Origin of the sequence: Amycolatopsis sp. lyj-108 (assembly GCF_046549005.1) — a bacterium.
Lineage (GTDB): Bacteria > Actinomycetota > Actinomycetes > Mycobacteriales > Pseudonocardiaceae > Amycolatopsis.
This window is the reverse complement of sequence record NZ_JAJPWQ010000005.1, coordinates 55201-112871: the sequence shown is the minus strand read 5'-3', so window position 1 is coordinate 112871 and position 57671 is coordinate 55201. Positions and strand designations below refer to the sequence as shown.

Sequence of the window (57671 nt, the reverse complement as noted above, 5' to 3'; positions counted from 1 at the left end):
CGTCGCCGCCACGGTCGCGCTTTCGGCCGCGGGCTTCCTCGGTGTCTGGCTGTACGAACCGGGCCCGCTCGGATCGGAGACCGTCGCCGTCGCCGCACCCGCCCCGACATCGTCTACTTCGGACGGTGGCGCGTCCGAAGGCGCCGAGCGCACCATCGACGGTTCGGTCGAGAGCAACCGCTACGGCACCGTGCAGGTGCGGCTGGTGATCTCGGCCGAGGACAAGATCTCCGAAGTCCGCCTGCTGCAACGGCCGACCAGCGGCCGCGGGGTCTCCGCGATCCCGATTCTGCAGGAGGAGACGCTGACCGCGCAGAGCGCCGACATCGACACCGTCTCCGGGGCGACGTCGACGAGCGAGTCGTACGTCAAATCGCTGCAGGCGGCGCTGGACGCCAGATGAACCGCGTCGAACAGGTGATGGGGCTGCCGGTCTCGGTCGACGTCCGTGCGGGCGGCGCTCTCGTCGACCACGCCATCGACGGCGTCTTCGGCTGGCTGCGTGAGGTCGACGCCCGGTTCAGCCCGTTCAAGGCCGACAGTGAGGTGTGCCGCTACGACCGCGGCGAACTCGCGCCTTCGGAGCTGAGCGACGACCTCCTGGAAGTGCTTTCGCTGTGCGATCACTACGAACGGCTGTCCGGCGGGGCGTTCACCGCCCGGCTCCCCGGCCGCCGGCTCGACCCGAACGCGGTGGTCAAGGGCTGGGCGGTGCAGCGGGCGGCGTCCCTTCTGCTGGCCGAAGGCCTGGACGTCTTCTGCCTCAACGCGGGCGGGGACGTCGTCACCGCCGGCGAACCGGAACCCGGCCGCGCTTGGCGGGTCGGCATCCGGCATCCCGAACAGCCCGGCGCGGTGTGCGCCGTGGTGGAATCGTCCGGCGGCGCTGTCGCGACTTCGGCTGAATACGAGCGTGGCGCGCACATCCTGGACGGGCGGACCGGGCGCCGGCCCACCGGGCTGCTGAGCGTCACGGTCGCGGCCGGCGACCTCGTCACCGCGGATTCCCTGGCCACGGCCGCGTTCGCGATGGGGACCGAAGGGATCGCGTGGGTCGCGTCGCAACCGGGATGCCAGGTGCTGGTCATCGACGCGGAACGGCAGGTGCATCGGTCGCCCGGGCTTCGGCTCGCTTAAACCGTTGGCCGGGCTTCGCGGGCTCGGGCAGACTGCGGCGTCATGACCTCTGTCGTACAGAATTTCTTCTTCGACTGCGCCGACGCCTACGAACTGGGGCGATTTTGGAGCGGCGTCGTCGGCAAGCCGATGGCCGACGACGATCAGCCCGGCGATCCCGAAGCGATCATCGAGATGGACAACGGCGTGACCCTGTTCTTCGGAGAGGTCCCGGAGCCGAAGACGGTGAAGAACCGCATCCACCTGTGTCTCCAGCCGGACATCCCGCGCGACGAGGAGATGGAGCGCCTGCTGAAGCTCGGCGCGACCCTCGTGCACGATCGGCGAAACCCGGACGGGACCGGCTGGGTCGTCCTCGGTGACCCCGAGGGCAACGAATTCTGCGTGCTGCGCAGCGCCGCCGAAAAGGCCGCCACCTCATGACGGACTATGTGACCGTCAACCGCGCGAACTGGGACGAACGCGCTCCCGCGCACGCCGCGTCGGCGGATTACGGCTACGAGAAGTTCGTCGCGGACCCCACGCACCTCAGCGGCGTGGTCACCTTCGACCGGCCGCTGCTCGGCGACGTCTCCGGCGCGCGCGGCGTGCACCTGCAGTGCCATATCGGCACGGACACGCTTTCCCTGTCCCGCCTCGGCGCACGGATGACCGGCCTCGACTTCTCCACGCCCGCGCTGGAGATCGCGCGAAAGCTGGCCGCCGAGACCGGCGCGGAGATCGACTACCACGAGTCCGATGTGTACGGTGCCGCCGAGGTGCTGGGTACCGGGGAATTCGACCTCGTCTACACGGGAATCGGCGCCATCTGCTGGCTGCCCGACATCGCCCGCTGGGGACAGGTCGTCGGCGCGCTGCTGAAGCCGGGCGGACGGCTGTTCATCCGGGACATGCACCCGATGCTGGGCACCCTCGACGAGACCCAGCCGATGATCACGCCGCGCTATCCGTACTTCGAGCAGGCCGAACCGCTGGTGTTCGACGAGCCGGGGACCTATGTGGACACCGACGTCTCGTTCCAGCACAACCGGACGCACGAGTGGAACCACGGGCTGGGCGAGATCGTCACGTCGCTGCTCGACGCGGGCCTGACGCTGACGCGTCTCGTGGAGCACGACAGCGTGCCGTGGAACGCGCTGCCCGGGTTCATGACCCTGAACGAGGCGACCGAGGAATGGCGGCTGACCGAGGATCCGCAGCGACTGGCGGCCAGTTTCACCATTGAGGCCGTGAAGGATTCCAGTCGGGCGCTCACGTGAGATTTCGCGGTCGTGGGGATGTCGTGAAGGGCACCTTTGAGACGATCAAGGTCTCAAAGGTGCCCTTCGCGACATCAGAGCTCGATCGCGGCGGGAGGTCCCGGCGCTGTGTCGGGAGACGCGGAGATGCCGACCACGACACGTTCGCCTTACCCCTCAATAGAACCGTCCTTACCACTCACGAGTTTGAAAGAATTCCCGCATGAGCGTCTCTCCCGAGAATCGGCCCCTTGTCGCCGTCGCCGCTCTGGGCGGCACCATCTCCATGGTCCCCGGCGACGGTGAAGACCACGCCGTCCCCCGCCTCACCGCCGCCGACCTGCTCGGCGACCTGGGCGACGACCTCGAGATGGACGTCCGTGCGGAGACGCTCGCGGGGATTTCCAGCGCGTCGATGGACTTCGCGACCCTGATCCGGACACGGGACTGGGCCGCCAAAGCCGTCGACGAAGGCGCTCAAGGTGTCGTCGTGATCCAGGGCACGGACACGCTCGAAGAGACGGCGTACTTCTTCGAGCTGACGTGGGCTTCCGAGGCGCCGATCGTGATCACCGGCGCGATGCGCAATCCCAGTCTGCCCAGCGCCGACGGCGCGGGGAACGTGCTCGCCGCGTTGACCGTCGCGGCCGATCCCCGAAGCCGGGGCCGCGGCTCGCTGGTCGTGTTCAACGACGACGTCCACGCCGCACGCTGGGTCCGCAAGACACATTCGAGCCATGTCGAGGCCTTCTCCTCGAATCCCGCCGGGCCGCTCGCGCTCGTCAGCGAGGGCTTGGTGCACTACTTCCACCCGGTCTCCGCCCGCCCGGCGGCGTTGCCGCTGGGGGACGCGGACTTCTCCGGGCTGGTGCCGATCGTCGAGAGCGGCGTCGAGGACACCGGTGAGCTCCTGGAAACGCTGGTCAAGGCCGGGGTCAAGGGCGTGGTGCTCGCCGCGAACGGCGCCGGGCACGTTTCGGCGGGGTCCGCCGACGTGATCGAGCGGGTGCTGCCGGAGGTGCCGATCGTGGTCGCCGGCCGTACCGGCGCCGGGCCGACGTTCCGCGGTACTTACGGCTTCCGCGGTTCCGAATCGGATCTGATCGCGATGGGCGCGACCATGGCAGGCTGGCTGGATCCGCGTAAATCCCGGCTCCTGCTGCACACCCTGCTCGCCACCGGCGCCCCGCGAGACCGCGTCGAAGCCGAATTCCGGCTCCGAGGCGACCTCACCTGACGCTCCCCCGCGCAATTCGTCACCTACTTGCGCCGGAGAGCCACGCAAGTAGGTGACTAAATGCGGGACGGGCCCGAGATGGGGTCCAGGTGGTACGGGCGCATGGTGCGCGTCTGGTGCCGGTAGACGTGCACGCTGACGGCCGGGTCCGGCCCGTCGTTGCGCACTTCGTGGATGTACCCGGGGCCGAAGACGCGAGACTGGCCCTCCGACAGCGAATGCAGCTCCGTCACCGCCCGCCCGTCGACGGCGCGGCGGGCGACGGTCTCGCTCAGCTGCCCGCTGACCACGGTGAACGCGCCCGCGGCGAATTCGTGGTCGTGCAGGTCGGTGCGCTGGCCGGGCAGCCAGCTCATCAGCCAGATCTCCTGCAGTTCGTCGGCGTCGACGAGGGCGGAGAACCGTTCCTCGGGGTCGTAGCGCAGCAGGTGGCGCCAGCGGTCACGGTCCGCGGCGAACTCGAGCGCGACGCGCACCGGGTGGCGCAGGGCGGGGTTTTCGGGGATGACGAGCGTGTTGTCCGGGACGGCGAACATGGAGAAGTCCTCGCTAAGGAAAGAAGGTGTCGAGCTGGGCCGGGGCTGAGTTCACCGACAACAGCGACACGACGCACACGAGACGGCGCCAAGACCCGAGAGGCCCCGCGACACAGTCATCTCACGTGCGAACATGCCCTCAGCGAACCAGGGCGGAACCCGGCGGTCAACCGATCTCATACCGTGGACCGTGAGTCCCTCACCTGGTTCCCATGCTCGCAGCACGGATCCGCCCTGGTCTGTCGCGATAGTGCGGTCTTCCTCAGGACCACTCGTGCTTCTGCGACCGGCCGAGCAGGTCGGCTCCGGCACGGCGGGGGTCGACCCCTTCATGGCAGACGCGGTGCATCGCGTCGGTGATCGGCATGTCGACGCCGAGGCTCTGCGCGAGTTCCCGGATCGATGTGCAGGACTTGACGCCCTCGGCGACCTGGCCGCCGGTGGCCGCCAGCGCCTGCTCCAGCGTCTCGCCCCGGCCGAGCCGCTCGCCGAACGTCCGGTTGCGCGACAACGGCGACGAACAGGTCGCCACCAGGTCGCCGACGCCCGCCAGCCCGGCGAAGGTCAGCGGGTCGGCGCCGAGTTTCGCGCCGAGCCTGGCCATCTCGGCCAGTCCGCGGGTGATCAGCGTGGCCACGGTGTTGGCGCCCAGTCCGAGTCCCGCCGCCATCCCGCAGCTGAGCGCGATGACGTTCTTGCACGCCCCGCCCAGCTCACAGCCGACGACGTCGGTGTTGGTGTACGGCCGGAAGTACTGGTTGAAGCTCGCCTGCTGGATCGCCTTGGCGTTGTCGTGGTCGGTGCAGGCCAGCACCGCCGCCGCCGGCTGCCCCAGCGCGATCTCCTTCGCCAGGTTCGGCCCGGAAACGACCACGATCTGCCCGGCGTCGACGCGGGCGATCTCGGCGATGACCTCGCTCATCCGCTTGAGCGTGCCCAGTTCGACGCCCTTCGCGAGGCTCACCAGTATCGCGTCGGACGGCAGCAGACCGGACCACTCGGACAGCTTGGTCCGCAGCGTCTGGCTCGGCACCGCGAGGACCACGGCCTGCGCGCCGTCGAGGGCTTCGGCCGGATCCGCCGTCGCGGTGATCCGCTCCGGCAAATCGATACCGGGTAAATAGGACGAATTGAGATGCCGCTCCCGGATCTCTTCCGCGACCTCGGGCCGCCGCGCCCAGATGGTCACGTCCCGTCCCGCGTCGCCGAGCACCTTCGCGAACGCCGTGCCCCACGACCCGGCGCCGAGCACGGTCACCCGCTGGACCTGGGCCATCAGTCGTCGTCCTCCGGCTTCTTCGCGGGCGGTTCCTCCTGGCGGATCTCCGCGAGCAGGGCGGTGATCTCGGTCATCATCAGGTCGGTGACCTCGCGCAGCTTGGAGGCGCTGCGGGTGGAACCGTTCTTGTACGGCGAAAGATCCAACGGCTCGCCGACCAGGTGCGTGATCGTCTTGCGCGGGAACGGCCTGAACTTCTTCGTGTAGCCGTCGAAGATGTGGTTCGTGCCCCAGCGCGCGATCGGGATCACCGGCACGTCGGTCTCCAGCGCGAGCCGCGCGGCCCCGGTGAACGGCTTCTTGGGCCAGCCGTCCGGATCCTTCGTGATCGTCCCCTCCGGATAGATCACCACGACCTTGCCGTCACGCAACGCCTGGTGAGCGGCCTTGAGGCTGTCGCCGGCGGCGGCCGAACCGCGGGAGACCGGGATCTGACCCGCGCCCACGAAGATCTTGCCGAAGACCGGTGTCCTGGTCAGGCTCTCCTTGCCGAGGAAACGGGGCACCCGCCGCTGGCGGTGCACGAACACCGCGTCCACCGCCGGATCCATGTGGGACACGTGGTTGAGCAGGAGCAGCGCGCCGCCTTCGCGGGGGATCCGCTCGGCGTTGCGGTAGACCCGCTTGCCGATGGCCGTCGCCGGGTAGAACAGTGCGGCGGCGATGCCCACCCAGATGCCGCCCTTCTCACGCCGGGCCAATTCGTCCTCCTCGAAGTCACACGTGTCGTCCCAGGCCACTGATCCTGCCGCGCGCACGCGAGCGCGGTCCAGGGAGGGTCGGGTAAGAAGAGAGATGTGGACAGTGCAGGCAGTGCGGGCATCGACCTGATCGTGCCGATGAAGCGCCCCGCCGAGGGCAAGTCGCGGCTTCGTGGCGCGGTCGTGCCCGGGCGGCACCCCGATCTGGTGCTGGCGCTCGCCTACGACACGCTGGCCGCGGCGACCTCGGCGGACGGCGTCCGCCGGGTGCTGGTGGTCGCCGCGGACCCGGCGTCGGTGGCGGAGCTCACCGAACTGGGCGTCGAAATCGTCACCGAGCCGTCACGCGGCGGGTTGAACGCGGCCCTGCGTCACGGCGAAGAGCTGTTGCGCCGGGACACGCCGTCCGGTCTCGTCGGTGCCCTGCAAGCCGACCTGCCCGCGCTGCGCACCGAAGACCTCACCGCCGCCCTCGCCGAGGCCGCCGGGCGACGGGCGTTCGTCGCGGACCGGCAGGGAACGGGGACGACCCTGTTGCTCGCGGGGGCGGGCCGTCGCCTGGAACCCCGGTTCGGCGAGGGTTCCGCGCGGGCGCACACCGCTTCCGGTGCGACGCCGCTCACGATCGCCGCGGAATCGCTCCGGGCCGACGTCGACACCGCGGATGATCTCGCTCACGTCCGCACCCTGGGTGCCGGAAAGCGCACTTCAACGCTGTTGGGGACACCCTGCGTGGCGATGTGACGAGAGTTCACCCCGGCGTCCCGCGCGCGGTGCACATAATCGCGCCGAGTGGTGAACAATGAAGTCCGTGAGCACAAATGACGGCGGCACCCCGAACTCGGCAAGGAAGCGGAAGACCTCCGCCGCGAAACCGGAACCCGACCACGGCACGGCGAAACCCGTCCGGGCGAGGAAGAGCGCCTCCGCGGCGAAGACGAGCACCCCGACCCCACGCGTGGCCGTCCGGGCGACGCGCGGCGGTTCGGCGAGCCGTCCCGCACAGGAGTTCCGCGCGCTGCCCTCCGCGCCGCCCGCGGTGACGTCGGCGCCCACCGCCGTCGAAACCCTGCCCGACGACCGGTACTTCAACCGTGAGCTGTCATGGCAGGACTTCAACGCGCGCGTGCTCGCGCTGGCCGAGGACGAGTCGCAGCCGCTGCTCGAGCGGGCCAAGTTCCTGGCGATCTTCGCGTCCAATTTGGACGAGTTCTACATGGTGCGGGTCGCCGGGCTGAAACGCCGCGACGAGACCGGCCTCCCGGTGCGCAGCGCGGACGGGCTCACCCCGCGCGAGCAGCTGGCCTACATCGCCAAACGCAACCAGGACCTGGTCGAGCGGCACACCAACGCCTTCGAGCTGCACCTGCGGCCGCAGCTGGCCGACGAGGACATCCTCATCGTCGGCTGGAACGACCTGACCGGCGCCGACCAGCTCCGGCTGTCGAACTACTTCAGCGAGCAGATCTTCCCGGTGCTCACACCGCTGGCAGTGGATCCCGCGCACCCGTTCCCCTACATCTCCGGCCTTTCGCTCAACCTGGCCATCACCGTCCGGGACCCCGAAGCGGGCACGGAGCGGTTCGCGCGCGTCAAGGTGCCGAGCAACGTGCCGCGCCTGATGCGGATCGAGCAGCAGCCGCGGGAGAGCCACACCGCGACGTTCCTTCCGTTGGAGGAGTTGATCGCCGCCCACCTCGGCGAGCTGTTCACCGGGATGGAGGTCACCGAGCACCACGCGTTCCGGGTCACCCGCAACGCGGACTTCGAAGTCGAAGAGGACCGGGACGAAGACCTTCTCCAGGCGCTGGAACGGGAACTGGCGCAGCGCCGGTTCGGCCCGCCGGTGCGGCTGGAAGTGGCGCAGGACATGAGCGAGCACATGCTCGAACTGCTGCTGCGCGAACTGGAGGTCGACCCGCGCGACGTCGTCGAGGTCCCCGGTCTGCTGGATCTGACCTGCCTGCACCAGTTGTCCGGTGTCGACCGGAAGGAACTCAAGGACCGCCCTTTCGTTCCCGCCACGCATCCGGCGTTCGGTGAGCGCGAGACGCCGAAGTCGGTGTTCGCGACGCTGCGCGAAGGCGACGTCCTCGTGCACCACCCGTACGACTCGTTCTCCACCAGCGTCCAGCGGTTCATCGAACAGGCCGCCGCGGACGACAAGGTGCTGGCGATCAAGCAGACGCTGTACCGCACCTCCGGCGACTCCCCGATCGTCGACGCGCTGATCGACGCCGCCGAGGCGGGCAAGCAGGTCGTCGCGCTGGTCGAGATCAAGGCACGGTTCGACGAACAGGCCAACATCACCTGGGCCCGCACACTGGAACGCGCCGGCGTGCACGTGGTCTACGGGCTCGTCGGGCTCAAGACGCACTGCAAGGTGTCGATGGTGGTGCGCCAGGAGGGTTCGACCATCCGCCGCTACTGCCACATCGGCACCGGCAACTACAACCCGAAGACCGCGCGCCTGTACGAGGACCTCGGCATCCTGACCGCCGACCCGACGATCGGCGCGGATCTGACGGATCTGTTCAACGTGCTCACCGGGTACTCCCGTCAGGACACCTACCGCAACATCCTCACGTCGCCGCACGGGATCCGCCGCGGCATCGTGCGCGCGATCGGCGAGGAGATCGAACTCGCCCGCGCCGGCCAGACCGCCGGGATCCGGATCAAATGCAACTCGCTCGTCGACGAGCAGGTGATCGACGCGCTGTACCACGCCTCGCAGGCGGGAGTGCCGGTCGACATCGTGGTGCGCGGGATCTGCTCGCTGAAACCGGGTGTGGAGGGGCTGAGCGAGAACATCCACGTGCGGTCCATCCTCGGCCGTTTCCTGGAGCACTCGCGCGTCTTCACCTTCCGCGCGGGCGGCACCCGGTGGATCGGCAGCGCGGACATGATGCACCGCAACCTGGACCGCCGGATCGAGGCGCTGGTGCGGGTCAAGGATCCGAAGCTGACGGCGCAGCTGGACTACATCTTCGAATCCGCGCTGCATCCGTCGACCCGGTGCTGGGTGCTGAACTCGACCGGCGAGTGGACCCCGTTCCCGGCTTCCGGCGACGACGTCCGCGACCACCAGGTCGAGCTGGCGAAGCGGCACGGGGCCGCGGGATGAGCGGGACCATCCGGGCGGCGGGCGCCGTTCTGTGGCGTCGTGACGGAGACCGGATCGAGGTCGCGCTGGTCCACCGGCCGCGCTACGACGATTGGTCGCTGCCGAAGGGAAAGCTCGATCCGGGCGAGACCATCGCACGGACGGCGGTCCGGGAGATCGAAGAGGAGACCGGATTCGAGGCCGTGCTCGGCCGGTATCTGGTCCGGACCGAATACACCGTGGCGGGACTGCCGAAGACCGTCGACTACTTCTCCGCGCACGCGGTTTCCGGCACCTTCGCGCCGAACGAGGAAGTCGACGAGCTGCGCTGGCTCGACCCGGAAACGGCGGAGAAACTGCTGACGCGGACGGAGGACGTGCGGGTGCTGCGCGAGTTCTCCGCGCTGCCGCCCGAACTCACCACGGTGATCCTGGTGCGGCACGCCAAAGCGGGTAAACGCGACGAGTGGAACGGTGACGACGACCTGCGGCCGCTGTCGGACGCGGGCCAGCGTCAGGCCGAAGCACTGCGTTCGCTTCTGCGGCACTACGCGCCCGGCAGGGTGCTCTCGGCGCCGCGCCTTCGTTGCGTCCAGACGGTGAACGGGCTCGCCGAGGATCTCGGCGTCGAGATCCGGCACGAGCCGCTGCTGTCGGAAGAGGGTTACTGGCCGGACCCGGTGCTCGGCGTCGCCCGGCTGCTGGCCATCGCCGGAGACGGCGGGACGCCGGTGATCTCCAGCCAGGGCGGGGTGATCCCGGACGTCGTCAGCGCACTGGCCGACCGCGACGGTGTCGATGTGCCGGCCGCACGCGGCGGCGTGGTGCCGTCGAAGAAGGGTTCGTTCTGGGTGCTGTCCTTCCGGCCCCCGACCGAAGAGAACGGGCCGGTGCTGGTGGCCGCGGACTATTTCGCGTCGCCTTTGCCCACGCCGGCTCCCGCACATCCCTGACGCGGTCGTGAGTGTTTTGGTCGTGGGGATGTCGTGAAACTCCCGGTGAGCGAGGACCGGGGCCTGCCCATGCCCGACGCTTCGCCTGCGCTTTCACCGCACACGCGTGTCTGGGGACGTAACTCACGTGTCTGGAGCCGTAACTCACGAGTTACGTTTCCAAGCACGCGAGTTACGTCTCCAAGCACGGGAAATGTCGTGAGGCTCCCCCACGTGGGTGACGCGAGCTACTCCGGCGGTGTTCCTGCCCGTCGCTCCACTGTGGAGGGCGGCACCGAGAAATCGCGGTGATGCGTCCATCGGAGTGACGGTCGAAGCGGATTCTTTTCCGCGACTTCGCCCAGCGACACGAGAATCGCATCACATCCAGCCCCTGAGGGGCCGCGGATCCCTTCCGGGACAAGATCCCCCGGACACCGCGCGCGGGCGCGTCGGGGGAAACCAGGCGGCCGCACGGTAGACGGCCGGAAAATGCGGCAGGGCCCCGCGCGGTGCGCGGGGCCCTGCCGTTGGCTCTCTCGTGAAGAGGGAGCTTACTTCTTCTTCGCCGCGGCCGAAGTCCGCTTGGCCGGAGCCTTCTTCGCGGGGGCCTTGGCAGCGGTCGCCTTGGCGGCCGGCTTCGCGGCGGCCTTGGTGGCGGTCGCCTTCTTGGCCGTGGTGGCGCGAGTCGTGGCCTTGGCCGCGGTCTTCGGCGCCGCCTTGGCAGCGGTCGTCTTGGCGGCGGCCTTGGTCGCGGTCGCCTTGGCGGCCGGCTTCGCAGCCGTACGCGTCGTGGCGGCGGCGGCGCGGGTCCGCGTGGTGGTGGAACGCGTCGCGGCCGGGCGGCTGGCGGCCGTCCGGGTCGTCGTCGCGCGGGTGGTGGTGGCGGCGCGAGTGGCGGTGCCGGCGGTCGCACGCTTCACAGCGGTGGCCTTCGGCAGCTTCTTCGAACCACTGATGACGTCCTTGAAGGTCGTGCCTGCGCGGAAAGCGGGCACGTTGGTCTTCTTGACGCGAACGGTCTCACCGGTGCGCGGGTTCCGCGCGGTGCGGGCGGCGCGGGCGCGCTTCTCGAACACACCGAAGCCGGTGATGTTCACCTTCTCGCCCTTGTTGACCGTCCGGATGATGATGTCGACAAGGCCATCGACGGCCTCCGACGCGACCTTCTTGTCGCCCAGGCGCTCCGACAGCGCCTCGATCAGCTGGGCCTTGTTGGCCATTCCAGTCCTCCAAGAAGAACTACTTGTACACGGCCCCGTCGGCCGACTTAGCGCACACGGTATTACCAATGCAGCACAAATTCCAAACGACGCGCGGAAATTTCCCTTGTCTCGGGGGCTGTTCCGCCTCCCGAGGGACCCCTTGAGGGCCTCTCGAGGTGCCGTTCGGTGTGGTTTCGGGGCTGTGTCGAGTACCCCCGGCCGGGGTGCGGATTCCCTGCTCAGCAAGGGAATCCGCCCCCTTTGACCGGCCCTAGGAGTGGGCGGCCGGGAGGGTCACCGGCTTCCAGGAGGGGCGCTGGGTCTCGAAAGTGTCGATCTCCTCCGCGTGGCGGAGTGTCAGGGCGATGTCGTCGAGCCCTTCGAGGAGCCGCCAGCGGGTGTAGTCGTCGATCTGGAAGGGCGCGGTGAAGTCCTTGGCTCGTACCGTCTTCGACTCGAGGTCCACCGTGACCTCCGTCCCCGGCTCGTTTTCGAGCAGCTTCCACAGCAGTTCGACGTCCGCCTGCTCGACCTGAGCGGCGACGAGGCCCTGCTTGCCGGAGTTGCCGCGGAAGATGTCCGCGAACCGGGCGGAGATCACGACCCGGAAGCCGTAGTCCATCAAGGCCCAGACGGCGTGCTCGCGGGAGGAACCGGTGCCGAAGTCCGGGCCCGCGACCAGGACCGACCCGCTTTTGAAGGGCTCCTGGTTGAGGATGAACGACTCCTCGGAGCGCCAGGCGGCGAAGAGGCCGTCTTCGAAGCCGGTGCGGCTCACGCGCTTGAGGTAGACCGCCGGGATGATCTGATCAGTGTCCACGTTGGACCTGCGCAGCGGGACCCCGACGCCGGTGTGGTGGGTGAACGCGTCCATGGTGGGAACTCCTTCGCGGATGTCAGCGATGTCAGCGGACGGTGGCCGGCTGCAGGTCTTCGGGGCTGGACAGGGTTCCCCGCACGGCCGTGGCGGCCGCCACGAGCGGTGAGACCAGATGCGTCCGGCCGCCCTTGCCCTGCCTGCCTTCGAAGTTGCGGTTCGAGGTCGACGCGCTCCGCTCGCCCGGCTTCAGCTGGTCCGGGTTCATGCCGAGGCACATCGAACAGCCGGCCTGACGCCATTCCGCGCCGGCTTCGGTGAAGATCCGGTCCAGCCCTTCGGCTTCCGCCGCCTGGCGGACCCGCATCGAGCCGGGGACGACGAGCATCCGGACCGAATCGGCGACCTTGTGCCCGCGCAGGACGTCCGCGGCGGCCCTCAGATCCTCGATACGGCCGTTCGTGCACGAGCCGAGGAAGACGGTGTCCACCGAGATCTCCCGCAGCGGCGTGCCCGGCTTCAGGTCCATATAGGACAGGGCCTTCTCAGCGGCGATGCGCTCGTTCTCGTCACCGATCCGCTCCGGGTCGGGCACCTCGGCGCCCAGCGGGAGCCCCTGGCCCGGGTTCGTGCCCCAGGTCACGAAAGGCGTGAGCTCGTCGGCGTTCAGGTGCACCTCGGCGTCGAAGACGGCGTCGTCGTCCGTGCGGAGCTCGCGCCAGTTTTCGACAGCGGCGTCCCAATCCGCGCCCCGCGGCGCGTGCGGACGGCCCTTCAGATACGCGAACGTCGTCTCATCCGGTGCGATGAGCCCGGCGCGCGCGCCCGCTTCGATGGACATGTTGCACACCGTCATCCGGGCTTCCATCGACAGCTTTTCGATGGCCTCGCCGCGGTACTCGAGGACGTAGCCCTGCCCGCCGCCGGTGCCGATCTTCGCGATCACCGCGAGGATGACGTCCTTCGCGGTGACGCCGGGGCGCAGGGCGCCGTCGACCGTGATCGCCATCGTCTTGAATGGACGGAGCGGCAGGGTCTGGGTCGCCATCACGTGTTCGACCTCGGAGGTGCCGATCCCGAAGGCCATCGCGCCGAAGGCACCGTGCGTCGAGGTGTGACTGTCACCGCACACCACGGTCATTCCCGGCTGGGTCAGGCCCAGCTGCGGGCCGATGACGTGCACGATGCCCTGTTCGGCGTCGCCCATCGGGTGCAGCCGGACGCCGAACTCCTTGCAGTTGGCGCGAAGGGTGTCGACCTGGGTCCGGGACACGGGATCCGCGATCGGCAGCTCGATGTCGATCGTCGGGACATTGTGGTCCTCGGTCGCGATGGTGAGGTCGGGACGGCGCAGTTTCCGGCCTGCCAGGCGGAGTCCGTCGAACGCCTGCGGGCTGGTCACTTCGTGCAGCAGGTGCAGATCGATGTAGAGCAGGTCGGGCTCGGCCCCCTCGCCGCGCCGCACCAGGTGCGACTCCCACACTTTCTCGGCCAGTGTCCGGGGCATTTTCCGGCTCCTCACATGCGGTGAAATCGGTACTTCCCACCATCTGGACATCTCAAACTTCGGGAAGATAGTATCGGCTTGTGGGACAGCATAGCGGTATCGGAGTACTCGACAAGGCCGTGGCCGTGCTTCAGGCCGTGGCCGAAGATCCTTGTGGCCTGGCGGAACTGTGCACGCGGACCGGTCTGCCGCGCGCGACGGCGCACCGGCTCGCGGTCGGCCTCGAAGTGCATCGCCTGTTACGCCGCGGCCCCGACGGCCGCTGGCGGCCGGGTACCGCACTCGCGGAACTGGCCGGCGGTTCGACCGACCCGCTGCTCGACGCGGCGAGTTCGGTGCTGCCGAAATTGCGCGACATCACCGGCGAAAGCGTTCAGCTGTACCGCCGCGACGGCGTCCAGCGTGTCTGCGTTTCGACCGCGGAGCCGCCGAGCGGGCTCCGTGACACGGTGCCGATCGGTTCACGGCTGCCGATGACCGCGGGCTCCGGCGCGAAGGTGCTCGCCGCGTGGTCGGATCCGCACACGCAGCGGACGATCCTCACCGAGGCGGTGTACGGAGAGCGCACACTGCTCGAGGTCCGCCGCCGCGGCTGGGCCCAGAGCGTGGCGGAACGGGAGCCCGGTGTGGCGAGTGTCTCGGCGCCGGTACGGGATTCGACGGGCACCGTCGTCGCCGCGGTGTCGGTTTCCGGGCCCATCGAACGGATAGGGCGTAAACCGGGGGCACGCTGGGCCGCGGACCTGCTCGCCGCCGCGGACGCGCTCCAGGAGCGCCTCTGAGCCCGAGACGCGTTGGTACCGGTGTCGCGAAAGCCACTTTCGGGACGCCAGACGTCGCGAAAGTGGCTTTCGCGACACGCCTCGGCCGCTGGCGACCCCAAGACGAGTGAAGGCCCCCTGCGTCGGCAGGGGGCCTTCATCGTTTCCGTCCTGAATGGACGAGAGGGCTCAGAACTCGTCGGCCTCGGTCAGCTCGTGTTCGAGGCTGTCGGCACGCGCGACGAGGGACTTCAGCGGGTGTTCGAACTCGTTGACCAGGTTCAGGTCGACCAGCGGGACCGTGTGCTTGAGCAGCGCCACACCGTCCACCACCGCCGCGCCGCCGACCGAACCGCCGCCCGCCAGTTCGAGCAGGCGCCGCAGATCGATCTTGTCGGCCCAGCCGACCGGAGACGAGATCTCCACCCACTCCGCGCCGTCGTGTTCGGGCAAGTGGTGCAAGGACACCTGCTGGCCGCGACCGTCACCGGTGTCGACCCGGAACCGGAGCCAGCCGTCCCGCTCTTCGAGCACCTCGTACCGGCCCCGGACGAAATTGATCACGCCTGCCCAGATGGACACCCTCGTCACCTCTCGGTTTCGCCGCCTCGTGCGCTGTCGAGCATGGCACATCCGGGGCGGAAGAGTGTCGATGGTCTCGTTCAGGCTGGGTTTCGGGCGGGCTGGGAGCGACCGCACGTTGCGAAAGCCACCTCCGCAACGTTGAAGGTTGCGAAAGTGGCCTTCGCAACCCGACACGGCGGGATGGCCGCGAGCGGCGGACGGGCGACCGTGCCGCGGAGCTAGAGCGGCGCCATCCGGTAGCCCGACCCCCGCACGGTGTGGATCAGCGGAGGATCCTTGAGCTTCCGCCGCAGCCGCGCGATCACGACGTCGAGCACGTTCGACGCCGGATCCGCCATCTCGTCCCACGCGTACCGGATGAGTTCCCGCCGTGAGACCGGGCGCCCGGTCGCGGCCATCAGCCGTTCCATGACGAGGTACTCCTTGCGGGTCACGGTGAGCAGCACCCCCGCCCGCGAGAGCTGGTGCCTGCCGGTGTCGAGTTCGACGTCGGCGCAGCGCAGGATCACCGCCTGCCCGGCCATGTCACGGCGGCACAGGCTGCGCACCCTGGCGATCAGTTCCGGCATCGCGAACGGCTTGACCAGGTAGTCACCGCCGCCGACGCGCAAGCCGTCGATCCGGTCGGCGACGCTGTCGCGCGCGGTCAGGAACAGCACCGGCAGCGGCCATCCGGCGCTGCGCCGGTTGCGGACGTACGCCAGCGCGTCGCCCGAAGGAAGCATCCGGTCGAACACCGCGCAGTCGTAGGCGTTCACCATCAGCGCCTCGTCGGCGCCGGGCAGATCGGCGGCGGTGTCCACCGCGAAGCCGTCGCCGCGCAGGGCGAATTCCAACGCCACCCGCAAGTTCTCGTCGTCCTCGGTCACCAGCACCCGCACAGGGCCACGCTATCGTGCGATGGCCGCCTCCACGTCGGCCACGTGCAACCTGCGCAGTTCTTCGATCGCGGGCATCCGGCCCAGCAGCCGCAAGCGTTGTGACTGAGCCGTGCGCGCCTTCTCGAACAGCAGGCGCGCGTCGCGCGCGTTGCCGAAGTTGACGTCGCCGGAAACGCGCCGGAAGTGGCCGGTCAGCACGGGGCCGGCGTCGGGATCGAGTTCGTAGTCCCCGGCGGACGCCATCCGCCCGAAGATGGCGAGAAGTTCGGCGGGGCTGTAGTTCTTGAACTCGATCGTCTTGCCGAAGCGCGACGCGAGACCGGGGTTGGCGGCGAGGAAGTCGACCATCTCGTCGGTGTACCCGGCCACGATCACCGCCACCTCGTCACGATGTTCCTCCATCAGCGGGACCAGCGTGTCGATCGCCTCCTGGCCGAAGTCGCCGCCGGAGCCGGCGAGCCGCGTGAGCGTGTACGCCTCGTCGATGAACAGGACGCCGCCCTTGGCCTCTTCGAACACCGTCGCGGTCTTTTCCGCGGTGTGCCCGATGTACTGCCCGACGAGATCCCGGCGCGACACCTCCCGGAACTGGCCGATCGGCAGGACTCCCAGCGCCTTCAGCAGTTTGCCGTAGATCCGCGCGACCGTCGTCTTCCCGGTGCCGGGCGCGCCCGCGAAGATCAGATGGTGCCCGGCCGCGCCGACCGGCAGCCCCGCCCGGCGGCGCCATTCGTTGACCTGCAACTCGTCGACCAGCGAACGGACCTCTTCCTTGACCCCGGGAAGGCCGATCATCGCGTCGAGTTCGGCGAGCATCTCGTCCAACGCGTTGTCCCCCACGGTGCCGGGGTCCGCGGCCTCGGCGATCGTCGGCGTCGCCCCTTCGGCGATCGCGATCCCCGGTTCCGCGGTGTTCGAGACCCGGCATCCGGAGATCTCGCCGCCGCAACCGGAGGCGAACGAGATCCCCGAACCCCTGGTGTCGGTGACCGTGCACCGCTTGAGGACGGGCACCCCGTGGTGCGCGACGGCGATGCCTTCGTGGCCGGTGTGCGAGACGGTGCAGCCTTCGATGACCGGCCTGGCGTACTGGTAGACGTAGATACCGCGCAGGCCGCAGCCGGTCACCGTGCAGCCGGTCACGACCGGATCGGCGCCCTGTCCGAGGGTGATCCCGTCCCCCGTCACGTCTTCGACGGTGGTGTCCTCGATCCGCCCTGGCGAACCGTCGACGACGATCCCCTGCTCCGTCCCCGAAATCACGCAACCGCTCACGGTGAACGCCGTCGCGCCGCGAATCGCGATCGCCGGGCCGCGTCCACCGGAGACGGTGCAGTTCCGGACCGCGAGTTCCGTGTCGTCGGCCTGGATCGCGGACGCGCCGCCCGCCAGGACTTCGATCCCTTCGAGGGCGAGCGCTCCGCCGGTGCTGCGGAAAACGGGCCGGTCCGCGCCCCTGCCGTCGATGACGACCGTGGCGCCGTCGGACGCGGCCAAGGTCACCCGCAGGCCGGTCAGTTCGACGGTCTCCGCGTATTCACCGCCCGCGATGGTGATGACTGCGCCGTCGGACGCCTCCGTCAAGGCGTCACCGATGGTCGGATACGCGCCTGGCCGCTGGGCCACCAGCAGGACACGGCCGGGAGTCGAGATCGTCATCAGCCGGCCTTCGCCATCAGCCAGCCGCGATCGACCGCTTTTGCGCCGGCCTGGAACCGGCTGCGGGCGCCGAGCCGGTTCATGATGTCGGCGACCATCCGGCGCACCGTGCGCACCGAGACGCCGAGCCGCGCGGCGGCGGATTCGTCGGTCGTACCGGAGAACAGCAGCGTCAGCAGCTCCTGCTCGCGGCCGGTCAGGATCGAAGCGTTTTCGGCCTCCCGGAGGTCCAGCGGGACGAGCGGCGCGGCGCCCTGCCAGATCCGCTCGAAGAGGCCGACCGTCGCGGTGACCACGCCGGGCAGCCGGAACACCGCGGAACCGGCCTGCCTGCCCTCCGCGGGAAGGACGACCGAGGTCCGGTCGATCACCAGCGCGTCCATCGGGACCTCGGCGTCGGTCCGCACCTCGGCCCCGGCCCGCGAAAGCCGGTTGAGCGCGCCGGACATCCGGGCGGAGTCGGGGAAGAGCACCTTGTGGCGTACGCCGGGGCGCACGTTCGCGAGCGCGATCCGCTGAAAAGCGGTGTCCGTTCCCGTACTCATCACGAGCACCTCGCCGGTCGCTTCCGCGAGCAGCTCGCCGAGCCCCGCCCGGTCGCCGCCCTGGCCCGTTCCCGTGACCAGGCTGAGCTGGCCGGTCTGCACGGTCATCGCAGGTACCTCCCTCTTCCCCCGGCGCGGTGCCGCCGACGACGTCCTGTTCATGCCAGTTCCCCGCCGTCCGGGCGGCCGCGGGCACCCGACGCGTTAGCGTTCAGGGGCACCGGGAACTGCATGCGTCTACTTTCGCTGTCCGAACATGAGGTTTTGATGACACGGGTGTTGGTCGTCGAAGACGACGAGAATCTGCGGCTCGCGCTGGTCACGCAGCTCCGCGCGGCCGGCTTCGTCGTCGGCGAGGCCGGCGACATCACGACCGCGGACCGGCTGCTGCGCGAAACGCGCCACGACTGCGTGGTGTTCGACCGGATGCTGCCGGACGGCGACGCCATCGAATACGTCCACATGCGACGGCAGCTGGGCTGGCGGGCACCGGTGCTGTTCCTCACCGCCCGCGACGCGCTCGCCGACCGGGTGGCAGGCTTCGAGCACGGCGGTGACGACTACCTCGTGAAGCCGTTCGTGATGGCCGAGCTGACCGAGCGGGTGACCAATCTGTGTCACCGCTCCGCGTTCGACCGGCCCTCGGTGCTGCAGCACGAAGACCTGGTGATGGACTGCGCGCGGCGTGAGGTGCGCCGGGCCGGGGTGCTGCTCACGTTGACCAACAAGGAGTACGCGGTGCTCGAATACCTGCTGACCAGGGCGGGCCTGCCGGTGCAGCGGGCGGATCTGATCGAGCACTGCTGGGACGCGCAGGCCGATCCGATGTCCAATGTGGTCGATGTGGTGGTGAAGCGGTTGCGCCGCAAGCTGAAGGAACCCGAGCTGATCCACGCCGTCCGCGGCCTCGGCTACCGGCTGGGCGCCCGGTGAACACCCACTCCTCGGCCGATCGGCTGCGAAGGCTGCGCTGGACGCTGACCGCGTTGTTCACCGTGATGAACACCCTCGGGTTGGTGCTCTTCGCGGGGTTGCTCATCAACGAGGACGGCGACCAGGGCGAGGAACGGATCGACGCCGCGCTGACCCAGGTCACGTCGTCGGTCAGCAGGCTGGTCGAATTCGACGGCACCGTCGGCTTCGGTCTGGTCAACACCGACGTGCTGAACGACCGCTGCCCGCAGTTCGCGGTCCTGCCCGGCGGTGCGCCCGCGTTCGAGCCGCATCTTTCGCGGGCGAACTGTGTCCCGATGAGCATGCAGCTGTTGACCGGGCTCGCCACCGAAGCGGTGAAGACCGGCAAGCTGGTGCAGGGCCACCAAAAGGCGACCAACGGCGACGTGGTCAAGGTCCGCGCCGAACCGCTGCGCGACGGCGACGGCAAGACCTTCGCGGCCGTCGTCGCGGTGCAGTCCACGGAGACCGAAGACGCCGCGCACACCCAGTTCACGCTGCTGGTGATCGGCGGCACCGTGCTGCTGGTCGCGATACTGGGGTTCGCGGGCCACCTGCTGTCCGGGCGGTCGATCCGGCCCGCGGCCGCGGCCCTGCAGCAGCAGGAGGTCCTGCTCGCCGAAACCGCGCACGACCTCCGCACCCCGGTCGCCGCCCTGCGCGCGCTCGCCGAAACCGCGATGGCCAACCCCGCGCAGTCGGCGGAACTCCTGCCGCGGACCGTCCGCCTCGCCTCGAGAATGGGCGGCATCATCGACGACCTGCTCGTCCGCGCCCGGCTCGCCGCGGGGGTGGAACAGCTGAGCATCCAGCCGATCTGGCTCGACCAGCTGGTGGTGGGCATCGTCGAAGACACCGCGACCGACGGCGCCGAAGTCACCGTCACCGCCGCGCCCACCAAGGTCGACGCCGATCCCGCACTGCTGCAACGGGCCATCGGCAACCTTCTCGACAACGCCGTGCGCTACGGCCGCCAACCGGGAGCGAAGGCTTTCGTGCACCTGACCGTCGCCGGCGGCACCGTGACCGTCGCGGACCACGGCCCGGGTATCGACACCGCGCTGGCGGGTGAGGCGTTCGACCGGTTCGCCAGCACCGGCGGCTCTTCCGGGCTCGGGCTCTCGATCGTGCGGTGGGTCGCGCAGGCGCACGGCGGCACTCTCGCGGTGTACAACGCCGACGAGGGCGGCGCGATCTTCGAGCTTCGGTTCCCGGTCAGCCCGAACTGACCGGGCTTGCCCTAGCCGGGTTCCACTTCGATACCGGTCAGCTCACCGAACGCGGCCACAGTGGACACAGGATCGTCGTAAGTCACCAGGTCGACACCGGGCTCGGCGAAGGGACGCGAAGCACGCAAAGCGATCTGTTGCCCGGTACGCAGTCGCAGGATCAGCACCCGCACGTCGCCGACGCCCGGCGGCTCCTCGGCGAAGACGCGATTCAGCGCGGCTCCGATTTGCCGTTCGGTCAGCGGAACGCGCGCGACCGCGGGTGCGTCCCGCAAGGCGGCCCACTCGCTGGTGCCGCTGGTCGAGTAGGGCGGTTCGGGCCACGGCCCGCGATCGTCGAGGGCCCGCACCAGCCGTGCGAGGAAATCGCGGGTGGCGTCCTCGTCGTCCTGTTCGCCGGCTATCCGTTCGCCGGAGCCGAGGGCCTCCGTGGCCGCCCGGTGGTAGTCCGCCACGGGGAGCGTGAAGAACCGTTGACGGATCACCTCGTCCGCGACCCGCTCGACGAGCTCGTCGTCCGCCCGGTGCCGCAGGCCTGCCACGTAGGTGAGCTGGTTGACGTATCCGCGCCACGGGAACTTCACTTGTCTGGTCTTCCTTCCGTCTATTTGACTGACCAGGGCCGAAGGGTCCCTTCGCCGCATCAGACGCGGTGAAAGGGAGCCTTCACCCCACCACCAGTCTCACCCACGAACACGACACCCTTGACCTTCTCCTCAAGAGAACTGGGGACCGGTGTCCACCTGGGAGACATCCACACCCTGCTCGGCAAGGATGTTCAACCCGGTCACCAACTGCTCTTTCTCCGGCTGGTAGTGCCCGCTCTGGCGGGTCAGCTTGATCAGCCTCCCGTTCACCACACCGATGTGGCCCGCCACGGCGACGGGCTGTCCGGCGAGGAAGCTGGAATGGTGCAACTGCCCCGCGATCCACGTCGGCGACACGTACAGGTTCCCCTGCGGATCCATCGCGAAGATCGCCTGATCGAACGGCCCCGTGGCGGCGGACGTGTCCACCGGGGATCCGTCCCGTGCCCAATAGAGTTTGCCGTCCCGCACGAAAACCCGGTGCTCCTCCCTGCGTTCGGGTGAAAAGTACTCGACGACCATGGGAGCGAACGCCCGGTTCGGGTCGTTCGGATCGTCCTCGCCCCGGAAGGACGCTCGAAGTTCCGATGCCGGCAACGGTTCGTCCCGGTGCAGCGGGAGGGGAATGTCCTCGACCGGGATCCAGTCGGCCTCGGGTTCGGCGAGCGGTGGCTCCGGCTCCTGATTGATCACCGCGTCGATGCGGGGCGGGAGCGGATGGAAGGTCGTCGGCGGCAGGTTCAGGAAGTCGGGGGATGACCCGTCAGGATCGATCCCGGGGTCACCTGCTCCGCGTCCCGCCGGTCGATCCGGATCGTCCGCCGGTCGGTCCCCCGCTGGTTCGGGCCGTCGAATTCCAGGCCGAGGACCCGGATCCGCGCGTCCGTCGTCCGGTGCCGGAGGTTCGAACCGCTCTCCAGCGTCCCTTGCCGCAACCGGCCGACCACCAGGATCCCGTCCCGGCCCGGCAGGTCGAAGGTCTTCTCCACCTCGAACATCGTCGTCGTCATGATTCCGGAACCTTTCCAGGGCGGGCCCTTCGCTGGCCTCCGCCTCTTCTTCGAGACTTTCGCGTGTCTGCTCGGTCGGCGTGATCCCGGCTCGAAGCTGGCGCACGTGCGTCATCTCGTGTGCCAGCACCGCCACCAGGGTCTCGACGTCGGCGAAACTGGCCGGGCCGAGCCAAATGGTCTTTCCCGCCGACTCCGGCGGAGTGGACGCGCAGGCGCCCACTTCGTCGAGATACTCGATCACCTCGGGCGTCTCGACCAGCTGAACCTGGACGCCGGTCAGATCGATGCCGGCGGCTTCGGCCGTGCGGGCGACGGTCTGCTGGGTGCGCGGCAGGCCGTCGCCGCTGTCGAGGATGTCCCGGTTGCTCCGGACGGCCCGGCGGCTGAACAAATCGGGCGCCGGGCCGGGATCCCTGGCCGCGACCACTTCGAAGTCCGTGGAGCCCGTCTGGCGCAGCACCACGTCCGCGCCGAGCCCGACGAGCCCCTCGGCCAGTCGCGAAGTGAGCCCCTCGGCGAACAGGTACACCAGTTTGGTGCCGGGCGGGGCCGCGGCCCGGTCCCTGGTGATCCGGCCGGGAAAGACATCGAAGCTCGGAACTCCGGGTGATCCGGCGTTCACCACGTCGATCCGTACCGCCGTCCCGTCGGCCAGCGTGCCGTGCAGGACGGCGGGCCTGCCGGCGTCGACGCCCTCGATCACCAGCCCGGGCAACGCCAGCCCGGCCAGCCGCCCGCCGTCCACTTCGCCCAGCGCCCAAGCGACCTGGCCGGGATCGGCGGGGCGAACGGGCACGTCGGGCACCGGCGGCGATTCGACCGGGCGGCCGCGCCGTTCCGGCAGGTTGTCCTTCGCCGCCTCGCCATAGGTGATCGGCAGCAGGGAGATCGAAAGCGGATGTGCCGGCAACAGCATCAACGTCCCGGGCACCGGGGACAGGAACACGACCCCGCCGTCGGTCCACCGCACCAGGCCCCACTTCTCCACGACCTCCCCGGACGGGGGATGGAGGTAGGTCAGCCGCAGCGCGGCGGTCGGCGGCAGTGGGGAGGGACTCGACGCGGCCCACCACGCGCCGTGGATTTCGTCGATGACACTGTCGTAGCTTTCGTGAGCTTCCCAGGACCCGTGGAGTCGCTCGGCGACATAGGTTTCCCCGTCCATCCGCCACATGTCTTCGGGCCGGACCGGTTCGACCTTCATCTCCTGGCCGAGCATGCCGCGGAAATAGCCGACGACGGCCTGCGGGCCGTTGGTCTGCCAGCCTTCTCCATAGGCATCGGGGCTGTTGAAGTTCGGGTTGACCTCGCGCAGCAGTGGATGATGGGTTTCGATCTGCCACGCCTGTTCGTCCGGCGTCAGCACTCCCGCGTGGATCGACGGCAGGGCATTGACCTCGCTCGTCCGCGCCAGCGGCGAGAGCTCGGGCATCCGGAAGTACTTCAGGGCTTCCGGATGTTCCTGCGCCCACCGCACCAGTTCGGGATCGTAGGTCGCCCCGGCCGAGATCTGCCGCGCGCTGTGCATCATGCCGTACGCCGTCTCGAACAACGAGATCCAGCGCGTCAGGCCGGACGCCGGCCGCGGCGGGCCGTTCACGATGTTCGTCGCCGCCGTCACGATCCCACGGGTGTGCCGGTGCCACGCGGGCTCGACGCTGGGCGGAATCATCCCGCGGGTCAGCGCCGCGACGTCGCGATACACCTTCCAACGGCGGCCGCCCGTGGTGGTGCCGCGCGCGGGCGGGGCGCCGCTCGCCGGGCTCGGCGCGGGCACCGCTGCGTCCGCTCTCTTCGGACCGTCCTGTTCGGACGGCTCCGGGTTGATCACGTCGTCGATGCCCTTCGGCGCGGCGGGATCCTTGTGGAGCCGGGCGAACTGCTCACGGGCCGAGGCGATCGCCTGCGCGTAGGCGTTGCGCAGCAGGAAAGGCACCGGACGGCCGGCCCACCGGCGAGCCTCCTCGCCGTTGTCCTCGGTGATGAGCACCCGGAATCCGTCGCGGTAGCCTGCCAGGTCGGCGAACAGGGTGATCTGCCCGTCGATGAAGTAGACCTCACCGTCCAGATTGGCCACGTTGAACAGATGCGTGACGCCGGCGCGCTCGCCGTGCACGATCGCGCGGGCGCCGGGGCCGAGCGCACGCAGCCGTTGCGCCACATCGTTGGCCGACGCCATCGGGACGAACCGTGCCCCGGCGACCCTGGCCGCCATGGCGACCCGGTCGGCCCAGCCCTCCCGGCCGGTCAGCCCGGCCAGCGTGCGCGGCGGGACCGCCCGTCCCGGCGGCCTGCCCGCCGCCCGATCGGCGAGATGCCGGTCGGTGAGCACGGCCGCCACCTGGCAGGGCACCATCTCGCCGGGTTCGCCGCCGACCGCGTCCCGCAGGCCGGGCAACAGCTGACGTACCTGCTGCGGGTCGCTGTTGCCCTGGTGCACCCCGTCGAAGACGTCATCGAGCCGCAGCGGATTCTCGGCGAGCGCGTTGTACTGCTGGATCGCCTCGACGAGTTCGTTGCGCGCCACCACTTCCGGACGGGTCTGCCCGGTCGTGGCCACCCAGTCCCCGGCCCTGGTAAGCCGGTCCGCGGCGGCACCGACGGCCTCCAGCGCCACCAGCCGGTCCGGCAGCGTGGTGAGCTCACCCGGTTGTTCCAGGAGGTCCAGGTAGGCCGCGTCGGCGGCGGCCTTGAGCTGTCCTGGCACCGAAAGCGGAGCGGCTTCGGACGGCGGTACGGCGGGCGCCATCTTCCTCACCAGGTCGGCGATCTGCCTCGGATGCCACCACTGCCGCTGCCCGCCGGGCTGGTCCGGGGACTCGGCGAGACCACGGTCCAGCAGCCGGAACAGGTACCGCTCGAGCGCGTCGGCCCTGGCCCGCGCCTCGGCCCTCCGCAACTCGGCGGCAGGCCCGGCGGCGGCGTCCTCGGCGGCGAATTCCCGTTCCGTCAACGATCGGTGGAACAACGGGATCAGCGTTTCGGCCGCGGCGGCCACCGCGTACGGGCCGAGGCCGCCGATGCCGAACAACGTGAAGCCCGCGGTGGTGGCGCCGAGGGAGGCGGAGGCGATCACCATGTCGGCGGTCAGCCAGGTCTTCGACGCGAGCCACGGCGGCCGGTCCCCATCGGGCTCGGTGTCCGGCTCCGCTTCGGGCGCGGACAGCCCGTGCTCATCTAAAAAGTGACGAAGCCGGTCGCGGTCCGCCTCGTGTGGCGCGGTTTCGGCGAGCCGGTTCAGCGCCGCGCGCAACACCCGGGTGCGCAGTTCGCTGTGCTCGTCCACCTCCGCCAGCAGGTCGTGCAGCCTGCGGTCGTGCTCGGCCTCCTGCGCGGCCCGGTACGCGCTGTGCCCGGTCACCCCGCCGGCGATGGTGCCGACGATCGCCTGGAGCACCCCGAGCCCGAGGTATTCCAGGTAGCCGGTGAACACCGCGGACAGCCAGGTCGGGTCCGACGTGTCCGGCAGATTCCGGTCCGGAATGCGGTAGCCGATCGGCGACAGCGCCGAATCGTTGCCCACGCCGGTGAAGGTCGCCAGCGGGCTCGCCCGGTGCCGGGGTCCGCTCGCCTCCCCCGGTTCGGCCGCGGGTACCGGGGTGTCCGCCAGCCTTTCCTCGATCAGATCGAGGAAGGCGTGACCGAACTCGGCCAGCTCCCGTTCGTTGTCCGCGGTCGCCTGATCGGCCTCGTCCAGCCGCTCCGAGGCCCGTGCCACCCGCTCGTCCTGGCGGCGCCGTCCCCGGAACGCCTCGGCGAACGACCCGAACACGGCGGGCGCCCAGAGCGTCGCGAGAAGCGCGCCTGCCATCATCGGCTGCATGCCGATCGAGGCCATCGCGAGCGTGCCGAGCGATCCGGCGGAGACACCGGCCGCGCGGCGCACCGCGTACGGCGTCAGGCCGACGTACTCGGCATCCGGATGCTCGGTCCCTGGCGTTTCCGGTCGTGGCGCGGCTGTGGCCTCCGGCGAGGGTGTTCCGCTCCGCAGCCGGCCGGAAATCCCGGTCCAGCGGTCGAAAAGCGGGCGGAAGAGGGCCTCCCGCCTGGCCGCGGCCCGCTCGGCGACCGCCCGCTCGACGGGTGCTTTCGCCGCTTTCTCCGCGTTGACCTCGCGGGCCACGACCGACCGGTCATAGAGGCCCGCGGCCAGCGAGCGCGCGGCCGCGCCGCTGATCATCGCGGCCGCGACCACCGGCGCGGTGGCCACGATGGCGCCGCCGAAAGCGACCGACGACGTGCTGCCGGCGAGCAGCCGGGTGATCGCGTAGTCGAGTCCGCCCGCATAGCCATCGGGCGCCGGTGCGTACCGGCGCACCACCTCGCGCATCCGCTCGTCCGGCAGCGCGGCCAGCCGCCGTGCGGCGCCCGGGTCGCCCGGCCGCAAACCCATGTCCGCGATCAACGCCTGAAGTGCGGCGCTCAGCCCGGATCGCCGGAGTGGCAGCGGACTGCCTGCCAGCGCACTGCCGAACGCCAGCAGCTGCGCGGCCCGCCCGTGATCGGCCGGACTCAGCAACGGGTCCGCGGTGGGATCGGCGGTGGCGCTGAGGAAGTCCTCGCCGTGCGGCGTCCCGGACAGCTCGGCCGCCGCCGCACCCAGCGCCCTCGCGACCGCGTCGCGCGTCGCGTCCTCGGTGGCGAACGCGGAGATCTCGATCTCCAGCGAATTCTCCGCGGTGTCCACTCTGTACTGGGCGACCTGGCCAGGACTCGGCGTTCCCGCTCGCACGGTGACGTCGAACGTGTTCCCTGCCGGGCCGGTGACCACGTATCGGCGGCCGTTCGCGGAGCGCTCGACCGCCCGCATACCGGCGTCCGGCACCGCGCGCCCCACCGCGTGCCGCGCGTCGGCGCGCACCCCGATGGGATCGGGATTCTTCTGCGACGGCAACGAATCCGAGGCAGGCAGACCGACGGGTCCAGCGTCCGGCGGCGGCGTGCGAGGAGTGGTCTTCCCGACGTTCGGATCCGTCCCGGGGTCCGGCCGGTTCGACGGACCGGCCGGACGTGGGGGCGTCGGTGGCGTCGGCTCCGGCGACGGCGCACCGCCGGGATCGTCGTCCGGCGTATCGGGATCGTCGGGGTTCTTGTCGGGATCGTTTTCGGGAGTACTGCCCGTCCCGATGAGCTTCGGTGCCCGAGTGCGCGGCAGGCTCAGGTCGACGGCCGCGCCGACGCCGAGCACCGGGATGTTCGACGTGTACACGAGCCCCCCAGGGGTCCGCGCCTCGTAGGCCTTGTGCACCCTGTTCAAGGCGGCTCGCACGACGTAGATCACCGGGCCGGACACGGCGAGCGCGGTGCCCGCGGCGGCGACCAGCGGCGCCGACGACAGGCCCATCATGCCCAGCCCGACCAGCGAGGACGCGGTGACCCAGAGGGCAGCCGGGCCTTTGCGAGCGGCCTGGCGGCCCAGCCGGAGCTCCAGCTCGGCACCGAGTTTGGAGATGTAGAGGGTGGCGCCGGTCAGGGTCGTCGCGGCGAGCGCCTTCAGCCACTCCCCGTCGCTCACCGCGAGCGCGACCAGCATGCCGTTGGCCACGGTCAGCACCGGGAACGCCAGTGCGTTCTGCAGCCTGCGATACAGCGGCCTGAGCGCGTTGTCGTAACCGGCGATCCCCCCGATGGCGTTGGACAGCGCGGTGAAAAGGAACAGCCCGTCCGCGACCGCGTAGACCCCCGCGACCGCGGCGTCCAGCCCGCTCAGACTGGCCGCCTGTGCGACGTGCACCGGCAGATTGACCAGGAAGGTGCCGGCGAGGCCGGCGGCCATCAGCTTGCCGAGCCTGCCCGCGTGCGGGTTCATCTTGTTCATCGACTCGGGTGCGGCGCCGTACGGCCTGCCGACCTCGTTCAGGTAGCGCGAAACCTCGAGGCTCACGTCTTCCTGGCGCTGCGACGGGCGTTCGCCGATCGCCAGCGGGGTGTGGATGATGGCCTGCAGGTTGATCAGGAACTGCCGGGTCCTCACGTCGACTTCGCCCCGCACCTCCTCCAGGACGGTGTCGAACCAGCCGAGCGGATTGACGTCGTACTCCAGGTAATCCCGGATCATCCTGGCGAGCGCCTCGGCGGACCGCTGGTCGAGCCTGCCGCGTTCGAGCATCCCTTCCAGGCTCACCCGGTTGCTCTGGGCGTGCCCGGTCTTCGCGATGTTGAGCATCCCGCGGACGACGAAGGCCGCGTAGCCCGCCCCGATGCTCACCCCCGCCGACAGCGCGAAGGGAACGCCCATCGTCGCGCCCACTCCCAGCATGGTCGCCGCGGCGGCCCCGGCCACCGCCCAGCCTTTCAGGTCACGGCCGAGCCAGGCCGAGCGCAGCGTGGCGATCTTCTCGAGCGCCGTGAGTTGTTCTCGTTCGGTCTTCTCCACACTCTCGATCAGCGACGCGAGCATGGCGTCCCGTTCGGCGGGCGCCAACGGCAGCGTGGCGAGCCGTCCGGGGGTCATGGCCAGTCGCGCACGGGAGATCTCTCCCGCGGCCACGGCCGCCCTGATGCGCTCGCCCGCCATCAGCGCCTGGGCGGTGACCGGGCGGCTGAGGAGCGCGTCGGCCCCGCTCACCGGTCGCAGCCCACCGCGTTCGGTCCAGCGCCGCTTCAGCTGCTCGAAGGCGGACTTGACCCCCGCCGCGGTTTCCGTGGCGGAGATCCTGGCCGCGGCCACCTGCAGCCGCGGCGGATTGGCGTTCGCGTCACTTCCGGGATCGGCGGCGGTGTACCAGAGCTTCATCGTCCGCAATTGCGGATTCGCCAGCCACGGCTGGTCTTTCGCGCGTTGTTCGTCGGTGAGGTCCAGCCCGGACAACGGCCCGCGCGCCTGATAGCCGGGGTCCGCGACCCAGCCCTCGGCGATTCTCGCCTCGACCCATTCGTCCACCTTGCGCTGCCAGTGCGGGCCGAACGACTCGATGAACCCGTCCCAGGCTCCGGACAGGATCTCGTTGAACACGAACGCGGTGACCCGCTGCCCCGCCTCCTCGTGCATCCGGGCGAAGTTGCCGTGCAGGATCTTCGCGACCGCCGCCTCTCCGCCGGGCCTCCGAGCGGCCTCGGCGAACAGTGGATCCATCTCGTTGCGGTGGCGGACGTAGTGCGCACCGGGTTGCGGGTTCACCGTGTCGGTACCGAAGATGAGCCGATCCTGGTTCACGATCAGGAACCGGATCAACGCCTCCCTGACCTCGGGAGCCGCCTTCGCGTGCTGCGCGAGGACGTTCCAGGAGATGTCCATGGCGGTGTTCGTGGTGTCGAGCAGCCACTGCAACCGCTCGATGTGTTCGACGGTGAGCGTGGTCCAGTGCCCGAGGCCGAGATGCGCCCAGATCACCTTCGCGCCGGCGAGGCTCTCCTGCTGGAGGAGGTAGGCCATCGGGCCGAGGTTGCGCCCGTCCGACGGGCTCGCCACGTACATCCCGTTGCCGCGCAACCTGGCCAGGCCCATGTCGTCGTGCAGGATCAGCACCTGCCCGGTGGCGGCGATGGTCTCCAGCAGTTCGACGGTGTTCGGGTTGTACATCTCCGGCGCGTTGTCCGGCAGGCTCCGCAGTTCGGCGTGCAGCCCGGCGGCTTTCAGCAGCGCCTTGATCCGACCGGCGTTCTCGATGAGCGAGTCGTAGAAGTCCATCTCGGTCAGGGCGCTCGGGCTGCCGTCCACCGGGAACAGCTCGGCCATCGGCGAACCTTCCGCCAGGTACGCGGCGAAGAACTCCGGCCCGATCCGTCCCTTGTGGATCGAATCCTGGACGAGTTCCGCCGCGGCGAGCAGCTTCCCGAAGTAGTCGACCCACTCCGGGTTGACCACCTCGCTCGCCTGCCGCCCGAGCATCGACTGGACCATTTCCTTCACGAAAGTGGTCTCGGCGAGGTAGCGGGCCGCGTCGCCGAACAGGACCGCCATCGCCATCAGGTAGCCGCCGACCCCGGGAATGTCCACTCTGGCTCCGGAAACACCGGGGAACCAGTGTGACTTCTGCTCTTCCGACATCCGGTCGCGCGCGGAGAAGAACCGCAGGTCGGAGAGCTGGCCGTGCAGGCCCAGCATCTTCTTGCCGAAGACGGTGGCCATCCGGACCACGTTGGTGAGGGCGTAATAGAAGGAACCGCTGGAGCCACCGATCACGCCGAGCCCGCTCTGCGGAATGGGCGACGCCACCAGGATGTTCGGCAGTCCCTGAGCGATCAGCCAGTTCACCAACTCCTGATAGTCGACGTTGGCGGCGTCATACCCCTTCGGGTGCATGTGGACGTCGTGGAAGAAATGGACGGGGCGGGGTTTGCCGAGCCGAAGCGCGAGTTCCTCCTCGACGCCGAGTTCCCTGGCTTTCGCCACATAGTCCGGGCTGTCCGGATCGAGTGCGGCGAACTGGGCGCCCCGGCTCGGGGCGAGGGCGTCACGGCCGGTGACCCGGTCACCCACTCCGATCAGCCAGCCGCGGGCGTCGACGTAGGCGTCCACCACCGGCTTCCGCTTTCCCGGCAGGTTCTCCGCCCGCCGGGTGATACCGGCGACCTCGCCGTCGAGGAGCTTGGCGATCCTTCCTATCTCCACATTGGACAGTCCTCGATCGGCCGCCCGTTCGATCGCCGGAACCAGCGCCCGGACGTACTCGGCGTGCGCCTCGGTGCGAGCGGCGTCGGCCAGGCGCATCCGTTCGATCGCCTGCTCCAGCCGATCCTGCCGCGCGGCGACCTCGGCCCGCACGTCCTCGGTGGTTCCGTCCAGCGAAAGACCGGGCTCGGCACCTGGCAGCAGCCGGTGTGTGGCCACGCTTTCGACCGGGAGGCCCAGCGCCTCGGCGACGTCGGCCCGGTCACCGGTGGCGAGCAGATGCGGCACCCACTCGGTCAGCGCGCGCATGTCTTCCCTCGCCGCCCGCAATTCGGCCATCGCGGCGTGGTAGGCGACTTCCGCCGCATACCGTGGTTCCTCCACCGCGCGGATAGCGGCGGCGAGTGCGGCGCGGATCCCCGCGAGGTCCAGGACGCTCCGGCCACGCGGGCGCGCCGGTTCCGGTACCGCCGGATCACCCTCCGGGGCGACCCGCGCCCTGGTGGCCACCGACCAGAGTTCGGCGACCTGTCGGGCGGCGGCCCGGCGGCGCGCCCATTCCGGTAGCCCGTTCGCGACCGCCTCGTCACCGATTCGCGTCATCTCGGCCAGCGCGGCGTCTCTGGCCCGCTGCCATTCCCGCTCCGCGAACTCCAGTTCCCTCGCCGCGTGCTCGGTCTGCCTCAGCAGGTCCTCGTAATGCGTTCGCGCCTTGGTCAGTACCTCGGAGAAGTCGTCCAGTTCCTGGATCGACGGCATCAGCTTGTGCGGGACGCGGGAGCGCACCGAGGGATCGGTCACCATCGCGGCGACCATCGCCGGTGACATCCCGTAGGCCGCCGCCACGGCATCGATCAGCTGGTCCTGCCCGATGTTCGTGAGCTCGATTCCGCGCTGGACAAGCCATTTGACGTCCGGAAGCCGGTCATCGAGACGGGCCGCGGCCTTGGCATACCACTCCAGCGCGTGTGTCAGTGCCAGCTTCTGGGGCCGAGAGGCGCGGCCCGCCTCGATCAGCGCGTCGATCAGCGCCAGGCCCTTGCGCAGGTGCAGACCGGTGAAGGTGAGCCGCGCGAAGGTGAGCCGGCCTTTGCGCTCGGCGGGCAGGTGCCGCGTTTCGATCGGCGGCAAGGCGGTGGTGGGGAGCAGGGTTTCCGGTTCGAACAACGCGCGGGTGAAAGTATCGTCGCGGTGTACTTCCAGAGCCGACGGTTCGGTGCCCGCGGCCAGGTGGTAGCTCTGCACCACCACCGGCGATCCCGGTTCGTCCGAGGGATTCAACTCGAGGGTGAGGGCCGGGATCGTGGAACCCGCGTAATGGGAGCGTCCACCGCCGTTTTCCCCGCGACCGTCGAGGCCGAACGGAACACCGGCGCGGAGCTGGTAACGGCCGAAGTGGTCACCGAGAATCTCTTGCTGCCGGGCGAGAACGTCGTCCGCGAAGATCTCCTGGACGAACCGCTCGCGCCTGCCGGGAGTCATCGTGCCGTCGCGGAACTCCTTCCGGACCTGCCAGGCCCGGTTCCGTGACGACTCCGAATCCACCGTGGGTGCTTCGCCACGAGCCAGCCGCTCGAACTCTTGGATCGCGTTGTCGAACGCTGCCCGCAGGGCGGGGGCGATCCGGGTCCGGACCCGGGCGCCGTCCAGGATGCGTTCGGCATCGCGCGGGCGAAGCGGCCGCGAGTCGGCGGGCAGCAGGCCGTGTTCGAGCAGCAACAATCGGAGGTCGTTCCACGCCAGCCTCGACTTGCCGATCAACGCCCGCAGCGCGCGCTCGCTGTGCCTGCTCGATGCCAGCTCGGCGTCGGTGAGGTCGCCGCGCGGGCTCGGATGGGTATCCCGAGCCGGGTTCTCCGGATGGTAGAAGCGTTGCGCCGCGGCCGACGGCGGTTCCGGCGTGGGCGGTCCCTCCTGGGGCCCCGGAGGTGTCTGGTCCGGCGGCGGCGTCGCGGGCGGCGGCGTGCCCTCCGTTCCCCTGGCCGCGACCTCGATGAACACCTGGAAACCGTCGTACTGGATGACGCTGTCGGCGCCGTTCGCCACGGCTTTCTTCGCGAACTCGGGATCGACCCGGTTGGTGGCCAGCAGGACGACCTTGGGGCCGGGCCCGGCCAGTTTGCGTTGTCTGGCGGTCTGTGCGAGGTCGGCCGCGACGAGCGCGGTCCGGTCCTTGACCTCGAAGCGGACCTCGGTGCCATCCGCGAGCTCGCCGCGGATGTCGATGTCGGTTCCGTCGTTGTTCGTGGCCTCCGTACCGGCCCGTCCGTCGTCGTCCACCGGCACCTCGAGACCGGTGATCCGCAGTCCGGGCAACCCGATCTGGTCAAGCAGGTGCCCGTCCAGCTTGGCCAGCGCCAGCGCGACGTCGGCCGCGGCGTACTTCGCGCGGACGTTCTCGTAGTTGGAATCGAGTGCGGTCGCCTCGACCTGGGTGTTGCCGTCCAGCACCCGTCGCGCCTTGCCCAGCTCTTCCCGCAGGCCCTCCTCGGCGGCCCGGACGTCCACGCCGAGCGCGGCGAGCTCGTCCAGCTTGGCCTGGATTTCCGCGGCCTCGAGCAGGAGACCCTTGCCCCGGTCCACCTTGGCCAGGTCGGCCGGAGTCGCCGCGCCTTCGACCGGTTCCCTGGCAGGGATCCGGTCGGTCAAGGCCGTCACCTGTTCGGCGAACGCGGCGAGCTGGTCGGCACTCATCGCGGAGACGCGCTCGGCGAGCGAACGCCCCTTCGGCCCGGCGGACACCCGCCCGGCGAGATCGGTCAGCCGCTTCACCAGCTTGTCCGGATTTATTCTGGCCGCGAGACCCACGACCGCTTCCCGCGCCGAGTGCGACAACGCGTCCCATGTCTCGGCCAGTTCGGGCTGTCTGGCCAACAGCGGTGCGAGGCGGGCAAGGGCGGCCGCGGCCTCCGCCGGGTGCAGGCGGCCGAGCACCTCGGACATCGCTTCCCTCGCGGCCGGAACCGCGCCCCACAACCGGTGCACCGCGGCCTCGGCTGCCAGCCGCCTGCCCAGCTCGTGCCCCGCGGAATTCGACATCTTGCCGAGGATCTCGCCGAACGAACGGTCCATCAGGCCCGGCGAAAGGCGCGCCGCGAACTCCTGCACCTGATCGGCCAGCGCGTCCGGATCGACCGAGCTCATCAGCTCGGTGATCGCCTGCCGCGCTGTCAGCGACAGCAAGTCCCACACGGCGGCGAGCCGCGGCGGCACGCCGTCCGGGACATCCGGGGACTCGCCGGTGCCGGGCGGCGGGCCGGGCGGCCGCCGGGGCGGGTCGGCGGGCGGGTCGCCCTGCGTGCGCTGGGGCTCGGCGGCACGGCGCGTCGTCGTGTGGGCGGGTGCCGGGACCGGTTTGGCGGGCTGGGCGGGATCCGGCGGGCTGGGCTGCTGAGCCTGCCGGGCAGCCGCGGCGGCCGGTGCGGCGGCGGCCAGTACCTGGCCGGTCCCAGGACCGGTACCGGGGCCCGTATCGGGGCCGGGGGCGTGACCCGTACCGGTACTCCCGCCGACCTCTTCGGCCGGACCGTCCACAGTGGGTTCAGGAGCTTCCTCCGGCTCCTGCTGTCGCTCCTGTTCCGGGGTTTCGGATTCGGGCGGCCTTGGGCCGTCGTCGGGCTCCGGCGCGGCTTCCGGCTCACCCTTGCCGGGCTTCGCCGCGGTGTCCCGGTTCGGGACCGCGGGCGTCGAGCCCTGGTGCTGAGCCGAACCGGACTGAGGCGCAGTGGGCTGTGCCGAACCCGGTTGTGCCGCACCGGGTTGCGCGCCGGTCTGGGCCGTGGCGGCAGGCGTCGAGGCGGTCGCGGCCGGCGCGCTCGCCTGTGCCGAGGCGGTCGACGTGGTGGCCGCCGCCGGTGCCGACGTGGCCTGGGCCGCCGAAGAGGCCGGAGCCGACGTGGCGGTAGCCGACGGCGTCGCACCGGGAGCGGCTGCCGTGGCCGTCGCCGCACCGACGGCGGTCGCCTGCGGCACCGAACCGGCCCCCACCTGCGATACCGAAGAACCGATCGTGTGCTGCCCCGTCGACGAACCCACTCCGGCGTGCTGCCGCGCACCAGCCATCGACTCGTCCACTGTGGACGAAGTAGGCGACTTGCCGTGACCACCACCGTCCGCGCCCGATGTACCGGCCAGGTCCCCGGTGGAGCCGCCGGGCTGACCGGACGTTGCCCCGGACTCGCCTTGCCCCAGCCCGACGCCGCTGTCTCCTTGCCCCAATGCGGTGTCGGCGCCCTTCCCCGCTCCGGCGTCGGCCGACTCCGGAGCTTTCACCTCGCCCGGCGGGTCGGTCGGTGGCGGACCGCCCGACGAGGTTCCCATATCCGTCACCGGGGACGGTTTCTGCAGCCCGAATTTCTCCCTTTCGAAGGCCATCACCTGCTCGCCGGCGAGATGCGCGTTCCCCCGGATCGGGCCGATCGCGGCCGAGGTGAGCCAGTTCTCCTTGATGGACTGCCCATAGCCGGCGAGATCGGTGGGAACCCCGTTCCCGTCCATGATGCTTTGCGCGGCATGGCTGGAGATCGGCGAGGACACCGCGTTCGTGCTCGCCGAGCTGACCGCCGTGGTCGCGTGTTTGCCGAGCCCGCTGTCCAGCGCGTTCTTGACGCCCGGATTCTTCCTGGCGAGAGCGCCGATTGCCTTGCCAGGCGCGCCGACGATGCCGCTGACCGGGGCGCCGATGGCACCGCCGAGCGCGTTGGTGGCGCTTTCCTTCCAGTTGAACCCGTCCTGGTTGCCCTGCCAGATGTTCAGGCCTTGCTCGATACTGTTGGTGAAGACCTCGTCGGCCGCCTCGCGCACGGGAATCGTGGCAAGCTTGCCGAGCTTGCCGATTTTGTTCCCCGCCTGGGCGATCGACTTGGCGATCTCCACGATCCTGGCGACCCGCTTCGCCATCTTGGCGGCGAACAGCCACTGCCCGCCGGGGATCGCCGCCATGAGGGCGAAATCCAGGCTGGCGTGAATGATCTCCGACCAGATCTGGTTGCGCACCCGCCGGATCTGATCCGCGTAGTTGTGGCAGAACGTCGCCATCTTGCGCATGCTCACGACGAGATCCCGGTTGCCGGACCCGCCACCGCCGTACTCGCCGTCGTTGGCCTCTTTGATCCGCGCCTGGACGAAAGCGCCGTTCGCGTCCGGCCAGGTCTCGCGAAGCCGGTCGTGGACGATCGACGATCGGGTGATCGCGCCTTCCAGCAACGTCGCGGCTTTGTCCCACGCGTCACCGAGGTCGTCGGCCGCGTTCGGGTTGTCCGGCGGCCAGATGTCGTCGACGACGCCGCCCATCCATTCCCACGCCGCGACCGTCATGCTCCACAGATCAGCCATCGTCCGCGTACCCGATCAGGATCCGAGCTGGCCGGTCGCCTCGGCCTGCGCGCTCTCGTAGATCTTGACGCCGCTCTCCCCGTTGGTGGCCAAGTTGCCGAAGTTGTCGTCGACCCCGTTCGCGCTCTCGACGAGGCCGGGGGTGTTGTCCGCGCAGTCCTGGAACGCCTCGCCCAGCTTCCCGAAACCCAGCAGCGGGGTGATGTCCTCGATGGCCTTGCGGCATTTCGCCCACTCGGTCTCGAAGTCGGTACCCGCGGCCCTCAGATTCGTCAGCTCCTGCCGGGTCGGCTGGAAGAAGATGTCGACCTTGCCATCGTTGTTCCCGTCCATCCCGCTCATCGGCCGTATCCCCGCTCCGGCCGATCCAACCGGCGCAGCACCGGATCGAACCGGAGATCGACGGCGTCGGCGTCCATACCGGGCGGCAGAAAGCCCGCCGCGATCGCCAGTCCCTGTTCGGTCGACGACTCGACCGCTTCGTGGATGGTGTCGGTGATGTCCTTGGCCAGCGCGGCCGAGTCGGCGGTGCGGTAGATGCGCGGATCGAGCGTCAGTTCGAGAAGTTCGCCGGCGCCACCGACGGTCGCGCTGATCAACCCGTCATCGGATTCGGCGGTGGCCCGGATCTCGGCCATGCGCCGTTGCATGGACCGCACGTCTTCGGCCAGCTGTTCGTAGTCCGCGTACATGTCCGGCTCCACAGTTCCTCCCTTGACACGTAAGGCCAGTCTCGCCCCGACGTGGAGGCTCGGGGCACGCTTGGCCGCTTCCGGCCAAGCACGAACCCCGCCGCCCAAAAGGAAACCGCGCCGTGAATCCGTATCGATATCCGGCCGTTTCGCGCCTGGTCCGGGGCCGTGAGGTGAAGATGAGGCTCTTGACCGTCCGCAAGGAACGCCGGGCAGGCAATAGTGTCCATTTTGGGTACATTGCGCGGGGGTCGCGAGTGGCGATTCGGGTTCTCTTGAGGGGTAAGGCAAACGTGTCGTGGCGTGGGGCCGGTGTCGCTTCTGCGTAGGCGTTCTCCTGGTAGTGAGGGCCTCCTTGCCTACTCTGACGGTAGCGAAGGAGGCTTTCGCTACCGTCAGATGTGGTCCCTGGTGACCTCGGCGGCCGGTCGTAAAGTACATGAAGGCCCCCTTCCTTGCGTCTAGCGCAAGGAAGGGGGCCTTCATGTACTTCGGCAATGCGTGACTCGCGTGCTTGGGGACCTCAAGAGAACCCGAATCGCCCCTCACGAGCCCGCCACCCAAAAGGAAACCCCGGCGGGCCGTGGCCCGCCGGGGTTTCGTCGTCTCGGCCGCTAGATGGTGCCGATGATGTTGTTGACCTGCGTCTCGCACGTCTGCCCGATGTTCACGACATTGCCGTACGAACCGGCGGTGCCGTGCGCGTCGTCCGCGTAGGAACCGGTGTTCTTGCACGTCTCCGCGTACTTGAGGCTCATGGCATCGCTGTTGCTGCCGTTCCAAGCGAAACCCGCGACGTTGCGCATGGCACTCAGATCGTCCTCGGCCGCCTGGCCGAGGTCGGTGGCCATCCTGTGCATGTCGTCTTGAGCCGCGCCGACGATGTGGTACACGGTCTTGTAGTGGTCGTCCATCGACATGGGATACCTCCTTGCTAAGACGGGTTGATGGCCTTGGCGATCATCGCCTGCTGGGCTTCGGCCGCGAACCCGCCCGAAACCTTGACGACCGAGCTCCCCGAGTCGACGAGTTGCTGGGCGAACGGATGAACCTGATTGGTGAAGAGATCCACACGGCCCATGTTTCCGGTGATACCTGCCTGCTTCACGGCGCCGCCCAGCCCCTCGTTGAGGGCATCGAGATCTCGCGCGGCGTGCGCGCGATGCGCGGCGAGCTGTTGCTGGATGCTTTGATCAGTCTTGTTGACCAAATTCTGCACGACCGGTAATTGGATATCGACGCGACCGTCGCTCATACGTCCCTCTCTCTTCCGAAATGGACCCTTGCGCCTCAAGTTAGCCAGCGAACCGGCGCGATCGGCGGGTTCGGCACGTTCCTGCCATCACTCCCTGCCCACGCCATGACCGGCGGACGATCGCGGTGTGACGACCATCGTGGTGAAGAGACCGGCCAGGAGGCCCGCACCGGAGTTGCCGGCCGGCGAGCTGATCCTGCAAGCACCTCCGGAGATCCCGCCGCCGCCCGCGCGGCAATGGCTGCAGGTGCTGACGGTGATACCGATGGTGGCCATGATGGCCGCGATGATGCTGATGTTCTCCGGCAGCATGACCGGATCGATCCGGTTCGTCGTGTACGGCCTGATGGGCGTCGGCATGCTCGGCATGGTGGTGACCGGTTTCCTGCAGGGCGGCGGCCCGAGCAAACGGGAGATGGGGCATGCCCGGCGCAAGTACCTTCGCCAGCTGGCCCAGCATCGGCTGCGACTGCGGCGCTCGGTGCGCGGGCAACGCGACGCGATGGAGTATCTGCACCCGGATCCGGAGTCGCTGTGGTCGCTGGCCGCCAGCTACCGGCTGTGGGAGCGGCGCAAGGACGACGCGGACTTCGGCATCGCCCGGATCGGCACCGGTCCGCAGGCTCCGGCGACCACCCTGGTCTCGCCGGACACCAAACCGCTCGAAGAGCTGGAACCGTTGTCCGCGTTGGCTTTACGCCGGTTCATCACCACGTACACGACGGTCGACGGGTTGCCGCTGGGAATCGCGATCAACGGCTTCAGCCGGATCTATCTGCGTGGTGACCGGGCGCGGCATCTCGGCATGCTGCGGGCGATGCTGGCTCAGCTGTCCACCTTCCACTCGCCCGACGACCTGCGGATCGCGGTGTGCGTCGGCGAGCGGGAGCGCGCGGAATGGGAATGGATCAAGTGGCTGCCGCACGCGCTGCACCCGGAACGCACCGACGCGCTCGGCCCGCTTCGCCTTGTCGCACCGACGATTCCGGCTCTGGAGGCGATGCTCGAAGAGGAGCTGGCCAGGCGTCCGAGATTCGATCCCGAGGTGGACACCCGGGTCTCCGGCCCGCAGCTCGTGGTCGTGCTGGACGGCGGCTCGATGGCGGGGTCGGACCACCTGATGACCGGCGGCGGCGTCGAGGGCGTGACGGTGGTCGACCTGACCACGATGCCGCCGAGGGCCCTGGACCGGACCACCGTGGTGCTGGCCGTGGCCGAGGACGGCGATCTGGTCAGCGAGACGATCGACGGCGAGATCCCGCTCGGCCGGGCGGACGCGCTCGGCGCGGTGGCCGCCGAGGGGCTCGCCCGGCAGCTCGCCCCGTTGCGGCTCACCGCGGGTGTGCGCGGTGACGCGCCGATGACCAGCGAACTCGGCCTCGCCGAACTGCTCGAACTCGGCGACCCGTACGAGTTCGATCCCGCCGACACCTGGACGCCCCGGCCGAACCGCGACCGGCTGCGGGTCAAGATCGGGATCCATCCGGATGGGGCACCGATCGAGCTCGACCTCAAGGAATCCGCGCAGGACGGCATGGGCCCCCACGGTCTGCTGATCGGCGCGACCGGTGCGGGCAAGTCCGAGCTGCTGCGGACGCTGGTGCTGGCGCTGGCCGCGACACACCCACCGAGCTCGCTGAACTTCGCGCTGGTCGACTTCAAGGGCGGTGCCACCTTCACCCGGCTGGACTCGCTGCCGCACACCAGCGCGGTGATCACCAACCTCGCCGAGGAGCTGCATCTCGTCGACCGGATGACCGACGCCATCAACGGTGAGCTGATCCGCAGGCAGGAACTGCTGCGCGCGGCCGGGAACTTCGACTCGCTGCGCGACTACGAGAAGGCCCGCGCGGCGGGCGCCCCGCTGCCCGAGGTGCCGACCCTGCTGGTGATCTGCGACGAGTTCTCCGAATTGCTGTCCGCCAAACCGGATTTCATCGACATGTTCGTCCAGATCGGCCGGTTGGGCCGGTCGCTCGGGGTGCATCTGCTGCTCGCCTCGCAACGACTGGACGAGGGCAGGCTGCGCGGCCTCGAAGGACATCTCTCCTACCGGATCGGGCTGCGGACCTTCTCGGAGATGGAGAGCCGGACGGTGCTCGGCATGCCGGACGCGTTCCGGCTGCCGAGGGCGCCCGGCCACGGTTTCCTCAAAGTGGGCACCGATCAGCTCGACCGGTTCCGCTCGGCCTACGTTTCCGGCGTTTACCAGCGTCAGACCGGACGCGCGGCTTCCCTTACCTCGCAAGAACAACTGGTGTTACGCGAGTACACCACGCACTATCTGGCCGCCGAGCTGGACACCGGCGACGAGCCGGAGACCCCCGAACCGGACCAGGACACCGCGGTCGGCGAAACCCTGCTGGACATCCTGGTGGACCGGTTGCAGGGCCAGGGCACACCGGCTCATCAAGTGTGGCTGCCGCCGCTGGACGAGTCGCCGACGCTCGACGCGCTGCTGCCCGCGCTCGCCACCGACCCCGCGCGCGGACTGACCACCGAGCGGCCCGGCGGGCTTCGGCCGGTGATCGGCATCGTGGACCGGCCGTACGAGCAGCGCCGCGATCCGCTGCGGCTCGATCTGTCGGGCGCGGCCGGGCACGTGCTGGTGATCGGCGCGCCACAGACCGGCAAGAGCACCACGTTGCGCACGCTGATCAGCAGCCTCGCGCTCACCCACACCCCGCGCGAGGTGCAGTTCTTCTGCCTCGACTTCGGTGGCGGCACGCTCGCCTCGATCGCCGGCCTCCCCCATGTCTCCGGGGTGTCCGGACGGCTGGACACCGGCGCGGTGCGCCGTACCGTCGCCGAGGTGGCCACCGTGCTGGCGCAGCGGGAACGGCTGTTCGCCGAGCACGGGATCGACAGCATCGTCACCTATCGCAAGCTGCGTGCCGAGGGCCGGTTCGCCGACCAGCCCCACGGCGACGTGTTCCTGGTCGTCGACGGCTGGCAGACCCTGCGCGGCGAGTTCGACCAGTTGGAGGAGGCGGTCGGGGACATCGCCGCCCGTGGCCTTTCCTACGGCGTGCACCTGCTGGTGAGCTGTTCCCGTTCGTTCGACCTGCGTATGAACGTGCGGGACCTGTTCGCCAGCAAGCTGGAACTGAAGGTCGGCGACCCGATCGACTCGCTGATCGACCGGCGCGCCGCCATGGGGGTGCCCTCGGGTGCCCCCGGCCGGGGTATTTCGATGAGCAAGCACCAGATGCTGGTGGCGCTCCCCCGGATCGACGGGTCCGCGAGTACCGAAGACCTGGTCGGCGGGATCGGCGCTCTCGTCGACGCGGTCCGGTCGGCCTGGCCCGGCGAGGCCGCGCCACCGGTCCGGCTGCTGCCGGGAACGTTCCCGTTCGAGGAGCTGCCCGAGGCCGACGAGCTGACCGGCGCCGACGCCGGGCTCGCGGTCGGCATCCACGAGAAGGACCTTTCCCCGATGCGGCTGGACTTCACCGCCGATCCGCACTTCTTCCTGCTGGCCGACACCCAGTCCGGCAAGACGACGTTCCTGCGCACGCTGGCGCGCCGGATCGAGAGCGCGTACACGCCGAGCGAGGCCCGGATCATCCTGATCGATCATCGGCGCGGGCTGCTCGGCGAGGTCGGTGAGGACTACTTGCTCGGGTACGGCACCAACGACGCGTACAGCGGCGAGCTGCTGGCCGAGGTGGCCGGGTCGATGGCGAAGCGGCTGCCGGGCGCGGACGTCACACCGGAACAGCTGCGGGCGCGGAACTGGTGGCACGGACCGGAGATCTTCGTGCTCGTCGACGACTACGACATGGTGGCCACGCACGAGAAGCATCCGCTGATGCCGCTGCTGCCGCTGGCGGCGCAGGGCTCGGACATCGGCCTGCACGTGGTGCTCGCCCGCCGCTCCGGCGGCGCGGGACGAGGGCTGTTCGAGCCGTTCCTTTCCCGGCTGCGGGAGGTCGGCACGCCCGGGCTGATGATGTCCGGCGACCGGGACGAGGGACCGCTGCTCGGCGGCATGCGAGCCCAGGTGCTCCCGCCCGGCCGCGGCTGGCTGGTGGATCGCCGTGGCCACAAGGGTTTGGTCCAGCTCGCCTGGCTCCCGCCGAAGGCGTAGCCGTCCGTGGCCGGAAGCTGCCGGAGCCGCTATCGCGGCCGCCGTCGCTGGTTGGCTTGGGAAAACACGAATATCCGAGGAACGGCACTGGAGGAAGTACATGGGTGGCAAGGTCGACGCGTGGATTCCGGCGCTGGAATCCTTCGCGAGTGAGGTGCAGAGGATCAGGGCCGCGCCGAAGATCGATCGGGAGCCGATCAAGGAATGCGGTGGCATGCCGGAATGCGCCTCCCTGGCCGGCGCCGATCAGTACATCACCGACGCGCTGAAGTCTTTTCTGGAGAAGGCAAGTCCCGGCGTCCAGATCTTCGGTGCCATGGCGGGGAAGAGCGCGAACGCCTACCGGGCAGCGGGCGAAGCGGCGCAGTCGGCGGTGCTGGCGACCACCAGCCGCCCGCCGAAGGAGGAAACGGGCCCCGCGGTGGTACCGCCGGACATCCCAGGCCTGGGGAACCCGTCGGGACCACTCGTGTGACCGGACATGCCACCCCAAGACACCCCGACAGGACTTGAACGATGACCTACAAAGACGTCGATTTCGGCGCGCAAGTGAAAATGTTCCAAGCGGAGATGCAGAACACCTATCCCGCGCTGACCGCGGCGAAGGACATGTGGGCACAGGCACGGATGTGGGTCGACGACACGCACGCGACCCTGCGGGCGGCGACCAACAGCATCCGGGGACCTTCCTGGGACGACGAGGTGGGCCGGTCGTTCGTCAACTGGGTGGACGAGGTCTCCGAGGAAGGGCTCGGTTCCTGGGGAGGACAGGAAAAGGCGCCGGAGGGCGAGCCGAAAAGGTCCACCGGCAGCATCGACGAATCCCATCTCTTCCAGCAGATAGGCATGCTGCTGGCCGAGATGGAGGCGACCCGATCGGTCATGAACATGTGGGTCGGGATCGTCAACGCCAAGACCGACCCCGACGAGCGAACGCGGGAATCCAAGAGGGCACAGGAGAAGGTGGGTGAGCTGCTGGATCTGGTCGCGAAGCAATATCTGCGCACCGGGCACGCGATGCTCGCCGCTCGGGGCCGTCCTTGGAACGGACCGACCCAGCTCGGCTCTGGACCGGGCTACAACCAGGATCCCGGGCTCGGCAACGGTTCCGGTGCGCCGAACGCCGGCGACCTTCCCGGGGAGGATCCGGGAACACCGGACCCGACAACGCCCGAGCAGCCGAGCGAGCAGAATCCCACCAACCCGGTGGAAGACGCCACGGAAACCCTCAGCGCGCTGAGTGACGCGTTGTCGGCGGCCGAGCAGCTGCTCGGCGGATCGGGCACTGAGACTCCCCAACTTCCCGATCTTTCCGGCATCGACCCCTCGAAACTGGGCGACTACGCCGACTATGCGGATTACGCCGGTTACGCCGACTCCGGCACGTCCGGCCTTCCCTCGCTGGCCGGGATGCCGGACACCGCGGGGCTTTCCGGTGCGGGCGGCGCCGGTGTGGGCGGTGGAACCGGTGCAGGCGGTGGTGCCGGAGCGATCCCCGGCCCGGGCGGCTCGATGCCAGGAACCGGGCTGAACGCGGGTGCCGCGCCGATGGTGTCCGGACTGGGCCGCGGTTCGGCCTCCGGCGCGGGTGCGGCGGGCGCGGGCGGGATGCCGCCGCCGATGATGCCGAACAACGGGGCCGGGAAAGGCGAGAACGGCGGCATCAAACCCGGTGACGCGGAACGACCCGTCGGACGGCAACGCGGCAAACCCGCGGGAACGCCGGGCGTGCCGCTGCTCGGACGGGCGGTCAACGGGAAACGGAAGTCGCCGCCCGCCGCGCCGCAGCGCCAGTGGGACCCGGAGAGCAACACGGTGCAGCTGCTCGACGAGGAGCTGTGGCAAGTGAACCAACAGGACAGCGCGGCGAAATTCCGCTCCGGACACTGAGGAGGGGCACATGCCCGGAACAGAGATCAACGGCAATCCCGTCGCGATGAGTGCGTTCTCCCAGCATCTCACCGCGCCCACGATGCCACCGTCACTGATGCAACGGCTGGGCACGATGCCCAGCATGGCCGGTTTGTTCGAGGGCGTCGCGATGTCCTTGCTGGACAAGGCGGCGACCGCGAGCATGCTCGCGCTGCTGACCAAGATGACCGAGGAGATGGTGACCTACTCGGGAAAGGTCGGCGCGGCCGCGGGCGCCTACTCCGCCGCCGAGGTGGCCAGCGCGCTGGAACTGGCGAGCGCGACGGTCAAGGTCGCGAACCAGGGGTTGTCGGTCCTCAAGCAGACCGCGAGCTCGCTCAACCAGGCGGACTCCGCCACCGGTACCACCGATGGCACCGGCTCGGCCGCGCAGTCGTCCACCGTCCAGTCCGACTCGGTCTGAGGAGAGAACCGTGATCCCCTACAACATGCTGCCCATCGAGATGCACGTGGAGATGATCAAGGCCGAAAACGGCAACATCTCGGTGCTCACCGACGCGGCGCGGATGTGGACCGAGGTGCGCGGCTGGATCGACGCGGCCCAGGTGGAGTTGCACACCAGAGTGGCCGAGCTTTCTCCACAGTGGACGGACGAGAACGGCCGCGCGATGGAGGAGAAGACACAGCGGACCCTTGCCGAGCTGAAGATGTGGGGCGAGCGGATCGACGCGGCGCAGCCCGCCGCGGCGCTGAACACGCTCGCCGCCTCGATCCCGGCGACCGCCTCGGCCGTCGCCGGTTTCTACGGCAGCTACCTCGCGGCGATCGGACTCCCGTTCGGCGTCGGCGCCGCGGCCGCGGCGAGCTTCCAGCAGTTGTCGGCCACCGCGATGAACGCGCTCGCCATCGAATTCGACATGTCGATCGGACAGGTGGTCGCCGCGTCCGGCGTGCGGAATCCGGCCGAAGTGCTGCCCGCGCAACAGGTCTCCACGGAGGGCAACTCACCGGCCGATGTGCTCAAGGCGGCCACCGCCGGCATGACGACGCTGCAGGAGCTTCAGGACCTCAGCTCGTCGCTGACCTCCGGCGGTTCCGGCGGCGCGACAGGACTCGATTCGTCGGCGCCGGGCCAGAACATTCCCGGCTGGTCCGCGGACGGCGGCCCGTCCCTGGCAGGCCTTACGTCCACCCTGCCGCCGGTCACCCCCGGTCTTCCCGCCGGTCTTCCCGGCGGGGGCTTGCCCCCGGTCTCCGGCGCGCCGGTCGCCTCGGGGCTCGGCCTGCTCGGCGCCGCCGGGACGGGCGCCGGCGGCGTGCCGATGTCGAAAGCGGCCGTGACGAAACGCGCCGCCGCGCAGAGCATCGCCGAAGGTGCCCCCACCGCTGCCGGAACGAATACCGGCGCGACCGCGAAACCGGCCACCGGTGGCGGCACACCACCGATGATGCCGCCCGCGTCCGGTCACGCCTCCCCACCCGGAACCCTCCAGCCCGGGTCCGCGAACCAGCCGACCGGCCGCGCCGGCTCGTCGAGGAAGACGGCCGAGGGAACCGAGGGCGTGCCTGCCGAACTCCGCGGCCGTTCCGGCAGCGGGGATCAGGCTTTCGGCCGCCGGCAACCGAAACGCCCGCGCACCGGCGAATCGGAGTCCACCTCGGTACAGCTCCTCGACAAGGAGTTGTGGCACACCACGTGATGAGCTGATCGGCGACGGCCGAGGGATGGCGGGCGCCGGGAACGCCCGCCGCCCTCGGCCGTCGTCGTTCGGGTGGCCGGTTGCGGCCAAGAACCTGTCTCCGAGCGGTATCCGCCCGGACGATTGCCTCATGAGACGACACCGGATGTCCGCCGTCGCCGCCGTGATGGCCGCGGCGGCCGTTCAGGCCCTCAGCGGCGCGGGGACGGCGCACGCGGCGCCGCCGCCCGGCGTCTGCCACGATCCGGACCCGGCGCGGCCCCCGGTACGAGCACAACCGTGGGCACAGCAATTGCTGAGCCCGCAACGGGTGTGGCCGTACGGCAAGGGTTCCGGGGTCCTGGTCGCGGTGGTCGACTCCGGCGTCGACGCCGATCATCCGCAGCTCGCCAGGCCGGGCAAGGTCCGCGCGGGCCGCGACTTCCATCAGGCGGGTTCCCTTCCCGGAGCGTTCGACTGCGTTTCGCACGGCACCGGTGTCGCCGGCATCATCGCCGCCGATCCGGCGGCCGGTATCGGTTTTCACGGGGTGGCCCCGGACGCGGAGATCCTCCCGGTACGGATCAGTGACCGCGACTTCGACGACCGGGGCGGATCGCTCCGGATCGATCCGCAGGTCGTGGCCAACGGCATCCGCTACGCGACGGATCAGGGGGCGAGGGTGATCAACCTTTCCCTTGCCGGTCACGACGACTTCGCCGTCATCCGGGACGCGGTCGCCTACGCGGTGTCCAGGGACGCGTTGGTGATCGCCGCGGCGGGTAACACACAGCGCGAATCGACCGCCGAACTTCCGTCCTACCCGGCCGCGTACGACGGGGTCCTCGGTGTCGGCGCCATCGACATCGACGGGGCGTTGATGCCCGGTTCCCAGATCGGCCGCTACGTGGACATCGTCGCTCCTGGCGCCAAGGTGCTGGCTCCGACGCGGGCGGGCGGGCACGTGTACACCGATGGCACCAGCTACGCCGCGCCGTTCGTTTCCGGCACCGCGGCACTGGTCCGGTCGGCTTGGCCGCGGCTGACCGCTCCGGAAGTGGCGCGCCGCTTGATGGCGACCGCGAACCCGGCACGCGGCGGTCTGCACAGTCCGGCGTTCGGGGCCGGCGTGGTCGACCCTTACCGGGCGGTGACCGACAGCATGGACACCGAGCCCCCTGGAGCGCTGCCCGCCCTCGTTCCCACCCCACCGGACCAGGGACAGCTCGATCGGGCCGCGGCCCGTGAGAACAGCGCGACGGTGGCGAAATGGCTCACCGCCGTCGCGGGCGTCGCGATCGTGTTCGCGCTGCTGGTGGCGGTGCTCCGGCCGCGGGGACGCAGGCGCGGCTGGCGCCCGGGCCGCGCGGCGGCGGTGGCCGCCGAACCGGCCGTCATCGAACCTCCCGACCAGATCTTCCTGCTCTCCAGGGAGTGACCGGACCGCCAGGTGTCGACGACGCCTGGCGTTTCGTGGCCGCACCGCGGTGCGCGAGTTACGCCTCCAAGCACGCGAGTCGCGCGTGGGGGGTCGTGAGTGGCGATTCGGGTTATCGAGGGGTAACCGCAAAGGTGTCGGGTCGCAGGGATTCGCTCGCAGCCGTGGGGTGGCCGGTGTCGCGAAAGCCACTTTCGGGACCTCAGGCGTCGCGAAAGTGGCTTTCGCGACGCATCTCGACCATGGGTCTCAGCGATGACACAGGCGTAGCGAAAGCCCCTCCTCGCTACCGCACCCTGTACCCGACGTTGCGAATCCACTTTCGCAACGTTGAAGGTTGCCAAAGTGGCTTTCGCAACCTCTCAACTTTGCCTTACCCGTCGACAGCCGACAGAAAGTGTCCCTTGTGGACACTCAGGGCCTCAGCCGCCCAGGGTCTGGCGCCGGGCGGCGGCGGGGTCGAGGCTCGGGCCTTCGGGCAGCCGCGCGACCAGGCCGGCCGGAAGCCGCACCGGACGCGCCGACGGGTAGCCGAGCATCTTCAGCACGTCGGGTGAAGCCAGCGGATAGCGGCGCCCCATGTCGGTCACGACGGTCAGCGTCCCGGCGGGGGCCTGCGCCGAAGGCATCGCCTCGACGACGATCGCGCTGCCGGGCGGCACGTGGACGCGGTCCGCGAGCGGGGTCCCGGACGCGGTCCGGCGGGCGGTGGTCGACATCGGATCCGCGGGCGGCAGCGTGGGATCGACGGTCAGCGAAGGGGCCGTGGAGCCGTCGCCGAAGGTGGCGCACACGGTGGTGTCCTGGTCGCGCAGGCGCGCGATGGCCGGTCGGGTGGCGGGTGCCGAGCCCGCTTCGGCCTGGACCGGGTCCAGTTGCCGGGACATGGTCGCCAGCGAAGGCGGCAGCGGCACGGTTTTCGGCTCCGTGCCGGGATAAGCGGCCATCATCTGGGCGCTCGCGCGCTGGACGTCGTACTGCAGTTCGGTGATGGGCCGCAGGGCGTCCCGTTCGGCGAGGTAGTGCTGCTGTCCGTCGCCGGAGGTCTGCACCATCAGCAGCATCCCGTTCCGGATGTCGGTCCGGCCCGGCACCGCGGTGGACACCTCGCCCGCCGCCGCCACCGGGAGGGGGCCGATCGGCGTGCCTTCCGGGAGTACGTCGAGCCACGCCCGCCCGACCCGTGCCCACGGCTCGGCGGTGAGCGCGAGGCCGGTGCCGACGGCGCCGTAGTCGTTGATCCGGTGCCGGTGCCCGCGCCATACGACGAAGCGGTCGCCGGTCGACGCCGATTCCACCAGCAGCGCCTGGTCTCCCAGTGCCGCGCCACCCGAAGGTGAAGCACCCGCCAGGAGTACCGATTCCTCGATCCGGCTGCCGGCCAGGTCGCTCGCGGGCGCGGAGCACAGCGACCACGATCCGGTGAGCAGCTTTCCGGGGCCGGGCAAGCCGTCCGGTGCGTCGGCGATGCCGATGCGGGGCCCTCGCGGGACTCCGGCGAGCGAATCGCGCGAAACCCGTTCCGTGGTGCCGTGTTCGCCGAGCAGCAGCAGCGCGGACGCGTAGTTCGCGACAGGGTGCAGCCGTTCGTCCAGGTAGACGTAGCGGGTCCCGCTCTCCTTCTCCACGATGACGGCTGCGTTCTTGCGCCAGGCGTTGTTGCCGCCGGGCACGATCATCCCGTAGACCCCGACGCAGGCCAGCGCCACGATCGCCAGCGCGACACCGGCGAAGGCGGCGCCCGACGGACGGCGGAACGGCGGCTGCTCCGGATCGGTCTCCCTGGTCACGAGCGCGGAAATGGCTCGTTGCACCAGGAATTGGTACGCCTGCAGTTGATCTCGTTTGGACGCCATGGTTTCAGCCCCCCAGTCCGCGCACGTAGCCGTACAGGCCGAGCACCGAACACGCCACCGGGACGACGGCGATCGTCACCAGGATCTCGAAGTACTCGGCGATCCTGCCGAGGTACGGGTTGGCGGCGCGGGTGCTCAGCACGACGCCGGAGGCGATCACGCCCGCGGCCACCGCCAAGGACAGCGGACCGGCGAGGACGAGCAGCAGCGAACGATCCGCCATGAGCGGCCCCGCCAGCAGGCATCCGGCGCCGAAGATCCCGGTCACCAGTAGCGGCACCCGCTGCCGCAGGATCGGGTACAACCGTGCCCGCACCAGAAAACCGGCCGCGAGCAGGGCGACGAGGACGACCGCGGCCTCGCTGTCGCTGCGGATCAGCCGCACTTGGCAGTACACGACGACGATCGCCGCGCCGCCCAGCATCCCGGTGAGCAACGCGTCCGCTCTGGCCACGGCGGCGTGCACGAGTTCGAGTGGTGGCTGGGGATCGTCGCGGACGAGGTCCGCGGTCGACCGCGGCAGCACCGGCATCGGCACCCGGCCGAGCCGCAGCGCCAACGGAGCGAACGTGGTCGAGAGCATGAGCACGCCGCCGCCGATCACCGCCGCCGACCGGTAGCCTGCCAGATCGTCGAAGGTGGCCAGCCAGCCGCCGAGCACCCCGAGCAGCCCGACGGTGGCCGCCCCCGTGAACAGTTCCGGCGCGGCGACCACCCCGAGATGACCGACGACGGCCGCGAGCAGCAGCGCCGCGCTTGCCAGCAGCAGATGACCTGCGGACAGCGCCCCGATCGGGTCGTCGCCCGCCAGCAGCAGGCCGCCGCCGGCGAAGGCGAACGGCAGCGCGACGGCGGCGACGACCGCCCCGGCCCCGGCGTCACGCAGTGCCCGCGCGAGCAGGACACCCGCGGTCAGGAGCAGCGCGGAAACGGCGAGGGCCCACGTCGCCGGCGTCGTCCACGGCGGTCCCGCGCGCACCACCGCGACCAACCCGAACAGGACGGCCGCGGCACCGGCCGCCAGCCCCGCCCGGCGCGTGTGCCGCGGCCCCCAGGCCCGGCCGCCGGATCCGGTGGCGATCGCGTCCACCAGGTCGTCGTACTCGAGCTCCGGCCATTCGGCGCGGCGCGGCGTCAGATGGAGGATCTCCCCGTCCCGGACCCGGTGCGCGCCCAGCGTCCGGTCCGGATCGAAGGCGGATCCGTCGGCGCGGCGCAACTGCCAGCCGCCGCCGGCGACCCCGTCGTCGGCCATCCCCTCGCCCGCCCGCGCGAGCAGGCCGGGGAGGATTTCGGCGACGGACGCGTGTTCCGGCAGCGCCATGTCGATGCGCCGGTGCGGAGTGGTGATGGTGACCCTGACCAGGCCGGCAGTCTGCATGGGAAAAGGGTCGGCCAGCGGGCGGGCCGCCGGGCCCCGGCGGCAGGAACCTGCCGCCGGGAAAGTACGCCGAATCGGGTCTTCTTGCGCGACAATGGGGTCATGAGCATCGAGACAGGCGTCGGCGGACCGCGGCTACTCGCCCAGGGTCCCATCGCCACCGTCTACGCGGGCCGGGATCCCGTCACGGGTAACGACTTCGCGGTCAAGATGTTCCCCGGCGCCTTCGACCGCGAGACCTCCGCGTGGCTCGAGCGCGAGCGGAAGGCGCTGGCCGCCGTACGGGCGACGCGTTCGGTCCTGCAGATCGACGACGTCCTGACCCAGTCGGGCCGGTCCGGCATCCGCCGCGAACTGTGTCCCGGTTCACTCGCCGGTCTGCTGGATTCCGGTGCGCGGCTGGGTGTTCCCGACGTGCTCGCCCTCGGCGCCGCGATCGCGTCGGCACTCGCCGCGGCGCACGGAGCAGACGTCCTGCACGGCGGGGTGAACCCGCACAACGTGCTGTACCGCGCGTCCGGCGAATTCGTGCTCGCCGACTTCGGCGTGGCTCTGCGGCGGCGATTCCCGCGCGATCCGATGTACGCGGTCGAGTACACCGCACCGGAAACCCTGCGCGACGACACGCTTTCCCCCGCGTCCGACCTTTATGGACTCGGCGCGGTGCTCTACGCCGCGCTGACCGGCACACCGCCCTTTCCCCGGCACACCGGGCAGCAGCCCGGCGAGCGGATCCTCCAGGTGCTGCGGGAACCGGTGGCGCCGATCAAGGAGACGGGTGTCCCGAGGGAACTGTCCGCGACGATCCTCCGGCTGCTGGCCAAGGAACCGGCCGACCGCCCGCGCGACGTCGCGTCGCTGGCACGGCTGTTCACGAAGCTGCGCTCGCCCGGCGGCGAGGTCGTCACCGGGGAATCCTTCGACGTACCAAGCGAAGAAGAATCCGTCGACGTCGAATTCGACGACTTCGCCGAGGTGCGCCGGCCCGTCGCCGCGCCGGTCCACGCGGCTCCGGCGCCGGTCCAGGTGGTGCAGGCGCCGCCGCCGGGTGGCCGCACCCTGATCCGGGAGTTCAGCGGTCCCCTCAAAACCGAGCGCAAGCTTCCCTGGAAGACCGTCGCGCTGGCGGGCACGGGCGCGCTCGCCGCCGGGCTGGCAGTGGTACCGCTGGTACTCGGCCCGGCGGAGATCGGCGGGCAGGCCGTCCCCGTGGCGGCCGCGATCCCACCGCCCTCACCGGTTTCCGCGCCGGCGCCGGACGTGAAGCTGGCCCTCGCGCCGCCGAAGGACCAGAGCGATCACGTGCAGCTGACCTGGACCGCGGAAGGCGAACTGGACTTCGTCGTGATCATGGCGGGCGAGCGCGTCGAGACGAAACAGCTCGTCGCCCACCGCCAGCGCAGCCTCGACGTCCCGGTCGACCCGGCGCGCCGGTACTGCTTCCAGCTCAGGGCGACCGACGGCCGCCACATCTACACCACCGAACCGGTCGCGATCCGCGGCGCCCGCTGCAACCCGTAGCGACCCGGCCAGTACATGAAGGACCCCTTCCTTGCGCCTAGGTACAGGAAGGGGTCCTTCATGTACTTCACCTGTACCGAACCGGCGTGATTGGAGACGGAACTCGCGTGATTGAAGGCGGAACTCGCGTGGTCCTTCAGCGATCTTCGCGGGACTTGATCGGCACCAGGGTCCGCGGCTCGAGTGCCGCCAGCACCCGAGCCGCGAACGGTCTGGTGGCCAGGCCGCGGCGTACCTCGCCGACCTCCTGCCATGCCCGCCGGACGGCGCCGTCGCCCACCGGGACGCCGGACCACAGCGTCACGTCCAGCACCTTGGCCAACCGCGCGACCGGCTCGCGGATCCCTTCCCCGGCAAGCGATCCGGCCGATTCGGCGAGGTCGCGCGGGGTCATCCCGATCCGGAACGGCACGCCGTGCGCGCGCAACCGGTCGCGGATCTCGTCCCAGGCGCCGAGCACCCCTTCGGCGCCGGACCGGCGGCGTCGCCGTCGTGCACGGAAGACCTTCGCGGCCGGAACCCCGAAGAGCCACATGAGTCCGAAAAGGATGATCCCGGCGGCGACGGCGATCCACCAGCGGCCCGCACCCGCGTCGGCGGTCTGGTCCTCGGCGTTCTCCGACGGCGTGCCCGGCGGGAGCTGAGGCGGCCGCAGTTGCTGTTCGGCGGGCAGTTGCGCCCTCGCCTTGGCGACCGCTTTGCCGGGGCCTGCCGAACTTTGCCCGGCCTTGCCCGCCTTGGCGGTCGGGTCGAGCGCCACCCAGCCCGCCCCGGCGACCGCGACTTCGGGCCACGCCAGGACGTCGCGGTTGCGGACGACGTGCATCCCGCCGTCGGTCTCGGCCGGACCGCGGAACCCGACGACGAGCCTGGCCGGGATGCCGTTCATCCGCGCCAGCGCCACGTATGCGGCGGCGAACTGCTCGCTCGTCCCCCGCTTGCTCTCCAGCAGGAAGTGCCGCAGCTGCGGCCAGCCGTGCCCGGTCGGCAGCTCGTCGATACCCGCCGCGACCTGATAGTTCGTGCTGAGGAAGCGTTCCAGCTGCAACGCGGTCTGGAACGTCGGGCGCAGACCGCGTACGGCGTCCTTGGCCACCTGCTCGACGTCCGGCGGCACCGCGCCGAGCCCGCCGAGACCGCCAGGGGCCCGCGCGTCGACCTCGCCCGAACCGAGATCGACCTCGGGCGAAGACCAGCTGAGCCGGTAGTTCCGTTCTTGAGCAGCCGACGGCGACTCCAGCATCAGGGTGCCCGCGGACTGGTCCACCAGCGGTGTCACACCGTCCACACCGGTCAGTCCCTGATGACTCGGGAGCCAAGGCCCCGAGAGTCCGCGCACCTTCAGTTCGGCGGTGCCACCCGTGCCACCGGGAGCGCCGTCGAGGCCCGCGCCGAGCCGCTGGAACCGGGAATCGGGCAGCCAGTTCACGCCGTCGAAACCGTTCAGCACGATCAGCCGCCACTGCTCGACCGGGGTGTCACCGCGGTAGCGGAACACCTCCTCGTCCGGCCGGACGAGCCGCTGGGCGATCTCGTTCAGCGGGTTGCCGAGCCTGCCGCGCGGCGGCGGCGCGGCTTGGGTGTCCTTGAGCGTCAACGGATCACGGCCGATCGGATCGAGCCCGGCGAACGCGACCGCCCCGGCGACGAGTGCGACCACAGTGGACAGTGCGGGCCAGATCGCCGATCCCGTCACGCGCCAGGACCGCGGCACGCCGGGTGCCCGGCTCACGGACCGGACGCGGCGACCCGACCACAGCAGGAGTCCGGCGGCCAGCGCGTACCCGAGCGCCGCCGCCACCGCGACGACACCCGTCAACGCCTGGTACGCCTGCGCGAGCCCGGCGACGGCCAGGCTCGGCACGAGCGCGACCAGCGGCTTCTTCAGGCGCAGCACCAGTTCCAGCCCGAGTACCACGGCGAGCAGCACCGACAGCGGGACGAACAGCAGCTGTTCGGGGATCGGCCGCGCGGGCCAGGTGGACTGGAGGGTGAGCTGCCAGCCTTCGGTGAAGCCGCGCGCGATCCCTTGCAAAGAGGCGCCCGTGGGAAGGAACGCGAGCGTGGTCGAAGCCAGCACCGTCTCGATCAACCCGAGCAGGCCCAACAGCGCGACGAGCAAAGGCCGGTAGGGCACGAGTTTCGGGAACTTCGCGGTCAGCTCCGCGCAGCCGTAGCCGACGAGGACGACCACGAGCACCGGGACGAGCAGCGGCGCCCAGCCGAACACGGGCGCGAACAGCAGTCCGGCGACCCCCGTCGCGGCGAGCAGCCCGGCGACCGCGATCCGGTCGAATCCGGCGCTCATGCCTTCCCCACCAAGGAATTCCATTGGGCGGCCGCACCGGCGGCGTCGACCGCGATGATCACGCCGCCGGACCCCGCGGACGGCCTGAGGTCACCGAGCCGGACCACGGTGTCGGGCCGCCAGCGGGCCGAGTGGCCGAGATCGGCGTCCGGACCGGTGATCACCACCAGCACTCCGCCGGGGCGTTCGGCGGCCGCCAGCACCGAGGGCAGCAGCGGCGCGTCGTCCGCCGCGTCCTGGGTGACGAGCGCGAGTTCGTCCAGCAACGTCCTCGCCGCGCGCACGCCGCTGTCGGTCAGCGTGTCCGCACCGGCGGCGGTGATCAGGCGGCAGTGCTGTCCCGCCGACGCCGACGCGTAGAACAGGGACGCCGCCACCTCGACGGCCTCTTCGAAAACGGCCGGGCTCATCGACGCGGGCCGCGTGTCGAGCACCGCGGTGAACCGGGGCTGGGCGGGGTCGGCGTACTCGCGCACCATGAGCCGTCCGGTCCTGGCTGTCGCCTTCCAATGCAGATGCCGGACCTCGTCGCCCATGACGTACTCCCGCACCGCGCGCAGATCCGCCGAACCGCGCAACGGCGGGTCGGTGATCGGGCCTTCGTGATGATGGCGTGGATGACCCGCCTGCGCCGCGCGCACCGAATGCCGTCGCGGATGCACCCACAACCACGCGGTACCGCCGACGGTCTGGTCGCCGCGGGCGAGGTCGAACAGGTCGGGCCGGTGCACCACGAGCGGGCCGACCCGCAGTTTCCCGCGGGTCGTCGTCGGCAGTTCGTAGTGGTACGTCGCTTCCGCGCCGGGCGCGAGCGGGCGGACCCGCAGGCGATGCGTTTCGCTCCCGATCCCGTCGCCGGCGGCGAAACCGCCGTGCCGCCGCGAGCCGGTGTTACGCACGACGAGCGAGGCCAGCGCGGGCTTCCCACGCTCGACCCTGTCCGGCTGGACGGTGCGGCCGATCTCCACCCGAGGCCGGAATCTGGTGGTGGCCAACGCGATCAGCACCGCGCCCGCCGCGATCCCCGCGAAGGCACGGAAAAACGTGTACCCGGCCAGTTCGCCGAGGGCGTAGAACCCGGCGGCGAAGGCCAGCACGATGACGCCGCGGCGGGTGAGCCGCACGCCTACCTCCCCATCGCGGCCATGGGAGCGGCCGTCGCGCCCAGGAGTTCGTCGACGATGTCGGCGGTCCGGCGCTGGTTGAGTTCCGCGTCGGGGCTCAGCACGAGCCGGTGGTCGAGCACCGGATGCGCGACGTCCTTGACGTCGTCCGGGGTGACGAAGTCGCGGCCGAAGGTGGCGGCGAGCCCCTGTGCGGCCCGGATCAGCGCGATGCTGCCACGCGGGCTGGCGCCGTAGCGGACGTCCGGATGCGAACGGCTCGCCGCGGCCAGGCGCACCGCGTAGTTGACGATCTCCGGTGCCAGATGGGATTTCCGGACCTCGTCGATGACGGACTGGACGTCGGCGATGGTCAGCACCGGCTTCAGTTCGTCCGGTGTCACGCCCGCGCAGTCCCCCATCACCACGCGCATCTCGGATTCCAGATCCGGGTAGCCGACCGAAATGCGCATGAGGAACCGGTCCAGCTGCGCTTCGGGCAGCCGGTAGGTGCCCTCCAGTTCGATCGGGTTCTGCGTGGCCACCACGAGGAACGGCCGCGGCACCGCCTGGCCGACCGAATCCACGGTGACGCGGCGTTCGGCCATCACCTCCAGCAGCGCGGCCTGCGTCTTCGGCGTACCCCGGTTGATCTCGTCCGCCAGCACCACGTTGGCGAAGATCCCGCCGGGGTGGAACTGGAACCGCTCGTTGTTCTGGTGGTAGACCATCACGCCGGTGATGTCGCCGGGGAGCAGGTCCGGGGTGAACTGGATGCGGTTCCACCGGCCGCCGATGCTGGCGGCGAGGCAGCGCGCGATCGTCGTCTTCCCGACGCCGGGCACGTCCTCCATCAGCAGGTGCCCTTCGGCGAACAGCGCCGCCACGGTGAGCCGGACGACCTCCGGTTTGCCGCGCACCACCGATTGCACGTTCTCGGCGATCTGCTCGAAGGCGACCCTGGGTGTGAGCGTCACAGAACTTCCTTTTCCTTCCGTCGGCGCAAGCCGACCAGTGCCAGCGGGCCGAGCCAGAACAGTGCGCCACCGGACACCGGGGGTACCCCTCGCCAGGAGTCCGTGGCGGTGCCCGCGGAGGTCCTGATGGTGGCGGTGATCGTGATCGACCCTATCCAGGTGACCTCGGAGATGGTCAGTGTCGTGGCCCCGGAACAAGGCACCGGCTTCGTCTCGGTGAAGAACTCCGCCGTGCAGGTCGCCGGAGCACCCTTTCCGTTCGCGTTGACGGAGACGTACAGCGTGCTGCCCTGGCCCCGCACCTGGGTGATCGTGATCGTCGGCGGTCCCGAGACGACCGGCACCGTGACCTTCCTGCTGCCGGTGGCCCCGGTGAGGTTGGCTCCGGAACCGAACTTCGTGACCGCGCGGACCGTGACGGTCGCGGCACCGGTGACGCCGGTGAATTCCGCGGACCTCGCCGTGACCGTGCGCTCGCCCTTGCCCGTCATGCTCACCAGGTAGTGCACCAGTGTGCCGCCGCGCAGGTCGGGCTGGGTCCAGCTGACCGACACCTTCCCGGCCGCGGTGGCGTTCGCGGTGATGACCGGTGCCCCGGCGGGCCGGTTCGCGGGTCCCGGAGTGACCACCTTGGCGCTGACGCCCGGCCCGATCCCCGCCGAGTTCTCCGCGATCACGGTGATCACGTACGGGGTTCCGTTGCGCAGCCCGGAAATCGTGGTCCCTCGTGACGATCCGCCGACCCGGGTGGAACCGCCGGTCCAGGTCAGCCGGTAGCCGGTGATCCGCGCGCCGTTGTCCGCGGCCGGGCTCCACGAGACCTTGATCGAGCCGTCCCCGGACGACGCGCTCACCTTCCTCGGCGCCCCGGGCGCAGTCGCCTTCGCCACCGGCGGGGGTGCCTGCTGGGTGTTCGGAGGTGCCTGCTGCCGCTGTTCCTGCTGCGGCGGGGGCTGGTCGCCGGACGGTTCCGGTTCGGCCGACGGCGCGCCCGCGGTCTGGCTGTTGGCCGCCTTGTCGACGTCGACGTCGACCACCGAGCCGTCGTCGCCGTTGACGACCAGCACGTGCGAGCCGTCGGAACTGTCGACGTAGATCCGGTTGTCCTCACCCTTGGCGAGCCTCGGTGCCGTTCCCTGGCCAGGCACCTTCGCGGTGGACTTGAGCTTGCCGGCGACGTCGTAGGTCAGCACCTCCCCGCGGGTCTCGTCGACCATGGCGACGACGTTCGACGAGGAGAGCGGGCCGTTGAACCGGCTGCCCTTGGTCAGCTCGACCGAAATCGGCTTCGCGGAGGGGCGGTCCTGGTCGAGTCCGCTGATGTCGATGAGGTGCAGCTGGTTGCGCTCCGGGTCGGCGATGGCCAGCCGGTCGCCGACGGCGCTGTTGGCGACCTGCGCCGACGGCGAGAGCTTGATGCCGAGGGGAAGGGCTTCGCCGAGGCCGTCCAGGCCGACGCGGTGGAGGCTGTCGCCGGTGGTGTCGAGCACGACCGGCCGGTCGCCGACCAGGGTCAGCCCGCCGCCGTGCCCTGGCGGGAGCCGCGCGGGGCAGGTCATGACGGCGGCGCCCTTGGGCAGCTCGCAGATCGAGCCGTTGTCGACGCGATGCGCCCACACCGTGCCGTCGTTCATCGCGACCGGCCGGGACAGTGGCCCCCCTGCGGGCACTGTCGCGGCCGGGTCACCGAGCCGCACGATCTGGC

At 70.1% G+C, this 57671-nt stretch carries 40 protein-coding genes (2 of these 40 only partly in view); 18 read left to right on the top strand and 22 right to left on the bottom strand.

Translation table 11 applies throughout. The features are described from left to right. From ACLJO0_RS19875 to ACLJO0_RS19855, 5 genes are all read left to right on the top strand, one after another. Positions 1 to 403: the 3' portion of an FMN-binding protein gene (locus ACLJO0_RS19875; protein WP_410579977.1), read on the top strand. The gene continues 14 nt to the left of window position 1, outside the view; the window shows 403 of its 417 coding nt (coding positions 15-417); its start codon lies beyond the left edge, outside the window; it ends in the stop codon at positions 401 to 403. Next, positions 400 to 1137: an FAD:protein FMN transferase gene (locus tag ACLJO0_RS19870; protein WP_410579976.1), complete on the top strand. Its 738-nt coding sequence runs from the start codon at positions 400 to 402 to the stop codon at positions 1135 to 1137. Before ACLJO0_RS19875 ends, ACLJO0_RS19870 begins: the two co-directional genes overlap by 4 nt. 42 nt (positions 1138 to 1179) lie before the next feature. Further along, entirely contained in the window at positions 1180 to 1560 is a 381-nt protein-coding gene (locus ACLJO0_RS19865) for a VOC family protein (RefSeq protein ID WP_410579975.1), read from the top strand. After that, on the top strand, positions 1557 to 2396 hold the full coding sequence (locus ACLJO0_RS19860; protein WP_410579974.1) for a class I SAM-dependent methyltransferase: 840 nt from the start codon (positions 1557 to 1559) through the stop codon (positions 2394 to 2396). Before ACLJO0_RS19865 ends, ACLJO0_RS19860 begins: the two co-directional genes overlap by 4 nt. Positions 2397 to 2598: 202 nt before the next feature. Then, the gene (locus tag ACLJO0_RS19855; protein WP_410579973.1) at positions 2599 to 3612 is read left to right on the top strand and encodes an asparaginase; all 1014 of its coding nucleotides are present in this window, start codon (positions 2599 to 2601) and stop codon (positions 3610 to 3612) included. A 56-nt stretch (positions 3613 to 3668) separates the two neighbouring features. Here the strand turns inward: ACLJO0_RS19855 and ACLJO0_RS19850 are convergent, their stop codons facing one another. The 3 genes from ACLJO0_RS19850 to ACLJO0_RS19840 all read right to left on the bottom strand — a co-directional run bounded on the left by ACLJO0_RS19850 (position 3669) and on the right by ACLJO0_RS19840 (position 6167). After that, complete coding sequence (locus tag ACLJO0_RS19850) at positions 3669 to 4148, bottom strand: cysteine dioxygenase (RefSeq protein WP_410579972.1); 480 nt, start codon at positions 4146 to 4148, stop codon at positions 3669 to 3671. 262 nt (positions 4149 to 4410) lie between these two features. Further along, entirely contained in the window at positions 4411 to 5424 is a 1014-nt protein-coding gene (locus tag ACLJO0_RS19845) for an NAD(P)H-dependent glycerol-3-phosphate dehydrogenase (RefSeq protein WP_410579971.1), read from the bottom strand. Next, positions 5424 to 6167, bottom strand: a complete 744-nt coding sequence (locus tag ACLJO0_RS19840; protein WP_410579970.1) for a lysophospholipid acyltransferase family protein — start codon at positions 6165 to 6167, stop codon at positions 5424 to 5426. The genes ACLJO0_RS19845 and ACLJO0_RS19840 overlap by 1 nt, the downstream gene beginning before the upstream one ends. 99 nt (positions 6168 to 6266) lie before the next feature. On the opposite strand from ACLJO0_RS19840, the gene cofC reads away from it, so the two are divergent. Genes cofC through ACLJO0_RS19825 form a run of 3 tightly spaced genes read left to right on the top strand, consistent with a single transcriptional unit; the run spans position 6267 to position 10184 of the window. Beyond that, positions 6267 to 6872: a 2-phospho-L-lactate guanylyltransferase gene (gene cofC / locus ACLJO0_RS19835; protein ID WP_410580318.1), complete on the top strand. Its 606-nt coding sequence runs from the start codon at positions 6267 to 6269 to the stop codon at positions 6870 to 6872. Positions 6873 to 6930: 58 nt separating this feature from the next. Continuing rightward, positions 6931 to 9252 carry an RNA degradosome polyphosphate kinase gene (locus ACLJO0_RS19830; protein ID WP_410579969.1) on the top strand — a complete coding sequence of 774 codons (2322 nt, stop codon included), beginning with the start codon at positions 6931 to 6933 and terminating at the stop codon, positions 9250 to 9252. Continuing rightward, positions 9249 to 10184: an NUDIX hydrolase gene (locus tag ACLJO0_RS19825; RefSeq protein WP_410579968.1), complete on the top strand. Its 936-nt coding sequence runs from the start codon at positions 9249 to 9251 to the stop codon at positions 10182 to 10184. Before ACLJO0_RS19830 ends, ACLJO0_RS19825 begins: the two co-directional genes overlap by 4 nt. A gap of 533 nt (positions 10185 to 10717) precedes the next feature. On the opposite strand, the gene ACLJO0_RS19820 is transcribed toward ACLJO0_RS19825, so the two are convergent. The 3 genes from ACLJO0_RS19820 to leuC form a co-directional block, all read right to left on the bottom strand. Further along, a complete protein-coding gene (locus ACLJO0_RS19820; protein WP_125792542.1) occupies positions 10718 to 11386 on the bottom strand; it encodes an HU family DNA-binding protein in 669 nt (222 codons plus the stop codon). Positions 11387 to 11639: 253 nt separating this feature from the next. Continuing rightward, positions 11640 to 12242, bottom strand: a complete 603-nt coding sequence (gene leuD, locus ACLJO0_RS19815; RefSeq protein WP_125792541.1) for a 3-isopropylmalate dehydratase small subunit — start codon at positions 12240 to 12242, stop codon at positions 11640 to 11642. A 31-nt stretch (positions 12243 to 12273) separates the two neighbouring features. Continuing rightward, a complete protein-coding gene (gene leuC, locus ACLJO0_RS19810) occupies positions 12274 to 13692 on the bottom strand; it encodes a 3-isopropylmalate dehydratase large subunit (protein WP_410579967.1) in 1419 nt (472 codons plus the stop codon). An 80-nt stretch (positions 13693 to 13772) separates the two neighbouring features. Here leuC and ACLJO0_RS19805 point away from each other — a divergent pair, with 80 nt between their 5' ends. Continuing rightward, positions 13773 to 14474, top strand: a complete 702-nt coding sequence (locus tag ACLJO0_RS19805; protein WP_007031477.1) for an IclR family transcriptional regulator — start codon at positions 13773 to 13775, stop codon at positions 14472 to 14474. A 168-nt stretch (positions 14475 to 14642) separates the two neighbouring features. Here the strand turns inward: ACLJO0_RS19805 and ACLJO0_RS19800 are convergent, their stop codons facing one another. The 4 genes from ACLJO0_RS19800 to ACLJO0_RS19785 all read right to left on the bottom strand — a co-directional run bounded on the left by ACLJO0_RS19800 (position 14643) and on the right by ACLJO0_RS19785 (position 18231). Continuing rightward, a complete protein-coding gene (locus ACLJO0_RS19800) occupies positions 14643 to 15035 on the bottom strand; it encodes a hypothetical protein (protein WP_410579966.1) in 393 nt (130 codons plus the stop codon). A 221-nt stretch (positions 15036 to 15256) separates the two neighbouring features. Further along, on the bottom strand, positions 15257 to 15919 hold the full coding sequence (locus tag ACLJO0_RS19795) for a response regulator transcription factor (RefSeq protein ID WP_125792538.1): 663 nt from the start codon (positions 15917 to 15919) through the stop codon (positions 15257 to 15259). A 9-nt stretch (positions 15920 to 15928) separates the two neighbouring features. Next, complete coding sequence (locus ACLJO0_RS19790) at positions 15929 to 17578, bottom strand: right-handed parallel beta-helix repeat-containing protein (RefSeq protein ID WP_410579965.1); 1650 nt, start codon at positions 17576 to 17578, stop codon at positions 15929 to 15931. Then, positions 17578 to 18231 (bottom strand): helix-turn-helix transcriptional regulator, encoded by a 654-nt coding sequence (locus ACLJO0_RS19785; RefSeq protein WP_125792536.1) that lies wholly within the window; start codon positions 18229 to 18231, stop codon positions 17578 to 17580. The genes ACLJO0_RS19790 and ACLJO0_RS19785 overlap by 1 nt, the downstream gene beginning before the upstream one ends. A gap of 159 nt (positions 18232 to 18390) precedes the next feature. Between ACLJO0_RS19785 and ACLJO0_RS19780 the strand changes: the two genes are divergently transcribed. Both ACLJO0_RS19780 and ACLJO0_RS19775 read left to right on the top strand, forming a co-directional pair. Beyond that, entirely contained in the window at positions 18391 to 19056 is a 666-nt protein-coding gene (locus ACLJO0_RS19780; protein ID WP_410579964.1) for a response regulator transcription factor, read from the top strand. Then, a complete protein-coding gene (locus tag ACLJO0_RS19775; RefSeq protein ID WP_410579963.1) occupies positions 19053 to 20306 on the top strand; it encodes a sensor histidine kinase in 1254 nt (417 codons plus the stop codon). The genes ACLJO0_RS19780 and ACLJO0_RS19775 overlap by 4 nt, the downstream gene beginning before the upstream one ends. A gap of 11 nt (positions 20307 to 20317) precedes the next feature. Here ACLJO0_RS19775 and ACLJO0_RS19770 read toward each other — a convergent pair whose 3' ends face one another. The 6 genes from ACLJO0_RS19770 to ACLJO0_RS19745 all read right to left on the bottom strand — a co-directional run bounded on the left by ACLJO0_RS19770 (position 20318) and on the right by ACLJO0_RS19745 (position 37741). After that, the gene (locus ACLJO0_RS19770; protein WP_410579962.1) at positions 20318 to 20890 is read right to left on the bottom strand and encodes a hypothetical protein; all 573 of its coding nucleotides are present in this window, start codon (positions 20888 to 20890) and stop codon (positions 20318 to 20320) included. Between the two features lie 132 nt (positions 20891 to 21022). After that, the gene (locus tag ACLJO0_RS19765; RefSeq protein ID WP_410579961.1) at positions 21023 to 35794 is read right to left on the bottom strand and encodes a toxin glutamine deamidase domain-containing protein; all 14772 of its coding nucleotides are present in this window, start codon (positions 35792 to 35794) and stop codon (positions 21023 to 21025) included. Between the two features lie 15 nt (positions 35795 to 35809). Further along, positions 35810 to 36136 carry a hypothetical protein gene (locus ACLJO0_RS19760; protein ID WP_410579960.1) on the bottom strand — a complete coding sequence of 109 codons (327 nt, stop codon included), beginning with the start codon at positions 36134 to 36136 and terminating at the stop codon, positions 35810 to 35812. Then, complete coding sequence (locus tag ACLJO0_RS19755) at positions 36133 to 36498, bottom strand: YbaB/EbfC family nucleoid-associated protein (protein WP_410579959.1); 366 nt, start codon at positions 36496 to 36498, stop codon at positions 36133 to 36135. Before ACLJO0_RS19755 ends, ACLJO0_RS19760 begins: the two co-directional genes overlap by 4 nt. Positions 36499 to 37100: 602 nt before the next feature. Then, positions 37101 to 37406: a hypothetical protein gene (locus tag ACLJO0_RS19750; RefSeq protein ID WP_410579958.1), complete on the bottom strand. Its 306-nt coding sequence runs from the start codon at positions 37404 to 37406 to the stop codon at positions 37101 to 37103. A gap of 14 nt (positions 37407 to 37420) precedes the next feature. Further along, complete coding sequence (locus ACLJO0_RS19745; protein ID WP_410579957.1) at positions 37421 to 37741, bottom strand: hypothetical protein; 321 nt, start codon at positions 37739 to 37741, stop codon at positions 37421 to 37423. Between the two features lie 127 nt (positions 37742 to 37868). Between ACLJO0_RS19745 and eccCa the strand changes: the two genes are divergently transcribed. From eccCa to mycP, 6 genes are all read left to right on the top strand, one after another. Then, positions 37869 to 41831: a type VII secretion protein EccCa gene (eccCa, locus tag ACLJO0_RS19740; protein WP_410579956.1), complete on the top strand. Its 3963-nt coding sequence runs from the start codon at positions 37869 to 37871 to the stop codon at positions 41829 to 41831. Positions 41832 to 41931: 100 nt separating this feature from the next. Next, entirely contained in the window at positions 41932 to 42306 is a 375-nt protein-coding gene (locus ACLJO0_RS19735) for a hypothetical protein (protein ID WP_410579955.1), read from the top strand. 41 nt (positions 42307 to 42347) lie between these two features. After that, positions 42348 to 43721, top strand: a complete 1374-nt coding sequence (locus ACLJO0_RS19730) for a hypothetical protein (RefSeq protein WP_410579954.1) — start codon at positions 42348 to 42350, stop codon at positions 43719 to 43721. Positions 43722 to 43731: 10 nt separating this feature from the next. Further along, entirely contained in the window at positions 43732 to 44166 is a 435-nt protein-coding gene (locus tag ACLJO0_RS19725) for a hypothetical protein (protein WP_410579953.1), read from the top strand. A 10-nt stretch (positions 44167 to 44176) separates the two neighbouring features. Continuing rightward, positions 44177 to 45403 carry a hypothetical protein gene (locus tag ACLJO0_RS19720; protein ID WP_410579952.1) on the top strand — a complete coding sequence of 409 codons (1227 nt, stop codon included), beginning with the start codon at positions 44177 to 44179 and terminating at the stop codon, positions 45401 to 45403. A gap of 130 nt (positions 45404 to 45533) precedes the next feature. Further along, the gene (gene mycP, locus ACLJO0_RS19715) at positions 45534 to 46820 is read left to right on the top strand and encodes a type VII secretion-associated serine protease mycosin (protein ID WP_410579951.1); all 1287 of its coding nucleotides are present in this window, start codon (positions 45534 to 45536) and stop codon (positions 46818 to 46820) included. Between the two features lie 422 nt (positions 46821 to 47242). Here the strand turns inward: mycP and eccB are convergent, their stop codons facing one another. Both eccB and eccD read right to left on the bottom strand, forming a co-directional pair. Then, positions 47243 to 48676: a type VII secretion protein EccB gene (gene eccB / locus ACLJO0_RS19710; RefSeq protein WP_410579950.1), complete on the bottom strand. Its 1434-nt coding sequence runs from the start codon at positions 48674 to 48676 to the stop codon at positions 47243 to 47245. A 4-nt stretch (positions 48677 to 48680) separates the two neighbouring features. Next, positions 48681 to 50057 carry a type VII secretion integral membrane protein EccD gene (gene eccD / locus ACLJO0_RS19705; protein WP_410579949.1) on the bottom strand — a complete coding sequence of 459 codons (1377 nt, stop codon included), beginning with the start codon at positions 50055 to 50057 and terminating at the stop codon, positions 48681 to 48683. Positions 50058 to 50159: 102 nt separating this feature from the next. Here eccD and ACLJO0_RS19700 point away from each other — a divergent pair, with 102 nt between their 5' ends. Then, entirely contained in the window at positions 50160 to 51578 is a 1419-nt protein-coding gene (locus ACLJO0_RS19700; RefSeq protein ID WP_410579948.1) for a serine/threonine protein kinase, read from the top strand. A gap of 136 nt (positions 51579 to 51714) precedes the next feature. Here ACLJO0_RS19700 and ACLJO0_RS19695 read toward each other — a convergent pair whose 3' ends face one another. The 4 genes in view from ACLJO0_RS19695 to ACLJO0_RS19680 are tightly spaced (at most 2 nt apart) and all read right to left on the bottom strand, a layout consistent with a single transcriptional unit that may run on beyond the window. Next, positions 51715 to 53886: a DUF3488 and DUF4129 domain-containing transglutaminase family protein gene (locus ACLJO0_RS19695; protein ID WP_410579947.1), complete on the bottom strand. Its 2172-nt coding sequence runs from the start codon at positions 53884 to 53886 to the stop codon at positions 51715 to 51717. Beyond that, positions 53883 to 55010 carry a DUF58 domain-containing protein gene (locus ACLJO0_RS19690; RefSeq protein WP_410579946.1) on the bottom strand — a complete coding sequence of 376 codons (1128 nt, stop codon included), beginning with the start codon at positions 55008 to 55010 and terminating at the stop codon, positions 53883 to 53885. Before ACLJO0_RS19690 ends, ACLJO0_RS19695 begins: the two co-directional genes overlap by 4 nt. Positions 55011 to 55012: 2 nt before the next feature. Further along, on the bottom strand, positions 55013 to 55966 hold the full coding sequence (locus ACLJO0_RS19685) for an AAA family ATPase (protein ID WP_125786723.1): 954 nt from the start codon (positions 55964 to 55966) through the stop codon (positions 55013 to 55015). Further along, positions 55963 to 57671, bottom strand: partial view of a fibronectin type III domain-containing protein gene (locus ACLJO0_RS19680; RefSeq protein ID WP_410579945.1) — the 3' portion only. It continues 424 nt past the right edge of the window; the window shows 1709 of its 2133 coding nt (coding positions 425-2133); its start codon lies off the right edge, out of view; it ends in the stop codon at positions 55963 to 55965. The genes ACLJO0_RS19685 and ACLJO0_RS19680 overlap by 4 nt, the downstream gene beginning before the upstream one ends.

Coding starts and splice junctions, on each gene's coding strand:
- ACLJO0_RS19780 (WP_410579964.1), top strand. CDS start 18,391: ATGACACGGGTGTTGGTCGTCGAAGACGACGAGAATCTGCGGCTCGCG.
- ACLJO0_RS19695 (WP_410579947.1), bottom strand. CDS start 53,886: ATGAGCGCCGGATTCGACCGGATCGCGGTCGCCGGGCTGCTCGCCGCG.
- ACLJO0_RS19860 (WP_410579974.1), top strand. CDS start 1,557: ATGACGGACTATGTGACCGTCAACCGCGCGAACTGGGACGAACGCGCT.
- ACLJO0_RS19760 (WP_410579960.1), bottom strand. CDS start 36,136: ATGAGCGGGATGGACGGGAACAACGATGGCAAGGTCGACATCTTCTTC.
- ACLJO0_RS19745 (WP_410579957.1), bottom strand. CDS start 37,741: ATGAGCGACGGTCGCGTCGATATCCAATTACCGGTCGTGCAGAATTTG.
- ACLJO0_RS19735 (WP_410579955.1), top strand. CDS start 41,932: ATGGGTGGCAAGGTCGACGCGTGGATTCCGGCGCTGGAATCCTTCGCG.
- ACLJO0_RS19845 (WP_410579971.1), bottom strand. CDS start 5,424: ATGGCCCAGGTCCAGCGGGTGACCGTGCTCGGCGCCGGGTCGTGGGGC.
- leuC (WP_410579967.1), bottom strand. CDS start 13,692: ATGCCCCGGACACTGGCCGAGAAAGTGTGGGAGTCGCACCTGGTGCGG.
- cofC (WP_410580318.1), top strand. CDS start 6,267: ATGAAGCGCCCCGCCGAGGGCAAGTCGCGGCTTCGTGGCGCGGTCGTG.
- mycP (WP_410579951.1), top strand. CDS start 45,534: ATGAGACGACACCGGATGTCCGCCGTCGCCGCCGTGATGGCCGCGGCG.
- ACLJO0_RS19750 (WP_410579958.1), bottom strand. CDS start 37,406: ATGTCGATGGACGACCACTACAAGACCGTGTACCACATCGTCGGCGCG.
- ACLJO0_RS19855 (WP_410579973.1), top strand. CDS start 2,599: ATGAGCGTCTCTCCCGAGAATCGGCCCCTTGTCGCCGTCGCCGCTCTG.
- ACLJO0_RS19765 (WP_410579961.1), bottom strand. CDS start 35,794: ATGGCTGATCTGTGGAGCATGACGGTCGCGGCGTGGGAATGGATGGGC.
- eccB (WP_410579950.1), bottom strand. CDS start 48,676: ATGGCGTCCAAACGAGATCAACTGCAGGCGTACCAATTCCTGGTGCAA.
- ACLJO0_RS19830 (WP_410579969.1), top strand. CDS start 6,931: ATGAAGTCCGTGAGCACAAATGACGGCGGCACCCCGAACTCGGCAAGG.
- ACLJO0_RS19790 (WP_410579965.1), bottom strand. CDS start 17,578: ATGACGATCTCGACTCCCGGCCGTGTCCTGCTGGTGGCCCAGCGGCCA.
- ACLJO0_RS19825 (WP_410579968.1), top strand. CDS start 9,249: ATGAGCGGGACCATCCGGGCGGCGGGCGCCGTTCTGTGGCGTCGTGAC.
- leuD (WP_125792541.1), bottom strand. CDS start 12,242: ATGGACGCGTTCACCCACCACACCGGCGTCGGGGTCCCGCTGCGCAGG.
- ACLJO0_RS19865 (WP_410579975.1), top strand. CDS start 1,180: ATGACCTCTGTCGTACAGAATTTCTTCTTCGACTGCGCCGACGCCTAC.
- eccD (WP_410579949.1), bottom strand. CDS start 50,057: ATGCAGACTGCCGGCCTGGTCAGGGTCACCATCACCACTCCGCACCGG.
- ACLJO0_RS19870 (WP_410579976.1), top strand. CDS start 400: ATGAACCGCGTCGAACAGGTGATGGGGCTGCCGGTCTCGGTCGACGTC.
- ACLJO0_RS19700 (WP_410579948.1), top strand. CDS start 50,160: ATGAGCATCGAGACAGGCGTCGGCGGACCGCGGCTACTCGCCCAGGGT.
- ACLJO0_RS19730 (WP_410579954.1), top strand. CDS start 42,348: ATGACCTACAAAGACGTCGATTTCGGCGCGCAAGTGAAAATGTTCCAA.
- ACLJO0_RS19725 (WP_410579953.1), top strand. CDS start 43,732: ATGCCCGGAACAGAGATCAACGGCAATCCCGTCGCGATGAGTGCGTTC.
- ACLJO0_RS19850 (WP_410579972.1), bottom strand. CDS start 4,148: ATGTTCGCCGTCCCGGACAACACGCTCGTCATCCCCGAAAACCCCGCC.
- ACLJO0_RS19785 (WP_125792536.1), bottom strand. CDS start 18,231: ATGACCGTGCAGACCGGCCAGCTCAGCCTGGTCACGGGAACGGGCCAG.
- ACLJO0_RS19820 (WP_125792542.1), bottom strand. CDS start 11,386: ATGGCCAACAAGGCCCAGCTGATCGAGGCGCTGTCGGAGCGCCTGGGC.